At 69.5% G+C, this 57,671-nt stretch carries 42 protein-coding genes, 1 pseudogene and 2 CRISPR repeat arrays (1 of these 45 running past the window's edge); of the genes and pseudogenes, 22 read left to right on the top strand and 21 right to left on the bottom strand.

Annotated features, from left to right (window positions below):
• The 5 genes from mobF to ABGB06_RS23620 all read left to right on the top strand — a co-directional run.
• Window positions 1–261, top strand: the 3' end of a protein-coding gene (mobF, locus tag ABGB06_RS23640) for a MobF family relaxase (protein WP_347592627.1). It extends 3,258 nt beyond the left edge of the window; only the last 261 of its 3,519 coding nucleotides appear in the window; the start codon falls outside the window, past its left edge; its stop codon occupies window positions 259–261.
• Window positions 262–276: 15 nt separating this feature from the next.
• Window positions 277–570 (top strand): hypothetical protein, encoded by a 294-nt coding sequence (locus tag ABGB06_RS23635; protein WP_347592625.1) that lies wholly within the window; start codon window positions 277–279, stop codon window positions 568–570.
• Between the two features lie 462 nt (window positions 571–1,032).
• A complete protein-coding gene (locus tag ABGB06_RS23630; protein WP_347592623.1) occupies window positions 1,033–2,352 on the top strand; it encodes a NucA/NucB deoxyribonuclease domain-containing protein in 1,320 nt (439 codons plus the stop codon).
• Between the two features lie 58 nt (window positions 2,353–2,410).
• Window positions 2,411–3,199 (top strand): hypothetical protein, encoded by a 789-nt coding sequence (locus ABGB06_RS23625; protein WP_347592622.1) that lies wholly within the window; start codon window positions 2,411–2,413, stop codon window positions 3,197–3,199.
• Between the two features lie 412 nt (window positions 3,200–3,611).
• Entirely contained in the window at window positions 3,612–3,902 is a 291-nt protein-coding gene (locus tag ABGB06_RS23620) for a hypothetical protein (protein WP_347592621.1), read from the top strand.
• 64 nt (window positions 3,903–3,966) lie between these two features.
• Here ABGB06_RS23620 and ABGB06_RS23615 read toward each other — a convergent pair whose 3' ends face one another.
• Complete coding sequence (locus ABGB06_RS23615; protein WP_347592620.1) at window positions 3,967–4,158, bottom strand: hypothetical protein; 192 nt, start codon at window positions 4,156–4,158, stop codon at window positions 3,967–3,969.
• An 805-nt stretch (window positions 4,159–4,963) separates the two neighbouring features.
• Between ABGB06_RS23615 and ABGB06_RS23610 the strand changes: the two genes are divergently transcribed.
• Window positions 4,964–5,149: a hypothetical protein gene (locus ABGB06_RS23610; protein ID WP_347592618.1), complete on the top strand. Its 186-nt coding sequence runs from the start codon at window positions 4,964–4,966 to the stop codon at window positions 5,147–5,149.
• Window positions 5,150–5,511: 362 nt separating this feature from the next.
• Here ABGB06_RS23610 and ABGB06_RS23605 read toward each other — a convergent pair whose 3' ends face one another.
• Genes ABGB06_RS23605 through ABGB06_RS23565 form a run of 9 tightly spaced genes read right to left on the bottom strand, consistent with a single transcriptional unit; the run spans window position 5,512 to window position 28,760 of the window.
• Complete coding sequence (locus ABGB06_RS23605) at window positions 5,512–20,208, bottom strand: UvrD-helicase domain-containing protein (RefSeq protein WP_347592616.1); 14,697 nt, start codon at window positions 20,206–20,208, stop codon at window positions 5,512–5,514.
• Between the two features lie 26 nt (window positions 20,209–20,234).
• Complete coding sequence (locus ABGB06_RS23600; RefSeq protein ID WP_347592953.1) at window positions 20,235–20,759, bottom strand: hypothetical protein; 525 nt, start codon at window positions 20,757–20,759, stop codon at window positions 20,235–20,237.
• A 35-nt stretch (window positions 20,760–20,794) separates the two neighbouring features.
• The gene (locus tag ABGB06_RS23595) at window positions 20,795–21,346 is read right to left on the bottom strand and encodes a hypothetical protein (RefSeq protein ID WP_347592614.1); all 552 of its coding nucleotides are present in this window, start codon (window positions 21,344–21,346) and stop codon (window positions 20,795–20,797) included.
• Complete coding sequence (locus ABGB06_RS23590; RefSeq protein WP_347592612.1) at window positions 21,339–23,096, bottom strand: TraM recognition domain-containing protein; 1,758 nt, start codon at window positions 23,094–23,096, stop codon at window positions 21,339–21,341. Before ABGB06_RS23590 ends, ABGB06_RS23595 begins: the two co-directional genes overlap by 8 nt.
• A gap of 35 nt (window positions 23,097–23,131) precedes the next feature.
• Entirely contained in the window at window positions 23,132–24,511 is a 1,380-nt protein-coding gene (locus tag ABGB06_RS23585) for an ATP/GTP-binding protein (protein WP_347592610.1), read from the bottom strand.
• 4 nt (window positions 24,512–24,515) lie between these two features.
• A complete protein-coding gene (locus ABGB06_RS23580) occupies window positions 24,516–26,015 on the bottom strand; it encodes an SCO6880 family protein (protein ID WP_347592608.1) in 1,500 nt (499 codons plus the stop codon).
• A gap of 4 nt (window positions 26,016–26,019) precedes the next feature.
• A complete protein-coding gene (locus tag ABGB06_RS23575) occupies window positions 26,020–27,612 on the bottom strand; it encodes a hypothetical protein (protein ID WP_347592606.1) in 1,593 nt (530 codons plus the stop codon).
• On the bottom strand, window positions 27,590–28,420 hold the full coding sequence (locus ABGB06_RS23570; RefSeq protein ID WP_347592604.1) for a hypothetical protein: 831 nt from the start codon (window positions 28,418–28,420) through the stop codon (window positions 27,590–27,592). Before ABGB06_RS23570 ends, ABGB06_RS23575 begins: the two co-directional genes overlap by 23 nt.
• 1 nt (window position 28,421) lies before the next feature.
• The gene (locus ABGB06_RS23565; RefSeq protein WP_347592602.1) at window positions 28,422–28,760 is read right to left on the bottom strand and encodes a hypothetical protein; all 339 of its coding nucleotides are present in this window, start codon (window positions 28,758–28,760) and stop codon (window positions 28,422–28,424) included.
• Between the two features lie 294 nt (window positions 28,761–29,054).
• On the opposite strand from ABGB06_RS23565, the gene ABGB06_RS23560 reads away from it, so the two are divergent.
• The 4 genes from ABGB06_RS23560 to ABGB06_RS23545 all read left to right on the top strand — a co-directional run bounded on the left by ABGB06_RS23560 (window position 29,055) and on the right by ABGB06_RS23545 (window position 31,992).
• Window positions 29,055–30,077: a hypothetical protein gene (locus ABGB06_RS23560; RefSeq protein ID WP_347592600.1), complete on the top strand. Its 1,023-nt coding sequence runs from the start codon at window positions 29,055–29,057 to the stop codon at window positions 30,075–30,077.
• 21 nt (window positions 30,078–30,098) lie between these two features.
• Complete coding sequence (locus tag ABGB06_RS23555; RefSeq protein WP_347592598.1) at window positions 30,099–30,833, top strand: hypothetical protein; 735 nt, start codon at window positions 30,099–30,101, stop codon at window positions 30,831–30,833.
• Window positions 30,830–31,039 (top strand): hypothetical protein, encoded by a 210-nt coding sequence (locus ABGB06_RS23550; protein ID WP_347592596.1) that lies wholly within the window; start codon window positions 30,830–30,832, stop codon window positions 31,037–31,039. Before ABGB06_RS23555 ends, ABGB06_RS23550 begins: the two co-directional genes overlap by 4 nt.
• 194 nt (window positions 31,040–31,233) lie before the next feature.
• Window positions 31,234–31,992: a hypothetical protein gene (locus ABGB06_RS23545; RefSeq protein WP_347592594.1), complete on the top strand. Its 759-nt coding sequence runs from the start codon at window positions 31,234–31,236 to the stop codon at window positions 31,990–31,992.
• A 154-nt stretch (window positions 31,993–32,146) separates the two neighbouring features.
• Here the strand turns inward: ABGB06_RS23545 and ABGB06_RS23540 are convergent, their stop codons facing one another.
• Both ABGB06_RS23540 and ABGB06_RS23535 read right to left on the bottom strand, forming a co-directional pair.
• Window positions 32,147–34,660, bottom strand: coding sequence for a hypothetical protein (locus tag ABGB06_RS23540; protein WP_347592592.1), 2,514 nt, complete (start codon window positions 34,658–34,660; stop codon window positions 32,147–32,149).
• Window positions 34,661–34,863: 203 nt separating this feature from the next.
• Window positions 34,864–35,118 (bottom strand): annotated as a pseudogene (locus ABGB06_RS23535) (HAD-IA family hydrolase); the annotation flags it as partial.
• Between the two features lie 744 nt (window positions 35,119–35,862).
• On the opposite strand from ABGB06_RS23535, the gene ABGB06_RS23530 reads away from it, so the two are divergent.
• Together ABGB06_RS23530 and ABGB06_RS23525 are read left to right on the top strand one after the other, a co-directional pair.
• Window positions 35,863–36,807, top strand: coding sequence for a zinc-binding dehydrogenase (locus tag ABGB06_RS23530; protein WP_347592590.1), 945 nt, complete (start codon window positions 35,863–35,865; stop codon window positions 36,805–36,807).
• A complete protein-coding gene (locus ABGB06_RS23525) occupies window positions 36,794–37,633 on the top strand; it encodes an IclR family transcriptional regulator C-terminal domain-containing protein (protein ID WP_347592588.1) in 840 nt (279 codons plus the stop codon). Before ABGB06_RS23530 ends, ABGB06_RS23525 begins: the two co-directional genes overlap by 14 nt.
• Window positions 37,634–37,966: 333 nt before the next feature.
• A CRISPR array of direct repeats spans window positions 37,967–38,194; the repeat unit is 31 nt; unit sequence GGTCCTCATCGCCCTTGGAAGGGATAGCAAC.
• A 174-nt stretch (window positions 38,195–38,368) separates the two neighbouring features.
• On the opposite strand, the gene ABGB06_RS23520 is transcribed toward ABGB06_RS23525, so the two are convergent.
• Together ABGB06_RS23520 and ABGB06_RS23515 are read right to left on the bottom strand one after the other, a co-directional pair.
• Window positions 38,369–38,575, bottom strand: coding sequence for a DUF397 domain-containing protein (locus tag ABGB06_RS23520; protein ID WP_347592586.1), 207 nt, complete (start codon window positions 38,573–38,575; stop codon window positions 38,369–38,371).
• Complete coding sequence (locus ABGB06_RS23515) at window positions 38,572–39,429, bottom strand: helix-turn-helix transcriptional regulator (RefSeq protein WP_347592584.1); 858 nt, start codon at window positions 39,427–39,429, stop codon at window positions 38,572–38,574. Before ABGB06_RS23515 ends, ABGB06_RS23520 begins: the two co-directional genes overlap by 4 nt.
• 369 nt (window positions 39,430–39,798) lie before the next feature.
• Between ABGB06_RS23515 and ABGB06_RS23510 the strand changes: the two genes are divergently transcribed.
• Window positions 39,799–40,188 carry an ATP-binding protein gene (locus ABGB06_RS23510; RefSeq protein WP_347592582.1) on the top strand — a complete coding sequence of 130 codons (390 nt, stop codon included), beginning with the start codon at window positions 39,799–39,801 and terminating at the stop codon, window positions 40,186–40,188.
• Window positions 40,176–40,661, top strand: a complete 486-nt coding sequence (locus ABGB06_RS23505; RefSeq protein ID WP_347592580.1) for an NUDIX hydrolase — start codon at window positions 40,176–40,178, stop codon at window positions 40,659–40,661. Before ABGB06_RS23510 ends, ABGB06_RS23505 begins: the two co-directional genes overlap by 13 nt.
• A 252-nt stretch (window positions 40,662–40,913) precedes the next feature.
• Here the strand turns inward: ABGB06_RS23505 and ABGB06_RS23500 are convergent, their stop codons facing one another.
• The 6 genes from ABGB06_RS23500 to ABGB06_RS23475 all read right to left on the bottom strand — a co-directional run bounded on the left by ABGB06_RS23500 (window position 40,914) and on the right by ABGB06_RS23475 (window position 48,396).
• Entirely contained in the window at window positions 40,914–41,879 is a 966-nt protein-coding gene (locus ABGB06_RS23500) for a hypothetical protein (RefSeq protein WP_347592578.1), read from the bottom strand.
• Between the two features lie 136 nt (window positions 41,880–42,015).
• The gene (gene fxlM, locus ABGB06_RS23495; RefSeq protein WP_347592576.1) at window positions 42,016–44,079 is read right to left on the bottom strand and encodes a methyltransferase, FxLD system; all 2,064 of its coding nucleotides are present in this window, start codon (window positions 44,077–44,079) and stop codon (window positions 42,016–42,018) included.
• A gap of 46 nt (window positions 44,080–44,125) precedes the next feature.
• The gene (locus ABGB06_RS23490) at window positions 44,126–45,196 is read right to left on the bottom strand and encodes a lanthionine synthetase C family protein (protein ID WP_347592574.1); all 1,071 of its coding nucleotides are present in this window, start codon (window positions 45,194–45,196) and stop codon (window positions 44,126–44,128) included.
• Window positions 45,193–47,298, bottom strand: coding sequence for a lantibiotic dehydratase family protein (locus ABGB06_RS23485; RefSeq protein WP_347592572.1), 2,106 nt, complete (start codon window positions 47,296–47,298; stop codon window positions 45,193–45,195). The genes ABGB06_RS23490 and ABGB06_RS23485 overlap by 4 nt, the downstream gene beginning before the upstream one ends.
• A 14-nt stretch (window positions 47,299–47,312) precedes the next feature.
• The gene (locus ABGB06_RS23480; RefSeq protein WP_347592570.1) at window positions 47,313–47,507 is read right to left on the bottom strand and encodes an FxLD family lanthipeptide; all 195 of its coding nucleotides are present in this window, start codon (window positions 47,505–47,507) and stop codon (window positions 47,313–47,315) included.
• Window positions 47,508–47,592: 85 nt separating this feature from the next.
• Window positions 47,593–48,396, bottom strand: coding sequence for a TauD/TfdA family dioxygenase (locus ABGB06_RS23475; RefSeq protein WP_347592568.1), 804 nt, complete (start codon window positions 48,394–48,396; stop codon window positions 47,593–47,595).
• Window positions 48,397–48,575: 179 nt separating this feature from the next.
• Here ABGB06_RS23475 and ABGB06_RS23470 point away from each other — a divergent pair, with 179 nt between their 5' ends.
• The 6 genes from ABGB06_RS23470 to ABGB06_RS23445 all read left to right on the top strand — a co-directional run bounded on the left by ABGB06_RS23470 (window position 48,576) and on the right by ABGB06_RS23445 (window position 55,036).
• Window positions 48,576–49,004, top strand: a complete 429-nt coding sequence (locus ABGB06_RS23470) for an NUDIX hydrolase (RefSeq protein WP_347592566.1) — start codon at window positions 48,576–48,578, stop codon at window positions 49,002–49,004.
• 6 nt (window positions 49,005–49,010) lie between these two features.
• Entirely contained in the window at window positions 49,011–50,183 is a 1,173-nt protein-coding gene (locus tag ABGB06_RS23465; RefSeq protein ID WP_347592564.1) for a helix-turn-helix domain-containing protein, read from the top strand.
• 213 nt (window positions 50,184–50,396) lie between these two features.
• Complete coding sequence (locus ABGB06_RS23460; RefSeq protein WP_347592562.1) at window positions 50,397–50,762, top strand: hypothetical protein; 366 nt, start codon at window positions 50,397–50,399, stop codon at window positions 50,760–50,762.
• 131 nt (window positions 50,763–50,893) lie between these two features.
• On the top strand, window positions 50,894–52,147 hold the full coding sequence (locus tag ABGB06_RS23455) for an IS701 family transposase (RefSeq protein WP_347592560.1): 1,254 nt from the start codon (window positions 50,894–50,896) through the stop codon (window positions 52,145–52,147).
• Window positions 52,148–52,352: 205 nt separating this feature from the next.
• Window positions 52,353–52,586 carry a hypothetical protein gene (locus ABGB06_RS23450; RefSeq protein ID WP_347592558.1) on the top strand — a complete coding sequence of 78 codons (234 nt, stop codon included), beginning with the start codon at window positions 52,353–52,355 and terminating at the stop codon, window positions 52,584–52,586.
• Window positions 52,587–52,814: 228 nt separating this feature from the next.
• Window positions 52,815–53,906: a CRISPR direct-repeat array (repeat unit 30 nt; unit sequence GTCCTCATCGCCCCTACCAGGGGTAGCAAC).
• Window positions 53,907–54,073: 167 nt separating this feature from the next.
• Entirely contained in the window at window positions 54,074–55,036 is a 963-nt protein-coding gene (locus ABGB06_RS23445; RefSeq protein ID WP_347592556.1) for a hypothetical protein, read from the top strand.
• A gap of 429 nt (window positions 55,037–55,465) precedes the next feature.
• On the opposite strand, the gene ABGB06_RS23440 is transcribed toward ABGB06_RS23445, so the two are convergent.
• On the bottom strand, window positions 55,466–55,840 hold the full coding sequence (locus tag ABGB06_RS23440) for a hypothetical protein (RefSeq protein ID WP_347592554.1): 375 nt from the start codon (window positions 55,838–55,840) through the stop codon (window positions 55,466–55,468).
• 267 nt (window positions 55,841–56,107) lie between these two features.
• Between ABGB06_RS23440 and ABGB06_RS23435 the strand changes: the two genes are divergently transcribed.
• The gene (locus tag ABGB06_RS23435; protein ID WP_347592552.1) at window positions 56,108–56,371 is read left to right on the top strand and encodes a hypothetical protein; all 264 of its coding nucleotides are present in this window, start codon (window positions 56,108–56,110) and stop codon (window positions 56,369–56,371) included.
• On the top strand, window positions 56,368–57,549 hold the full coding sequence (locus tag ABGB06_RS23430) for a hypothetical protein (RefSeq protein WP_347592550.1): 1,182 nt from the start codon (window positions 56,368–56,370) through the stop codon (window positions 57,547–57,549). Before ABGB06_RS23435 ends, ABGB06_RS23430 begins: the two co-directional genes overlap by 4 nt.
• Window positions 57,550–57,671: the final 122 nt, after the last annotated feature.

Below are 57,671 nucleotides of genomic sequence, written 5' to 3'. Positions count from 1 at the left end.
TGGCGCATGCTCTGCTCCGACCCGACGAACGCCCCCCTGAACGAAGGGCAGACCCAGTTCCACGCCGCCCTCGATCTCCTCCAACGCGCCCGGATCCGGGAACGTCTGGCTCAGATCCGCACGCTAAACGACGTGGGAACCATGCAGGACGCCCCGACGCCACCGCGCAAACCTCCGCCGCGAACACCCGAAACTGCTGACGAAGCGCAACGACAGCAACGCCCGAAGACGCCGGGGGACCGACGAGGCCCAAGACGTTGACCAGGAAGGTGGAAGATGCCACAGCAGGCCTTGCCCGAGGCCCTCAGCCCGGCCCAGCAGAGCCAACTCGCCACATGGCTCGCCCAGCGAAGCGCTCGCCTTGCAGCCCAGAACCAACACCCAGCTGCCGAACGCACCCTCACCGACCGCCTCGGCGACCTCGATGCCGCATTCGTCGGCACGCCCGACCAAGACAACCCCTTGGCACAGGAGAACCATGAACTGCGGCGCACCGTGGAGATCTACGAGGAGGCGATCCGACAGTTGATCAATCAACGGCTACAGCCGACTGGCCCGACGGCTCCGTAAGGGTGTCGCTATTCGGTGACGACAGCCTGGCCGGGATCCGCGCGCCGTCCGCGTACGGCGCGCTCCTCCGGGTTCACTTCGTGGGCCCGGCCACCGCGAGCTGGGCCAGCTCACCGCCGGTGGCGACTACACCTACCCCACCGACATCGCCCACTTCATGACCGACGTCCCTTTCACCGGCCCTTCGCCGACACAGGGGATTGACGGCCCGGAGACGACACGGCAGCGGTGGCCCGCCCTGGTCACCACTCGCCGCCACCCCTCCGAAGCCCAGCGAAGGAAGACCGAAGCAGGGGTGACTGGTGGGCAGCGTTCATATGTGCCGGTTCATGCATCGTTCGAGGGTCGCGTGTGATCGATTTCGGTCATTCTTGTGTCAAGAACTGGCATTCATGCACATGCCCTTTATAAGATCTTACGCTCAGTCATCAATGTGATGCTTATCGTATAGGTTGGGGTGTCATGCATCGATCCTTACGGGTCGCACTCATCGGGTTCTCAGCCCTCCTCCTGCTAGCGCCAGTCAGTGCACAGGCGACTGGCGCTTCGACGCAGGACGACGAGTACACAGTGCCTGCGCTCGAAGTGGTCAGCGACGACCCTGTGAACGCTCAGAGTCAGCAGTCGCCGCCCGAGACGCTCGAGGAGCGCGAGGAACTCATACCGGAGGAGAGCCCGGAGGAGGTGAGAGAACGCGCCGAGCTCGCGGAACGCCTGGAGATACCCGCCGAAATCGGTGAAGAAGGGCCCCTCTCCGCTGCTGCTTCGGTGGAGCCGACCGACGACGTCACGGACTGTCAAGCCAATGACCAAGCCCGGGAGTACGAAGGACTCGCAGTGGGCCACCTGGTGTGGTGCAGCGAAAGAGGCGTGGTAGTCGTAGTCAAGGACTGCGTCCCAGGAAATCCCAACGAGTGCGTCGAGCGAGGAGCCGCTGAATTCCTGATTAGGACAGTGGGCTACGCCGGGGTCAACTACCGCGAGATTGAGTTCGTTTCGAGTCTCTCGAATTTTGAACTGGTAGGGGACGTGGCGCGTGTCTTGCAAGCGCCCCTCACCATGGCCATGGACTGCACGTCCGTGGGACAGGGATCCTCCTGTGATGCCGGATCGACAAACGGCAGAGAGGACACTGTCGAGAACTGGATGGCGGCACCGACCACGTATTTCTACTTCAGCTCTCCCCTGCCTCCACCCTCGGTCGACAACCCTGACTTTGTGAGCCACTACAGCTTCACATCAAGGATCATCTCTGGCTCAGACAACCTGGACTACGCCAGCAACGGCTTCCGCTGCGACTCCGCTTCCTACCTGATCCGCAACGATCAGCAGGGAGGGTGCGTCTTCGACCTGGTTATCGAAACTTTCGATGAGCTGAGCACCGATGACCCGGCGGTTTGGGAGGCTGCGGTACACATCTTCACCGCCCAGTTCGAACCGGAGAACACACTCCCTCGGAAGACTAGCAAGTCAATCCCCGGGTCACCCGAGAGTGGCCAACCCCTCACCCGAAACTACCACGACACCGCTCTGTACCAACGGACCCAGGCAATTCAGGCAGAGTACTGCGCGGCTCTCTTCGGGAGAGATTATTCCCAAGGTGGGACGTACCAGTGCGACGAGTACCCCTTCGCCCACACCTACCAGAGTCTTGGCAGTGGCGGTGACTTCTCCCTCCGCGTCATCACTGCGCGCGACAACGAGAGTGCTGGAGGCAGGTGGAGCGCGTGGCTCCTCGCCCAACGCATCCTGGATAGTGACGCCTTCTACGTCCTGGTCTGACCTTCTCCCTGCGGTTGGGGCATGCCCGCCCCACCCGCAGGACCGCTAGTCTCAGGCCATGGCCGACCGTCCCGAGTTGCTGACCACAACCATCGTCGAGCCCTTGGTCTCCCACCGCACCTTCGTGATCGACGACGTCAACGGCAACCCATCCATAGGAACGACCGTGCCCAGCGGCCACATCGCCACCTCAGGTGAGAACGGCATCGTATGCCTCACCGCCGGCAACAACTTCTACCCAACGGTCCGCATCGAGGTGTGGACCGGCGAGCCACCTCACAGCACCGAGACCTGGGACACCGTGGAAACGGTCGAACTCCACTCCGTCAGCGGCATCGCCCGGGTACGGGACCTCAACGGCACGTGGCACGGCGACCCCATCCCTCTGGGCCCTCCCATCACCTACCGGCTCAAAGCACACAGCCGCGGCAGGAACGAAGCACTGGAAGCCCGGCAGCCGTTCTTCCACGGCGTCGAAGAATGGCTCCTCACGACCTGGCCCAGCCCAATACAGACACACACCAAAGCCAGGCCCCGCATCCACGTCGGCGAGCCGCTCCGCTCCCCCGACGGTCCAGACTCGGCACCGCGACCGGAGCCGACGGGCCGCCAGTTCCTCGATGCCCAGGGCAGGAGCATCCCCAGGGAGACACCCGACCAGATCCGCGCCCGCGCCCGACTCGCGCGGCAGATGGGACGCCGGGTCCCTCGGAGCCGTCCCCGGGAGGAACTCCTTCAGGTCGACTGGCACGACATCCAGGCCTTCGCCACCGCCATCCAGGAAGAACTCACACCACCCGAACTCGACGTCCTCATCCGCCTGCTCACCAAACCACCCACCAGCTAACCCCCGAGTCGGCGACCATCCTCGGACTCGCCCTCCCGTCACTTGCCTGATCAGGGCGTAGGGTCGCAGCGCTGCGGGCCATGGAAGCGGCGCAGGACGACCGGCCCAGCATCAGCGGGTCCAGTTCGCCAGCGTCCCCGCGTCCCTAGCGCGGAGATCGTCCGCCGCGTCGGTAGCGGCAGCCGGTCGATCTTGACGTCGGACAGCGCCACGAGCACGCCATCGTCGGTCTCGAACGCCCGACGCGTATCGGCAGATGGCACGCGCCCCACACAGCCCTCACGGGACCAGGGTGAGGGCGGAGGCCCGCTCCCCACAAGCGTCCAAGCGAATGGAGAAGGGGTGCTTGAGGAGCACCTACTAAATCAGTAGGTGCCGTACCGTAGGAACGGCAGCGAGAGGGGACACAGCGATGAGTGACACCACGCCCGCGACGTGGAAGGCCTACCTCGACGGCGAAATGATCGACCTGCCGGCCACGATCGACGGCATCGCCGCCTCCCTCCCTCAGGAGCGCCGCCAGACCTTCCTCGACGAAGCGCACGCTGCCCCCGCCAGCGAACTCCAGCTCATCCTCGGCCACTGGTCCCTCGAGACCCGGCCCGACATCCGCGCGGCCGACGACGAGATCTTCGCCCGGCTCGAAACAGGCGACTTCGCTGACTGTGTTCCGCTGGACGACACCGAGACCGGGGCCGCGTAACCCCCACGACCGCAAGGCGCCCCACCCTGCCGAGGGTGGGGCGCCGCTGTCGAGTCGCTACTGATCAGTAGACGAGCCTCACCGCTGTCACGATCATCACCACCTGCGAAACGTAGTAGACGATGATCACGCCCGCCACGGTCGCCTCCCGGCGGTCTTGCTCGTCCCTGATTGGTACGGAGCCGTGACCGTAGGGGTCACGCGCCAGGGTTTCCTTGATCTCGCCCTCAAACCGGGAGCGGAGCTTGTCGGGCATGGCCCGCCGCGACACCTCGGCTTCGGGGGAGAATCGGATCCGGCAGCTGCTCACGCCACCTCCGGGTCCTGACCAGCAGCAGAACCACGGTGAAGCGTTTCACGAATGGAAACCTGCAGCCAGGCGAGGATGGCTCCGACCTGCTCGATCGCTGCCCGCGTCCATTTGGCACGATCCATGTGCGTGGATTTCACTGATAGATTCAAGACCGAGTCTCTTCCTTACGGGACTTGTTTGGCGGGTTCGCGGCCCGCTAGCTGTTGAGGCGGCCGGGTGCACCACCACCCGGCCCCTTCGCTGTTGGGAGCGTAGATCAGCCATCGGGACGGCTTGGTTCTGGACGGTCCGAATGAGTCGTGTCCGCATAATTACCCACAGTGAAATTCTGCATTCACCGTGTAACTACGCTCTCGGTGACCTGGCTCCCCGTTCTTCGGTTTCAGGCGCCCGATAGGTTGTACGCTTGCGCCTGAGAGCTCTCAGGCGCAAGTGAGATTAATTACTTTCCCGGGTTCCAAGCGATTTCAGGCTGGCCAAATCTCGCCTCCCTCAGTCGTTCGAAGAACCTAGCGCCTCTTCAGTCACCCTCGATGCCGAGGCCAATCGATCTGGCGCAACGACGAACCGTGGCCTGGCCAGCAGTTTTGACATACCCGGTAAGATGCTGCTCCGCCTGCTGCTCGCAGCCCTTCGCCCTCTAAGTCGGCAGAGTCGGCTGGAAATCCTCGCAGGCCCAACTCGCGTAGGAGCCACACACGGACTGAGGGCGCTCACATCGGCAACGACGGGCTGACAGGATGGCTCCATGCCTCAGATGTTGAAGGTCAGCGGCGAGTCCAAGGACATGACGCTGGACGAGATCGAGAAGTTCGTGAAGTGTGCACGCGGGGCCGAGGTCCCCGGCGACTGGCCGGTGTATGCCGAGGTGAGCACCAGCGGAAAGATCAAGCAGCTGGAAATATCACTCGGCGACGAACCTGAGAAGTACTGAGTCGGCACCGTGCGGGCCCCCGGCTACGGCCGGGGGCCTCTCCTCACTTCGTCACGAACCGTCTGGGCACCGGACGCAGTAGCTGGCGGCGTCCCACAGCGCCCGCGCGCAGCGCGTCTCCTCGGCGCGGTGCTGCATCCACGGTCCGCTCCGCGCTCGCGGAGGTTACCCGTCGCCGACACTCAGCTAGGTATGGGCCCCTGGGCGTACCCCGCCCCGCGATCGTGTGACGGAGCCACGGCGCGTGGCTCCGGCTCGTGAACGCGTTCCATGGCGTCGGGCAAGTCTGAGGCACGAGTCTGTTACCGCCTCGTGGGAGCTGGTTGCTTCCGGGCGTCCGGCGTTGAGTTGGCCGGCCACACCTACCTGGATGATCTTGCTGGGCCCGAAAGGCTCTGGATGCGCGATCGCGAGACCTGTTCGTGTTGCCGCTTCTCCAGGTTTCGGAGCGACCTGACGGTGCCGGCTGCTTCCATCGCGTCGCTGGACGAGGCGATCGCTCTCAGGGCAGCGGTCCAGGCGTCTTGGATCACGTCGTCCGGGAGGACCACGGACCGGGCGGCTGCGTGGGTGCGGAGTGCTGCCAGGAAGGGTTCCGCTAGCAGAGGCACGGTGCTGGACGTGGTGGTCTGCCCTGGGGTGATCAACTCGGCTGCAGAAGCGTTGGCGTTCTCGGCGAGTCGAAGGAGCAACTCTGCTCTGTCCCTGTCCACCGCGTTGGTGGCTACTGCGGCAGTGAGGCGGGCCTTGGTCTGTAGGCGACCTGCCTGCTCTGCCAGGAGGCGTTGAGTGATGACGCACTGATCGAACGTCTGAGTGGCCTGAGCGGGCGAGGACTCGCCTGTGGTCCGCAATGGTTCTGGTGGTGCGGGCGTCGCTGTGGAGGGCGGGGGAGGTTGGGGCAGTTCCGGTTCAACGTGTGAATGGCCTGTCAGGGCGTCCGGGATCTCGGCGGTGCGACCGGTGAGGTGGAGGGTGACGGCGTGGTTGGCTCGTTGGCCGGCTTGGGCAGGGTCGGTTTCGCCGCGGGCGACGCGTTGGTGTTCGTGGAAGAGGAGGGTGAGGAGGTCGCGGCGGGCGGGGTCTCGGGGGAGGGTGGCTCGGACTTCGTGGAACCAGCGGTTGGTGAAGGGCTCGTGGGTGGGGGCCCATCGGGGTTCGGAGGGGTGGGTGGATTGGGCTTTGTCGATGGTGCGTTCGGCGGTTTCGGGATCGACGAGGACTTCGCGGAGGCGGCCGCGGGATGGTGGGCCGACGATCTGGAGTTCCTCGAGGCGGTCGAGGAGGGAGACCGCTTCGCGGTGGCCGATGTCCATGCGGCGGTGGAGGGCGACGGGTGAGGCGAACTTCGTCGCGGTGACGATGTTGGCGGCCTGGTGGAGCTGGTCCCATTCGTCGTGGAGGGTCAACTGTTCGCCCACGAACAGTGACGGTTCGTAATAGGTGCCGAGTGGGCTGTGGGAGGTCGTGGGGAGGTGGCCGCGGAGGTGGGAGATGTGATCCTCGGCCGCATGGTGCAGGACGCGGAGGGCGTTCCAGCGGAGGCCGTCGCGGTGGCCGGTGCGGTTCAGGTGGTCGAGGAGCCGGCGGGCGCCGTGGGAGATCAGTTCCAGGGTGCGGACCCACAGCATGCGGGCGGTGCCCAGTGTGGCGTCGTCCGCTGAGAGTCGGTGCGCGCCGAGCCATGCGGTGTCCAGCACTTCGCGGGCCGACTCGTAGACCGCGGTGATGGCTCGCCAGGCGGGGTGTTGGGCGAGGTCGCCAATGCGGTCGAGGGCCTGGTGGTGCGCCTTGGTAAGGGTGGCGAGACCGCTGGCGATCAGCATCTGGGGCTTGGAGGGAGTGGCGTTGTCGGGGCGGGTGGGGAGGTGGGAGGCGAGCCGTTGCCATGCGTGGCGGAGTTGGTGGGGGAAGTCGAGGCGTTGGTCGTCGTGGAGGAGGCCGGCGAGGCGGTCGGCTCGGGTCGTTGCCGCGCGGTGGAGGCGCCATACGGCTTCCCACGCGGCGCTGTCGCGTTCACCGTCGCGTTCCAGGCGTTGGGCGAGCACGACCGCCTCGGCCGATACCGCTTGGGCGGTCAGGGCCTGGAGGGTTCTGTCCAGGGTGGGCGACCAGATGTCGTTGGAGGCGGTCGTCACCGCGTCGTGGACGGCGTGGCGTACCTCGTCGGCGAGGTGGCGGAGGCGGTGGATCCTTGCCCATTCCGGGGTGTGCTCGTGGTCGCCGATCTGATCGTGGGCGTGGCCGGCCGCTGCGTCGAGTGTGGCGGCGTCGGCGGCGTCGATCCTGGGTTCGGGCGCGTTCTGCGGGACGGGGTGGGTGTCCGCGTCGCCGAGGACTCGGTTCAGCAGGTCGCGGAGGTTGGCGATCTGGTCGGTGAGGCGGGCGAGCTGCTGCGGGGTGGTGTCCGTGGGGGGTGCCGTGCTCTGCCGTGGGGCTGTGTCGGCTTGGAGCATGGTGACGATGCTGTCGAAGTGCTGCTCCAGGTCGTTCCGCGTCACCGGGCGGTCGGGCGGCGGGGAGGCGGGGGCCAGCGTGGGCGTGGTCTCCAGGCGCGCTCGCTGTTCGCGTGCGGCGGTGATCATCGCTTGGAGCAGCCGGCGGTCGGTGACCGAGTCGAAGGCGTGGTGTTCGTCCATCGATCGCCCGGCGAGCGTGGCCGTTGAGATGAGGTTCTCGTAGGCGTCGATGAGCGGGGCCGGCTCGGTGTTTTCGTGTTGGGCGGTCTCGGCGAGGGCGCGCCAGGCGTTGGTGATCTGGGTGGTGGCGTCGGTGATGTGGTCGGACTGGGCGGTGGCGGAGAGGGCCCACGCGTCGTGGGCGCTGCGGAGCCGTTCGAGTGCGAGGTGGAAGGAGGCGTTGTCCGGGAACGGCTGCGGCGGCTGGTTCTCCTGGACGGCGCGGAGAGGTGACGGTTCCGTTGGGACGTCGATCAGGCCGGTGAGCGACTTGGGGAGGAGGAGGATCTGGACGCCGGTGTCGAGGCCCAGCTCGTTCGTGGTTCTTCTGTACGCGTGAGGCCGGGTCGCTCCGCCCATCAGGAGAAGGTCGCCGGTGACGAGGACCTCGTTGCCTTCCATGGTGGCCCGGCTGCGGGCGAGGAAGGGTCGGTTCTGGTCGGGGGCCGTCAGGAGGACGTCGCCCGGTTGTACCTCGTGGAACGACTTCATGGCCGTGCGGCCGGAGGGGAGTACAGCGGCGAGTTCCCTCACCCGGCGCAGTGCAGTTTCCTCGGCTGCGTGCTGGTCCTCGTTGGCGGCCGTCTCTGGTCCCAGCGAGTCGGTGATGATCGTGCTCTTGGTCGAGCTGAGGAGGGCGTTCAGCTCGCGTGCCGCGGTTTCGGCTCTGCTGCGTTCTCCGATGACGGAGAAGGCGTCCTCCGCGAGGCGCATGGCGTTGTCCGTGCGCCAGCACTCGACCACCAGATCTCTGCGCAGTGGCGTGACGGCCGGCCGGAGCAGCTTCAGGGCCCTGGCCCAGGTGACGCGGCCGGCGCGCACCACCGTGTCGTCTACCGAGATCTTGATGTCCAGTCCGGAGCGGGAGGAGAACGCGCTCGCCCACGAGCTTGGGCCGTCGCCGTCCGGGGTGGTCGGGATGCGGAAATAGCCGTCGTGGAGACGGGGGTACCGCTTCTTCTTCTGATCCATGGTGGCGATCAGCTGGCCGAAGTCCCAGGGCGAGAGGCGACCGAGAGCGGCGGCGATGTCGTGGTTGGTCAGAGGGGCGGGTTGCGGAGTTTCTTGTTCCGTTTCTGGTTCGGGGGCGGGGGCGGGCTTGGGGGTCGGCGAGTCGGTCGGGGTGGTGGAGGGGTGCTGATGGTCGGCGATCCGTTGGCGGAGGCGGGCGTACTCGTCGAGTGCCGCGGTGTCCCCGCGCAGCTCGGCGAGGACCACCCGAGTGGAGTCCAACTCGGCACGGATGGGCGTCAGGGCGGCGTGGATGTTGGGGTAGAGCTCCCCGTTCGTCGAATCGTGTCCGGCCAGGCCGGCGATTTGCTCCAGTGCCTTCCGCACCGCTGTTGGCTTGAGTTTCCGGCCGCGCGCGGCACTCTCGGCCTCGTCGATCGCCCGGAGGACGAGCACGAGGCCCTCGCGGATGAAGGGGTTGTTCGGCTCTGGCGGCCTGTTGGCGACGGTGAGCTGGTGGTCCAGGGAGGTGAGGAACGTGGGGTCGGCGGCGTTCGGGAGGATGAGTTCGTAGTAGTGCCGCGCGGCGCGGTTCGCGATCGCCTCGATCTGGGTGCTGAGTTCGGTGGCTCGCTCCGCCACGAAGGACCGGGTCGGCGTGTCGGCGTCGCCGAAGCCGGCCAGTGTGTGGCTGACGTTCGCGTCGAACTGGGCGAGGGGATGGTCCTCCTCCCACACGGTCCGTGCTCGCTCATCACCCACCGCCTCGCCGATCTGACGAGCGAGGTCGGGGATCGCGCCAATCCGTGCTCGGAGGAGGCCGGCCTGGCCGCGCCGTCGGATCTTCTCCTCGTCCCACGGGAGGGCGGGAGGTGCTTGCGGGTCGGTGGATGTTTGAGGAGGTGTTGGCGAAGCGTCAGCTGTCCGTTGGGCTTCGCGCGGGTCTGGGACGGGGGCGTGAGGGGTCGTGCGGCGGAGTTCGCGGTACGCGCGCGGGACGGCGAGGGCGAGGACCGCGTCGCGGCGGTCGGCGCCCGTTCCGAGGTAGCCCCAGAGCAGGTGCTCGGAGCCGTCGTCGCGGATCAGGTTCTCCGCGATGCGCTCGAAGGCCACCGCGAAGTCGTCCGGGCTCATGGTGTGGGCGGTCCGGATGACGTCGTCGTGCAGAACGCTGGCCTCCACCAACCACGTCGCTACCTCCTCCAGTGCCGGTGCCATGGTGTCGCGCAGGGCGTCCCGGGTCGCGTGGGTCAGGGCAGTTCGGGTGGCGTCCGTCTGCCACGCGGTGGCGAGAGGGCCGCTCGGCAGGTGGTCGTTGAGCCAGGTGGTCACCTCCGCGGTGGAGAGCAGTGACGGGGTGAGGGCTGGTGGGCGGAGGAGCGCGGGAAGCCCTCCGGTCACCGGCAGGGTGAAGGAGCTCGGGAGGTCGGCTGGCGAGAGGCCGGGGAGGTCGCGCGATCGGCTCGCGCCTCCGTCGACGGTGACACTGACGCGTAGCTGCTTCTGGGTGGCGGCAGAGATCGTGAGCAGTGTGAGCGGCGGGCTCTTCGGTTGGGGTGTGGGCTGCGGCTCGTCGGTGGGGGTGTGGGGCGCCGGCGTTGGTTCGTGGACGGTCGGCTCGATGGCCGTGCCGGTCGGTGCCGTGGGCCGCGGTGCGGTCTCGCCGACGGTGTCGATCCAGCCCAGTGAGGCGATCTCGAGGCGCTTCTTGGCGCGCGTCACGGTGACGTAGGCCAGTCGAAGTTCCTCGGCCAACGGCAGTTCGATGTCGCCGGTCTCGGTGTTCTCGGTGGGTTGTGGGAAGTCCGTGCCGATGCGGACGTGGTCCCATTCCCGTCCTTTGGCCTTGTGGGCGGTGGAGACGACGAGTTCGGGGCGGGTTTCCGCGTCCGCGGCGTCCTCCGGCACCAGGTCGCCGATCATGCCGAGGAGGCCCTCGGGGGTGTAGCGGTCGACGAGCCGGACGAACATCTGGAGGGTCCGGTCGTCCTCCGTCTCCGCGTACTCGCGGACCTCGTTCCAGCTCTCGAACGCGCCCAGCTCCGGGTGGGTCGTCCGACGGCCGCGCTGGAGGTCGCGGGCCGCCTTGGCGATCTCCTCGATGTCGCGCCCGCCGCCGACCAGCGCGACGCGTTTGCCGTCCTCGAAGCCCGCGAAGACGGCCCCGATGGCGCCGACGTTCGTGCGGGTCAGCACGGCGTCGGGGTCGTCGACCGGGCCGAGGGCCGACTCCAGGGCCGGGTTGCCCTCGAGGGTGAGGTCCGAGTCGAGCAGGCGGAGGAAGTCGTTGCCGACGGCCGCCACCTCGGGGCCGAAGCGCCAGCTCTGGGTGAGCGGCAGGACGACGTCGGCCGGCCAGTCCTTCAGTGCGTCGATGGCGCCGCGGAACTCGTAGATGCTCTGGTTGCTGTCGCCGACGACGATCGTCTGGGCGTTCTGGTCCTGGATGACCTTCTTCAGGACCGGGTTGATGTCCTGCGCCTCGTCGAACAGGATCACGTCGTAGGTGAGCCGGGGGTGGGTGAGCGCCCACAGCTTCAGGTAGTCGTCGTGGGAGAAGAACAGCTTGTCGCCGGCAGGGTCGGCGATGTCCGCCCAGGCGCGGCGGGCGACGTCGAGCAGTCCGGGCGCGGCCGGGGTGTCCGCCCACTTCGCGTCAAGGTGCTGTGGTCCCAGCTCGGCGTCGGCGCTCTCGCGGAAGCGGCGGACGGCGGCCATGGCCATGCGGGCGACATCGTCCGGCTCAACGCCGCCGTCCTCGTAGCGGAGGGGCTTGGTCAGGCCGAGTGCCTTGGCGACGTCCTTGGGCCGGCGGGCGCCGCCGTTGCGTCCGGCGGTCTCGATCTTGGTCTTCAGGGGCGTGTTGCGGAGGGCAGCGCGGGCGAAGGAGTGGCTGGTGTCGGCGGTGACGTTGCGGGGGAACTTCCGCTTCGCCTCGTCGGCGATGGAGCGGTTGAAGGCCACGTAGGCGATCCGCTTGTCGGGCATGCGGCGGGTGACCATCTGGAGCGTGGAGGTCTTGCCCGTTCCGGCGAGGGCCTGGACGGCGACGTCCTGGCCGGCGAGGCAGGCGTCGATGATCGCCTGCTGCTGAGGGGTCGGCGGGTACTCGGGTGCGGCGGGGCGGGCCGTTTCCGCGGCCTCCTCCTGCGCGTCCTTGGCCAGGAGGTAGGTGCGGATCTCCTCCATGACGCGGTCTCGTCGGGAGTCGGGGCCCTGGTACCGCCAGCGTCCGTTGCGGAAGGTGAAGTTCCGGTCGGTCTTGAGGAGCGTGCGGAGTTCGGCCTCCTGCTGCCAGTGGGCGCCGCCTGTTCCGGTGACGAACGTGGCGCCGCCGTCGGTGATGATCTGGATGCGGCTGGTCCAGGGACCGGCGGGGGCCACCGGTTCGATGACGGTCGTCACGCTCTCCTCCTCCTGTGGCTGCGCCGTGGTGGCGGGGTCGGCTGACTGGTCGGGTTCGCGTTGTACGGCGGCGGGCATCGCGGCCGGTTGGTGCGGGAGGCGTAGGGCATTCAGCACTTCGTGATGGGGCAGCTGGGCGAGCTCTTCGACCCGCGGCCACGGGAGGGGTGCGGGGAGGGGCAGTACGCGGGCGTCGGCCATGGTGAGCAGGTCGGCGGGGAACCATCGGCCGTTGAGACTGGTGGAGACCACGACGTCGTTCGACGGAACGATCTGGGCGCCGAGGACGACGGGGTCCTCGCCGTTGTCCTCGTCGACCTCGACCGACTGGAGGAGTAGCACGGTCTCGGGCACCTCGCCGCCTGGGAGGCGCAGCGTGGTGATCACGGCGAGCCGTGCGTCCGCGTCGTGGGGCGGTCTTGGGTGGCGGGGCAGGGAGGCCAGGTGGTCGGCTGTCAGCGTCGGTGCGGGCGCGGCCGGCTCAGGGGTCTGGCGAAGCGGCGGCTCGGCGGTGTGGCCGTCGAAGAGCGAGTCCTGGCTGGAGTCACGCTCGGCGGGTGACGATTCGAGTGCCGCCGGCGGTGGTGCCTGGGTGGGCGGGCTCGGGGGGACGGCGGGCGACCGGATCTCCTGTTCGACGTCGCCGAGCTTGGGGCGGAATCCATGCCTCGCCGAGCGGTGGCTGAGGTGGTAAGCGGCTGAGTGCTGCGCGTTGTAGGTGTGGCGGCCCCGGTTCATCTCCCAGACGAGCCGGAAGCGTCGCTCTCCGCGTGCGGTTTCCGCCTGCAGGGACAGTTCGTAGTGCGGGGAGGAGTACTCGGTGAGGCGGCTCCAGGTGCCGGCCGCTCGCCAGCCGTTGGCTCGCGCGGTTGCGGCGATCTCTGCTGCGCGTGCTGGCGGTGGCTCGGTGTCGGGTCCGACGTCGGGTGTCTCGTCGGTTGCGGTGGGTGTTTCGGCGAGTGCGGCGTCCGTCGAGTCAGTTTCGCCGCTGGGCGAGGTTCCCGTCGGAGGGCGTTGTTCGGTCTGCGGTTGTTCTCGCCTGCGGGTCAGTCCGTCGCGCACCGCGGCCGAAGTCTCCGTGTGGTGGGAGGAGGAACGGCAGCTGGCCGCGTGGGCGTAGCTCGCCTTGACGAGGCGGGTGAGCGCTCGTAGATCGTCGGGCTGGTGGTAGTCGCCCTCGCGGAGGCTCAGCGTCAGCGCGTACGTCGCGTGCGCCAGCTTCGTGGTGCGGCGGGTGACGTCGTCGAGCGTGCCGTCCTCCGTCGCGGCGTCCTCGGCCGCGCGGAGGTCCTCGCGGAGTTGCTCCTGTGCCGCTCGTGCTGTGGCGAGGGAGCCGTCGGGCGACTCATCTCGGCGCTGGGTCAGCCTGCGGGCCGTGGCGGTCAGCATCCAGTCGTCCCACGCCCCCGCGACCTGATCGGCGCCGCCGATGAACGCGTCGGCGGATTCGTAGGGAGCCGAGCGGGCGGCGGCCAGGTGGTAGGAGGCGAGGGCCTGGTGGTGCTGGTGCGCGTGCTGGGCGAGGTCTCGCAGCGCGGTGCGGCTGGCATCCGGGCCGGCTTCCTCCGCCGCGCCGAGCGCGTAGGAGACGACCTCCATCCAACGAGGAAGTGCCGTGCCGATCGGAGTGTCGGGCTCCTCACGCCGGGCCCACATGGCGGCGCGCAGCCGCTCGCTGTTCTCGCCGCCGGAGTCGCTGGGCGCATCGGGCCAGCGGTCGTAGGTCTGGAAGAGGATGGTGCGCGCCAGGTTCAGGTGCTCGCTGTCGGAGTAGGCCGCCGGCCGCTCCTTCAGCGGATCGTTCCGGGTCAGCACGGCCCACGAGCCCGGGTCCAGAGCGGAGGCGTCGAGGAGCAGATCGAACAGGTCGCGGCCGGCGGCGTGCATGCGGCCGAGGTGACGCTCCGTCCGCTGCGCGAGTCGGTGGGCGTGCTCGGCGACCTCGCCCTCGGTGGCGTCGGCCAGCGTTGACGCGGCGGTCGCCAGGCGGTCGTAGGTCGAGAACGCGGTCTCTGGTGTGGCCTGGTCGTCGGCCGCGGAGTCGAGGAGGTCCGGTGGGTGCTCGACATCGTTGCGGTCGAGTGCCTGGTGCAGCTCGGTGATCGCCTCGGCGACCAGGGCTCTGCCGGCCACCAGTTCGCCGCCGTCGGTGTAGGTGCCGAGGAGGATCGCCAGGTTCCTGGCCCGGGGGTTCGCCGAGCCCGGCACGTCGTCGGTCGTCGGCTCAGCGGGCTTCGGCTCGGGGCCTGGTGGCTCAACGGCCTTCGGCGGTGCTGACGTGGTGGAGGTCAGCTCGAAGTGGGTGCCGTCGGAGGCGGTCAGTCTGAGTCCGTTCGGGATTCTTTCGACGGTCATGCCGTCCGTCATGAGCCGCGCGATGCCGGTGACGAGGCGGGCGCCGGTGATGGGGTCGGTTCGCTGGCCGCCGGGGCCGGTCACCGTGTACTCGGCGTCTGCAGACAGGCCGGGGATGAAGTCGATGCCGTCGTCGTCGAGGGTGACCGGTTCCTCGGTTGCTGCCCAGCGCCGGAACGTTTCGCCCTGCTGGTCTTCGACGGTGGCCCTGTAGCGGGCAGCGTGGTCGCGGAGGGTTGTGGCCATCTCCCAGGTGCGGTGCACGACGTCGTGGCCGCGCTGTTCGCGGTCCCACGTCTCGGCGACCGTCCGGGCCCGGTCGGCGAGCGTGCGGACTGTCGTCCAGTCGACGACGTGGTGGAGGCCGAGCAGCCGGTGTTGGCGGGATTCCCGGCTCTGGGTGAGCATCGCGTCGGCCGTCGCGGCGAGGGCGCGCTGCGCTTCGGTGCCGTCGGCCAGGCCGGTGCCGAACTTGTTCTTCCAGGCCAGGTAGGTGTCGAGGGCCTCGCCTTCCGCCGCCCAGTACTCGGTGCGGTCGACGTACGGGGTGGCGGTCGCCTCGCGGGCAGGTCGCTCCTCCCCCACCGCGGCTTCGTGCCCGGAGTCCTCGTTGCTCGCGCCGCCGACTCGGGCGGCGATCTCCGCCTCGATCTGGGCCTGCTCCGCGCGGGCGCGGTTGAGCTTGTCCAGCTTGGTGAATGGCTGGTCGACGAGCTTGTGGGCGCGGTCGATCTCCTGCCGCACCTCGTCCACGACGGAGAGCAGCTTGGCGTGCAGCGTGTCGAGTCGCTCGGCCTGGTTCTCCAGGCGCGTCACCAGGCCCAGGAGTGGCTTGCCGTCGGTGACGAGCGCGCCGACGTCGTTGATGGCGAAGCGGGCCTGTGGCACGTCGTCGAGGCCCCGGATGGCGAACTCGGCGAAGTCGTGGAACGCGTTGACGCGTGCCTGGAACGGCTGGCCGCCGAGCGTCGCGAGGTGCTCCCAGGTGCCGGTCTCGCCGTACGTCGTGCGCTGCATCAGGGCGAGCCGGGTACGGAGCGCGGCGGCTGCGTCCTGCCGTTTGGTGACGATCGTGCCGTCGGGCAGTTCCATGCGGAAGGCGTCGCCCTTGGTCTCCGTCCGCGCCCGTGCCGCGCGTCCGACCAGGTCGGCCTGGTTCTGGGCGCGGGCGAGGGTGTCGTCGGCGGTGTCGACGACGGTGCGGAGGTGGCGGTTGGTGCGCTTCCAGTTCGTGTAGGCGGCGTCGAGCTGGCGGACCTGCTCGTCGGCCTGCAGCTTCTTCAGCAGCAGCGGGTTGCCGGTGGCGATGGCCTTGATCTCGCCGAACTCGAGGTAGTCCTTACCGAGGTCGCCGTCCAGCGCCCGTTCCTGCTCCTCCAGGTCCCGGCCGGTGCGGACCTGGTCGATGAAGCGGGCCTTCCGCTCCACCGTCTGCCACATGAAGCTGTCGAACGAGCCCTCCTTGACCCAGCGGTAGATGCGGACGGGGATGTCGAGGGCGAGGTGCTGGTTGAACTGCCGGATGATCCGGCCCTCGCGTTGGGTGACGTCGCTGGGCCGCCACGGGCAGTCGAGGTGGTGCAGGGCGATGGCGCGGTCCTGGACGTTGACGCCGACGCCCATGGTGTCGGTCGAGCCGATGAGGACAGCGACCTTGCCCTGGCGGCAGTCGGAGAACAGCGACTCCTTCTCCTCGGCGGTCCGCGCGTCCTGGGCGTAGCGGATCTGGCCGGCGGGGACGCCGCGCTCGATCAGCTCGTCCCGGAGGTAGTCGTAGGCGATGAACCTGCCGCGTTTCCGGCTCTCCTCCGAGGGTGTGCCGCGGTCGGCGAAGACGAGTTGGAGGGCGCCGGGGAGCGGGCTGGGCGTGCCCTCGCGGTCGGTGTAGGTGCGGTCGCGGAACTCCTGCCAGGTGCGGGCGATCGTGTCGGCGGCGGCGTCGAGCTTGCCGGGGCCGTCGGGGTCCTTGCCGACCATGCGCAGGTCCATGGCGGCCATGCGGCCGTCGTTGGAGATCTTGAGGAGGTTGTCCGTGGAAACGTCGACAGAGCCGCCGCGCACGTCCTCGGCGCGTTCGGCGATCTCGGCCATGTACGAGCGGTCGGTCTCGGTCGCCGGGACGACCACGGTCTCGCTGATGTGCTGCGGGATGGGGAGGTGGATGTCGTACTTGGTGCGGACGTCGGCCATCGACTTCCACAGCTGGTGGAACTGCCGGGCGTTGCGGAAGGCGCCGATGCGCTCCTTGATGCGCGGGGTGCCCTCGGGCGAGATCTCCGGCGCCACGACCTCCATCAGGTACTGGGCCTGGAAGGAGGAGAACGCCTGAATCTCGGCGGCGGCGAGCAGGTCGGGACGGAAGTAGTCGAGCATGACGTATGCCTGCGGCATGGCGTTCGGAAACGGCGTCCCGGTCGAGCCGAGGCCGGCCTTGGGGCCGTATGCCTTCGCCGTGGCGTGGAGCTTCAGCTTCAGGTCCTTGGACTGCGCGGAGACCGGCAGAGCCAGCTCGGAGTTGTTCGCGCCCAGCTCCGCGTTGGCGAAGTCCTGCACCTCGTCGACGGTGATGAAGTCGATGCCCGTCTGTTCCCAGCAGATGCCGGTCGTGGACTGCTTCACCAGGTTCCGCTCGGCTCGCTGGGTGTGGCGCTTGAGGTCGCCCTGCAGCTTCTTGACGGTGTCCCGGGAGGGTGGGCTCGCGCCACGTTCACGTGGGTCGCTGGTCGTGGTCGCGGCGTCGAGCGCCTCGGAGATGAGCGGGTCGCCGCCGGGGTTGAGTTCGGGCGCCAGGGCCGCGTCGCCGCCTGTCAACACCCTGTGGATAAGCGCGCGGTACTCGGCGGTCTGGTCGGCGACGAACTGCTGCTGGCCGCGGCCGGACATCGGGATCCGTTTGAAGAGGGTCTGCGGCAGGATCACCGCGTCCCAGTCGCCGTTCGCGATCTGCGCGACGTACGCGGCCGCGGTCTCCTTCGTGAACTCGCTGCTGTCGATCGCCAGGACCCGGGCCGCCGGGTACGCCTTGAGGAAGTCGTTGCGGAAGTCGTTGACAGTGGCGTTCTTCACCACGACACAGGGCTTGCGGACCATGCCCAGGCGCCGCATCTCCATCAGTGTCATCGCGATGGTGAGCGTCTTGCCGAAGCCGACCTCGTAGTCGAAGAAGCTGCCGCCGGGCTCGACCAGCGCGCGGGCGACGCCGGCGCGCTGGTGCGGGCGCGGGGTGAGCGCGTCGGAGAGTCCCGGGAAGGTGAGATGGCTGCCGTCGCCCTGGTAGGGGACGTAGGAGTTGAAGAGGCGGTTGTAGGTGGTCAGGACGTCCTTGGTGCGCTCGGGGTCCTGCCAGAGCCAGTCGGCGAAGAGGCGGCTCAGCTCCTCCTGCTTCGCGATGACCTGTTCGGTCTGCTCGGCGGCCCAGCGCTTGCCGGCCTGGATGTCCGCAGGGGTGGCGCTGTTGTCGGGCTTGGGTGGGTGCACTACGAGGCTGGCGCGGCGCAGCATGCGCTCGGCGAGGTCGACGGCGTTGCGGCGTCTGGTGCCGTACACCTTGGTCGCGGCTCGGGATCTTCGGACGGCGGAGGGTGCTTCCACTTCCCAGTCGGCGCCGGAGGTGCGGGTGACCGTGAGGTTCCGGGTCTGCAGGAGCTGCCGGAGGAACTGCTCGTAGTACTTCGGCTCGATCCAGGTGGCGCCGAACTGGACGTCCTCGATGTCTCCGGGCTGCTTGTCCGGCGGCAGCGCGCGCCGCAGGGCGGCGACGTTGACCTGCAACGGGTGCTCGGCGCGTTCCTCCTCGGCGACTGCCCGGAGGAGGCTCTCGGCGCGCTCCAGCTTCTGGCGGACGTTGCCGCTCAGGTACTCGGCGGCCGGGACGAGGCGCTGGCCGCCGGGCTCCTCGTAGACCAGCTCGCCGAGCGCGGTTCTGGCGTCGGCCAGCGAGTCCGCGCCGAGGAGGCGGGCGATCTCGTCGAGGCGGACCTCGCCGTGGGCGTTGAGGGTGATGGCCAGGGCGTCCTGCGGGGTGTCGGCGGTGCTCTGCTCGGCGCGCGGGGTGCTGACCGGCCGGGTGAAGATCGCGGACTTCTTCGCGGTGCCGGTGTCCTTGTCGTAGATCTCCAGGGCGTAGACGCCGGCGGCGTAGGGGTCGGTGCGGAAGGCTCCGTGGGCGGAGCGGCGGTCGCGCCGGGTCTCGCGTCGGTTGAGGCAGCCGTACCGGGTGGTGTGAGCGTCGTAGCGCTGGTTGAGCTGCTGGCGGAGTTCGGTGGCCCGCTGTTCGTCGCCGGTGGACTCGGCGCCGAGCAGCTCGACGTAGGTGTCCCGGAGGCGCAGCAGGGAGCGCAGTTCGTCGGCGGCGCTCGCGAAGACCGGGCGCTCGGCCAGTTCGCCGCCGACCACTTGGAGGAAGCTTCCGTTCTGCTGGTCCAGGAGCGTGCCCTCGAAGCGGTCCAGTTCCGCGCCGAACATCTCCTGGGCGCGGCGCATCCGTTCGGCGCGCTGGTCGACCGCCGCGCGCTGGGCGGCATCCGGGGTGGCCGTCATGGTGAGGCCGGCTTCCCGGGCCTCGTCGACGATGGTCGACAGGGCCCGGGACAGCGCCTCGGGCAGGTCGGCGTCGCGGTGCGGGTGGACGGTGAGCTCGTCGCGACCGTACTGGTTGCTGGCCATGCCGAGCGTGCCGAGGACCATGTCGGGACGTTCGGCGAAGTGGGCGTTGACCAGGGCGGTGGCGTCCGGGCCGACCCGTACCGATTCCAGGCGCGCCCAGGTCTGGGGAACGGCGGAAGCCTTGCCGTCGCGTCGGCGGAGGATCAGCAGGTCGGTCACGACGTCGGTGCCGGCGGCCCGGCGGTGCGCGCCCGCGGGGAGTCGTACGGCGCCGACCAGGTCGGCGCGGTCGGCGATCTCCAGCCGGGCGGTCCGGCCCGTCGAGTCGAGGGTGTAGCGGCTGGTCAGCACCGCGACGAGGCCGCCGGGGCGGACCAGCTCCAGCGACTTGACGATGAAGTGGTTGTGGGTCGCCAGCCGCATGGGGTTGTGCACGGGGTCGGTCAGCGCGATCTCGTCGAACGGGACGTTGCCGATCGCCGCGTCGAAGTAGCCCTCGGGCAGGCGCGTGTCGACGAACGATTCGGCGCGGAGGGCGGCGTCCGGGTAGAGGGCGGCGGCGATCTCGGCCGTGACGGGGTCCAGCTCGACGCCGGTCAGCTGCGCCTCGGGCGGGGCGAATGCCAGGAAGTTGCCGCTGCCGCAGCCCGGTTCGAGGACGCGGCCGTCGCGGAAGCCGAGGTCCTGGAGGGCCTGCCAGATCGGCTGGACGAGCGCGGCGTCGGTGAAGTGGGCGTTGCGGGTCGTCGCCTCGGCCGCGTGCCACTCCTCGTCGCTCAGCAGGGGACGCAACTCGGTGCGGTGCTCGGCGAGCTCGTCCTGACGCGGGTCGAAGATGCCGGGGACGGCTCCCCAGGAGCTCCAGCGAGCCAGGATGTGCTGCTCGGCCGGGGTCGCGGGGCGTTGTTCGTCGCGCAGCGCACGCAGGGTGCGGAGTGCTGCGATGTTCGCCTGGACGCGGGCGAGCGGGCCGGAGGGCGCCAGGTCCTCCTGGCCGCGGGGACGGAAGCGGGGGCTTGTGGGGCGAGAGGGCTGGTGCACGGTGTTCTCCACCACGTCGCTCACGTTCTTGCTGGTCGCGGTGGGTGCCGCTACAGGTCGCGCCCATGGGCGCGCAGCTCCTCGACGGAGGTTCCCAGGAGCCGGGGGAAGGACGGGGGCAGGTAGTCGAGGAGGGAGCGGAGCTGCTCGTCGTCGAGGTCCTCCAGGCGGGGGGTGCCGTCGAGGAGGGCGTCGGCGGTGGCGGCCAGCCGCTCGGTCCGCTCGCGGAGGCGACGCGTGCGGGCTTCGAACTGTTCGTCGCTCTCCAGCCCGGCGTCGTCGTCCGTCTCGTCCGCAGCCACTGCCTCGGCCTCGGGCGGTAGCCAGACCAGTTCCTTGAGGACCTCGTTCTCGGCCCAGACCTTGAGCAGGCCGAGGCGGCCCACGCGCTGCTCGTGCGTCTCGTCGGCGGGTGCCTCGTCCGCGTCCACGAGGTCGTCCCACAGGTCGCCGACCCGCTGTTCGACTTCCTCGCCGAGGACGGTGAAGTAGGCGGTGGGGTCGGGAAGGGCGGCGTAGCGGGTGGGCAGCCACCGTTGCCAGTGGGCGCGGGCGGCCACGCCGTAGCGGTTCATCGCCACGGGTTTCTCCTTGTCGGGTCGTTGCTGGGTCAGGTCTCGACGGTCTGCTGTGGGCCGGCGGCGAGCAGGCCGTTCAGGTAGGGCTCGTCGCCGGCCCAGGTCTGGCGGTGGCGGTCGCGGTGGTGACCGTTGCGGCAGGTGCCGATCCACAGCCGGCCGATGCGTTCGATCGCCCTGGCGAGGGCGTCCTGCCACAGGTACGGCGCGGCGCCGGCGTCCTCGTCGCCGGAGTACGCCGACCGGTGGGAGGTCCACAGCGCGGTGAGTTCCTCGACGACGGCGCCGTGTTGCCACCAGCAGGCGCGGGGCAGTTGGTCGTTGGTCAGCTCGTAGCGGTCGGCGGCCCAGACGACCCACCGCACGAACTCGGGCCACAGCGCTGACCGCTCCCGCTCCCCCAGGGCGTGCCAGCACACCGCCGAGCCGGGGACGCGTTCCGCCGCGGGCTCGGCGGTTCGGCCGCCGGTCGTCGTGGCGCGGTTCCGTTCCAGGGCCGTGAGGCGTTCGCCCTGCGACACCAGCTCGGAGTTCATCGACTCCAGGAAGGCGAAGATGTCGTCGAGGCCGTTGCCGCTAGCCATCGGTGGCCGCCTTCACTCGTTCCCGAGCGGTGCGGGTCGCGGTCTTGATCTCCTCGGCGCGCGGTCCCTCGTGGGCCCGGGTGAACGACACCAACGTGGGCGGCGTGCGGCGGTGGAAGACCAGCCCACCGCGCTCGGGGATCATGCGGATGTCGGCGGGCTCCAGCACGGGGCGCCGGCGGAGCGAGGTGGAGACGGAGACCCGGTCGCCGTCGTCCGAGATGCTCTCGACGTCCTCGTCGAACTCGCCGGCCAGCGTGCTGTAGGCCTTCAGCTCCTCGGGGTCGGAGATGCCGCCCAGGAAGATCTTGACGGTGGCGGCGGCGAACATCTTGCGGACGCCGAGCTGTCCCCAGCGTTCCTCCGCCTGGGCGTAGGACTGGAGGACCGCCATCACGAAGATGTTCTGGGAGCCGCTGACGCTCATCAGGCTGGGGATCTCCGGCAGCGGTGCCACGTTGGCCAGTTCGTCGAGGAAACAGCCGAGCGGGACGGGCAGCCGGCCGTTCGGGGCGCGGCCGGCGATGGCCTTGGCCGTGTCGAAGAGGGCCCTGGCGAAGGCGGCGTTCAACGGGGCGAGCGCGGAGTCCTCGTCCTCCTCGCCGATGAGGAACAGCGTCCCGGACTCGGTGAGGTAGCGGTCGAGATCGAAGACGTTCGCGTCGTCTGCCGGGGCGAAGATCTCGGCGACGCGGTCGTCGTAGAGCGCGACGAACGGCTGCTGTGCGGTGCGCCAGGACGCGCTGCGTTCCTCCTCGGCGGCGGCGTGCTGGCCGGCCAGCGCCTCGGCGAGGGCGTGCCTGCCCTGGAGGATGAGGAGGTCGACGGCCTCGCGGTTGTCGGGGTCGGCGGCCCAACTCAGGACGTCGGTCACGGGTCGGTGGTTCAGCGCGGCCGCGTGGAGCCAGCAGGTGATCAGCGTCTTGGCGTTGAGCGCGAAGTAGCCGCCGTTGGTCGTGCCCTCCTCGCTCTTGGTGGTGGCGACCAGCGTCTCGGCGCGCCGTCGGGCGACCTGGTACCGCTCGCAGCCGGCCGTGAGAGGCCAACGGAGTTGGTGCGGCCAGCCGGACAGGCCGGTCGGGTCGATCACCCACACCGGTCCGTGCTTCTCGCGTAGGACCGCGGTGTTGTAGAGCACGTCCGTCTTGGAGCTGGTGGCGAGCACGGTGCCGGGGAACTCCAGGATCTCCGGGAGGATGATCTGGCTGGTCTTGCCCTCGCGGGGCGGGGCGACCAGGACGGCGCTCTCCTCGATGGCGATCCACAGCGGGATGCCGGCGGGGTCGGCGCAGCCGACGTGGACGGCGATGTCGCGAATGGTGACGGCCTTGGGGTCCTTGGCGTGGAGGGTGGGGCGCAGCGAGGCGGCGCGGGCGAGGACCTGTCGTTCGCCCATCGCCTTCACGAGCTGGGCCGTGCTGGCCAGGCCGTCCGCGCCATCGGCGCCGCGGCGTTTCCACCACTGGGGCACCTGCCACGAGGCGACGACCGAGCCGGCGAAGAGCGCGACGAAGCAGGACCAGAAGGCGATGGGGCCGCCGACGCCGTTGGCCGGTGGCCACACGGCCGGAAGTTCCGCGGGGTGGGTGAGAAGCGTGGGGAGGGCCGAGCCCGCGGTGCGCCAGCCGAGCGTCGCGGGCCGGCCGTGGTCGAGGATTCCCGAGAGGACGGCGGACGACCACAGCAGCACGGACAGCGCGAACGTCGCGATGAGCGGGAGCACCCACACGGCGTCGCGTCCGAGGCGCATCCGGGGTGCGGTCCTCGGCGTGGCCGCCGTGGGCATCATCCGATACCACTGCCCTTCCGCAGGCGCAGCAGGGGCGCGGTCGGCTCGGAGGCGGGCCCGGTGTTGGCGCGTTCGGACATCCTCCGGTTTGTGTCGGTCAACCGGATTTCAGTGGCGGTCCTGATGTGTTCCACCAGGTTGATCCGGGAGCCGACCTGCCAGATGGCGCGGCCGGGGGCGCAGACGTTCGCGCCGTCGGGGAGTGCTCTGCGGGCCCAGGTGGTGAGGCCGAGGTAGTCGGCGGTGATCTCTGCCTCCTCGCGGTCGAGGTGGTAGAGGACGCGCGTGGCGGTGAGCTTCAGGATGGCGGCCGCCTCGGGTGCCTCGTCCAGGGTGAGGTCGGCCAGGTGGTGGAGGACGGCCCAGAAGGAGAGGCCGAGCCGGCGGCCGTACCTGACGAGTTCCTCGAAGAGGCGGGCGACGGGCCGGTGGCTGAGGATGTGCCAGGCCTCCTCGACGATGAGCGTCCGCTTGATGTCGTCGCCCGGCCGGATCCAGCCGAAGCGGATCCATGGGCCGATGACGGCCATCAGCAGCGGCATGGCCTGGCCCTCGCGCGGCAGCCGGGTCAGGTCGAAGACGATCAGCCGCGCGTCGAGGTCGATGCCCTCGCTGGTCGGCCCGTCGAAGAGGCCGGCGAGCTCGCGGTCGGGGTTGCACAGCTCGTCCAGGGCGAGCGCCGCGGGCTGTCCCCACTCGATCAGCTCGTCCGGGGTCACCGGCTGCCGTCCGAGCAGCGCCTGGCGCGGCGCGGTCAGGGCGTTGAGGATGTCGGAGAGGATCAGCGGGCGGCGCCCGGTCCGTGCCGCTTCGGCCGCCGTCTTGTGTGCCTCGGACAGGGCAAAGCGGGTGCGGGAGGTCAGCGGGTGGCCGCCGCCCAGGATCTCCAGCATGGAGACCAGGACCTTGAACTGGTGCTCCTGCGGGATGCGCGGGTCGAGCGGGTTGATGCGGATGCCGTCGGCCGCGTCGGCGTCGCCGTAGACGAGGCGGACGGGGGTGATGCCCAGCTCGCGCGCGATGCCGTCCCACTCCCCCGTGCCGTCCTCGCCCTGCGCGTCGAGGACGCAGAAGCTGCGGTCGCGGAAGCGGAGCTGGCGCAGCACGTACGTCTTCTCCAGCGCCGACTTGCCGTGGCCGCTCTTGCCGAGCACCAGGACGTGGCCGCTGGGGAGGCGGACCCGGGCGGCGGGGTCGTAGAGGACGAACGGGTCGAAGATGTAGGCCTTGCCGCTGTACGCCTCGCGGCCGATGATCACACCGCGTGGGTCCATGCCGGCGGCGCCGACGGCCGGGTAGAGGCCGCAGGCGTTCGTGGTCGTGGAGCGGATGGCGCGGCGGCGGGTCTGCGTCTGGGCGCGGAGCATCGTCAGCATCGGGTCAGCGGCCCTCGTTGAGCAGGCCGCCGGCGAACGGCAGCGTGTTGGCGAAGGCGCGGTGGTGCTCGTGGTCGCACCACTCCAGGCGGAGGTGGCTGCGGGTGGCGGCGTTGCGGATGGTGTCCGCGTCGCGGCGCAGCGCCTCGGCGTTCGGGGAGGTGACGGTGACCCAGCCGGTGAGGCGGATGCCGGCCGCTCCGTTGGCGATCTCGCGCATGGTGCCGAGGGACGCCTGCTGCGCCTTCTGCTCGCGCGGGTCCTCGATCCTGCCGGCGCGCCTGTCGGCCTGCCCGAGCTCGTTGGTGGCGTCGGCCATCGCCTCGGTGATGGCCCGGTCGGCCGGGACGAGGTCCATGGTGATGGCGACCGAGAGGATGACGTCCTGGACGTAGAGCAGCAGCGGGGCGAGGAAGTTGATGCCAGCGGGTTGGATGGGCCACTGCCTGATCCAGGCCGTGCGGGAGCACCATGCCTCGGTCGAGGTCTCCCAGCTGCGGGAGACCAGGTGGTCGTGATGACGGGCGTCGAGCTCGGCCGGCCAGGCGGTGACCCGGTCCATGCCCGTGGTGTCGTCGATCCAGTGGCCCGGGTCGTAGGCGTGGTGGAGGTAGGAGGCGAGCGCGGCCTCGTGGAGGTTGCGGACGTGGCGGAGCTGGCCGCGGGCCAGGTTACGGACGAACGCCTCGATCTCCTTCCCGAGGGTGATCGCGTAGCCCTGGTGAAGGGTGGCGTAGCGGCGTGCCTCGGCGACCAGCTCCTTGGTGTACGGGATGCCGAGGACGAGGATGAGGCGTCGGTCCTCGGCGGTGACGGCGACCTGGCGGATGAGTTCGTCGTAGGACTGGTGCAGCCAGGCGGGCGCGTGCGGGTCGCGGCGGGCGGCGGCGTCCCGGGCGTGGGCGTTGGGGTCGGTCGGGATGATGCGGGTGATCCACTGCAGGCGGCGGATCCGGCCGCCGCCGTCCGCGGTCGCCTTCAGCAGGTACTCGTAGGCCCGGATCAGGGCTTCCTTGTCGTCGGTGTCGAGGCTGCCGAAGTCGCGCATGGCCTCGACCTCGATCGCCGCGGTGAACAGCGGCTCGTGGGGTTGGAGAAGGATCGCGATATCGCCGAACACGGTGCGGGCGGTGATCCACTCCATGTCACGGGGCACGCCGGGCGGTACGTCGACCGCGGCACGGCGACCGTCGGCGAACATGCCGCCCTCCGGCGCCCGTGAGCGGTAGAGCAGTGCACCGTCGCGCAGGAGCCTGCGGTGGGTGCGGTTGATCTCGAACCACTTCAGGTACGTGCGGCCCCGGTAGGGCGCGAGGGTGGCCCAGGCGCAGGTGCCCGCGACGGCGGCGAAGCCGACGACCTTGAGGAGCACGCTGCCGACGAGCCAGGCCAGGAGGAGGCCGCCGACGAACCCGGCGCCGAGGACCAGTTGCTCGTCCGCCTCCAGCCGGCGGCCGAGCAGACCGCGCGGGCGAGGTCGGGGGAAGGTGAAGGTGCGGGTCATCGTGTTACTCCTCGTCGGAGGGGGCGGCGGGGTCTGGTGGGGTGGCCCGCTTCTCGGTCGCGAGCGAGGGCGGCTCCTCGTGGGAAGGCGCGGCCGGCGGCCAGGACAGCGGCGGTTGTTCGGTCCCGGCGGTCGAGTCGGGTGCCTCGGCGCTCCCGGCGGCGGTGCCGGCCGATGACGTGTCGGGCGTTCCTGGGGACGACGGCCCTCCTGGCGGACCTGTCGCCGTCGTGTCGGGGGCGGAGGAGGCCCCTTCGGCGTCCCGGTCGCCTCTCGGGACCGTCGCCGACTCGGCGCCGGCCTCCGTGCGAGCGGCGTCGTCCCCGTTGGCCGCGTCCACGCCACGTTCCGCGGCTCGTTCCGTCTGCTCCGCGGTGACGTCGACCGCCTTCTTGCCGGCCAGCGCGGCGGCGCCGACGCCGGTGGAGGCCGCCGCCGTCTCCCCCGCGCCGGCTTCCGCGCCGCCCTCGACGCCTCCCTGACCGCCGCCCTCGGCACCGCCGCCGCCGAGCCGGCCCTTCAGCTCGCTGAAGGTGTCGCCGACCTGCCCGCCGACGTTCTGCGCGCGGTCCTTGAAGTCGTCCCGCGCCTGGTACATCCCCTGCACCTCGTCGCCGAGCAGCGGCAGGAACTTCGCCAGCTGGAACGGCAGGTAGAGGGCAAGCCAGAGCAGGGCGATCGCGGTGAACACCGTGGCGAACGACTGCCCGACCGACGGCTCGTCTCCGCCGTCGCTGGCGAGCATCCCGGTGGCCAGGGCGATGGTCGTCAGCGTGACGTACTTGCTGGCGATGATCGCCCCCATCACGCCGACCCAGCGCTTCACGTGGCCCCAGAGGTTCCGGTCCACGAGTCCGCTGAAGACCGTCACCCCGAAGACCAGGCCGGACAGGATGAGCGCGTCGCGGACGATGAGTTCCATCCACACGCCGGCGACCGCCGTGAGCAGTCCGAGGGCGAGGAACGTGAGGATGATCGGTCCGCCCGGCACCACCGCCAGGACCGCCATCGCCGCGGTGACCGTGCCGGCGATCTCACCGGCGTCGCTGGCCACCGGGGCGAACATCGCCTCGGCCGCCTGGTCGAACATCTGCGTCGCGTAGGCGACCGCGGCCGGCGCCAGTGCCGAGACCACGACGGACAGGAGCAAGCAACCGATCGACTCGGTGACCGCCTGGAGCGGCGGCACGCCCTGCAACGCCCGCTTGCCCGCCGCGATCAGCCAGAGGATCACGGTGAGGACGGAGGAGACGGCGAACGCCATGCCGTACGTGCGCAGGAAGCCGGGGTCGTTCCAGTCGATGGTCGTGGTGGCCAGGAGAACGTCGACCATCTCGGTGAGGAGGTGGGTGACGGCCTGCTTAAAGAGGTCAGCGACGTAGCCGAGGGGGTCGCTGGCGAAGTCGACTGCTTCGTTGACCGAGCTGACGGCGTCGCAGACCGCGTCCGCGAACGGGATGTCCTCGCACGGTGCGAAACCGACCTCGCTGGCCCGGGCCGCGTCGGGAGCCAACAGCACCTGGATCGTGGCCGCCAGGCCGACGACGAGGACCAGGCGCAGCCGCCAGCTGCCCTCAGCCCACGAACGGCGGTGCATCGAACGCCTCGTCAGCCGAACGGAATTCCGCCACCGAGCTGGGGACGGCGCTGCCCGTGTCGAGCGGGGTCGGGCCGGCCGCAGAGCTGATCGCGGCGAGCTTCCAGTCGTCGTTCTGCCACTGGAGGGTGAGGGTGTACGTGCTCCACGACGCCGAGACCGGCAGCGGCGCCCGTTCGTCGGTGACGCCGATCAGCCCGGCCATCCAGACCTCGACGGTGGCGACCTGTTCGGAGTAGCTGTCGATCCTGGTGCCCAACGGTGCCGCGCGCGCCACCAGCGTGTCCCCGTCGGCGTTGCCGCTGTCGATGCCCAGCGAGAAGAGCGCCTGCGCCATCCCGACGTCCTCGTTGCGCGTCAGCGTCTCGCGCGACTCGACGGTCACCATCGCGTCGATGACCCGGTGACGGGTGGCGGGATCGACGAAGTAGGCGGCCGAGGACCGGGCGACCTGGTAGTTGACGGCTGCTTGGACGGCGCCGGCCTCCGTATGGGGGTAGCCCACGGGAACGCCGTCGACCAGCTGGCGCCCGGAGGTCCGCGGGTCTCCGCCGGAACGCACCCCGGCCCCGTGGTCGGGCGTGCCGAGGGCGATGTCGGGTGGCGACGTCGATCCGGGCGCGGGGGCGGGGTCGTCGGGCTTCGTCATGTTGACCGCCACGGCGAGGAGCACCAGCAGGGCGAAGCCCACGCCGGCGATGGCCGCTCCTCGCCACCAGGACTTCGGGGTCGCCACCGGGCCCTCGGCGTCGCCTCCCAGCAGCCTCGTCCCCCGGCGCGGTGCTGGCGGCAGGTCGTCGCGCGCCACGTCAGATCCCCAGGCCGTAGACGAGGGTGAAGATCGTGCCGAGGGAGGCCACGACGAAGGCGCCGATCAGCGAACCGCCGACGTCCTTCTTGCCCTTGGAGACCTGCGCGACGTCGTGCTGGCCCTCGCCGACCTTGATGTGGAAGGCGCCGAGGGCGGCGCGACCGAGCAGGGCCACGATGACGCCGGCCATGATCGCCTGGACGACAGTGCGCGCCGTGTCGCCGAGTTCGGCGAACGGACCCCAGTCCGGGGCAACCCCGTTGACGAGGTCCCCGATGCCGCCGTTGGCGGCCAGGAGCACGACTTGCTGCGAAACGGACACCTCGTTGCCTCTCATCCCATCGCGGGTCGAACCCGCCAGCGGCGGAATGCGGCACAACGTATAGTGACCGCTCGACAACTACAAGTGTTTATGATCTCGGCGAGGCGCGGCGCCTTGCAGCCGCCTGCGGCCTGGTTCTTCATGGGCTCTAAGGCTCAACGCCACGGCCGATGACACCTCGGAACAGCTAGAGAAGGGACCGTTCGTGCCGCTGCTAGATCTTCGACATCTACACCCGTTTAGGCGATGCCTCTCGTGAGGCATTCCGGGAAGGCCGTCGCGCTCCTCCTGGGGCTCGGACTGTGTCCGGTGCTCGTGCTTCCCCTCGTCGCCGCGACCGGGATCAGCCACGCGAACGGCCATGCCTGCGTCGGCGGCGCCCCGGTGTTGTTCGAGGGCGCCGAGCAGGCGTCGGCCGATCAGGTGGTCGTGCCGATCGATCCGCAGGGGCATCAGGAGAGCATCCAGCTGACCGAGGAGCAGGCTCGGAACGCGGCCACCATCACCAACGTAGCGAGGACGCGCGGGCTCCCTCCGCGGGCGGCGGTGATCGCCGTCGCGACCGCCATTCAGGAGTCCGGGCTGAACAACCTGGACCATGGCGATCGCGACTCCGTCGGCCTGTTCCAGCAGCGACCCAGCCAGGGTTGGGGCACCGCCACCCAGCTGACCGACCCGATCCACGCCTCCGACCGCTTCTACGACGCGCTGCTCGGCGTTTCCGACTGGGAGACTCGGCCCCTCACCGACGTCGCACAGGCGGTCCAGCGCAGCGCCTACCCCCAGGAGTACGCGAAGTGGGAGGAGACGGCCGGCGGACTGGTCTCCGGCGCATGGGGCATGCACGCGGTGGCGTCGGTCGTCGAATGCGACAGCGGCGGGGGCATGGACCCAGCCGCCGACTTCACGGCCCGCAACCCGCGTACTCCCACCGAGGCGATCGCCGCTGCCTGGAACGCAGAGGGGGAGACGGGCTGGTACCGCCAATGCGACCGCTTCGTGGCCCAGACGTACGGCTGGGCGAACAGCGGCTCGGCGACGGCGAATGACCACTGGGCCCGTCTGGTCGACGCCGGGCTTGCCCACCCGGGCGACACCTCACCGCCCGCCGGCGCGCTGCTCTTCTACGACACCGGCCAGGCCGCCGGTCACGTCGCGCTCTACCTCGGCGACGGCTTGGTCGCCAGCAACGACGTCCTCGACGACTACCGCGGCGAGGGCGAGATCGCCGTCGTCCCCCGCGACGAACTTACCGACGGCCACTGGCGCCTGCGCTACCGCGGCTGGGCGGAGCCCGCCTTCCCCGACGCAAGCGGCACCAGCACCATCTGACCAACGAAAGACGACCCGCCCATGAACGCCCCCCACCCCCACACTCCCACGGTGCTGGTGACCATCACCAGCAACGGCACCTGCTTCGTCGACGACCAGCCCGTCCCCCCACCGACGGACGCGCCGCTCAACAGCGTGGTCCTCACAACCCTGCAACGCCGCGCCGCGTCCCTGGGATCAGCGGTCCAGGCCATCATCCGCGACGACCAAGCCGGCTACACCACGGCCATCCAGGTCCACGCCAACGGCTCAAGCGTGCCGCTGCAGCAGACCGCGGTGCCTGGTCCTGGCGAAGACGTGACGGACCACCCTCACGAGCACCTTCCCGAGCCATACCGGAGCCGCCTCGGTGAGATCTGCGCCTGCGCCCGCCGAGGCCGCCTGGCGGAGGCGGCTCGGGAGACCGACGAACTGATCGCGTTGCTCTCCGCCCAGTACGGACCCGGCCATCTCCACACCCTGGCCGCGGGCTCCGTCCGAGGCCAGATCGCCTGGCTCGCACTCGACCACTCATCCGGGTGGCGAATCTGGCGATACCTCGCCGCCGCGTGGAACGTTCACCTAGGAGCCCAGCACGACACCACCATCCGCGCCGTCAGCAACGCGGTGGCGTGCTGGCGGCACCTCCCACCACCCGAGGCCCGCGCCGAAGCCGACTCCCTCCGCCTACTCCTCCTGCGGGCACCGACCCCCGGCAACGAACAAGCCCTCCGCGACATCGACCAGCTTCTCCACCCGAGAGGAACCCAGCCATGAACACCATCCGCACCGGCCGCACCATCCTCTTCCTGCTCCCCTACGCCCTCCTGGTCGCCGGCCTCCTCACCGCGGCCAAGACCGCCGGATCGCCCAACGGAGTGGTAGCCACCCTCCAGGCGCTGGGCATCGCCGCGGCCGGCACGCTCTGGGCCTGCCTCCGCGCCCGCCGTTCCACGTCCTCGCCCTCACCACGCGGCAGGTGACAGGTGACAGGTGAGGACATCGAAGACCGTTCAAGCTGACGAATGACCACGACGGGCAAGCACACGTCCAAGACCGCGCAGCGTCGCCACAACGAGCCACGGCGCCCCGGAACCTTCTCGGGCTCACCACTCGCCGGCGATACAGTGCGCTCGACCACGTACTGGGCCGAAAGGCGCGAAAGGCACACACGCTGATGAGCACGAGCACCGCGCAGAGCGCCACGCGCAAGGGGCGTCGCACACTCGCGCAGAAGTTGCAATGGCTGAGGGACCTGACCACCCCGCCGGGCGAACAGCCGCCCTCCTACGATTCCACGGCCCGCCGCATCACCGAGACCACCGGCATCAGCATCTCGGGCCCGTACTACTGGGAACTGGTCACCGGCAGGTCAACGAACCCGAAGCTCAGCCACCTCCGCGCGCTGGCCATGTACTACCGCCTGCCCATCGGCTACCTCAGCGACGAGGACGCCGACGTCGAGCAATTGGAGTCGGAACTGGAGGTGCTGCACGCCCTCAAACAACGCGGCGTACGCAGCATCACACTCCAGGGAGCAACGGAAACTGCCGCTGACCTCCCCACCCTCCACGCGTTCCTGGCCCGCCTGCAACTGCTCACCAGTTTCGGAGACGAAGTGCGCGAGACGGCCCTACGCGTCAGCTCCCTCACACCCCAGCATCGCAACGCCCTGACCGCCCTCATCGACGATCCCGCCCTCCTGGACGCCCTGGAGGACGACGACCTGCGCACGTTCGCCCGCTGGGCAGGCGAGCAGACCGACGAACGTCTCGCAACCGTCCATGCCCTGGCCAGTCAACCCGCGCTCCTCGACGCCCTCCAAGCAGAGAGCTTTTGCGAGATGGTCCTTCGCTTCTCCCAGCTCTCGCACAGCAGCCAGCAGGTGGTCCGGTCGATGGTCGACCACATCAGCCGGGTCGAGAATCCTCGATAGCCCCCAAAGCCCGGTGCGCTCAGCCGCTTCCTCGCCGTTCCGTCGGCTCCCGTTCTGGGGAACGGCGGCGCACGACGGAGACTTTTCACTCCAGCGGCCCATGACAACGACTCACCTGCGCATCAGCAATAAGTGATAGGTGTGCCCGGATGGCTCAAATATCATTGGTCAAACGCGAGGCCCGCCGCTCCTCGCGTTTCTGCAGGACTTCCCTGAGCCACGTGTCGGCGAAGCCGATGAACGTTGCCAAGACCCACCACAGAACGTCGGCGAGGGCCTGGTGAGAGAGGGACGCGAGGCACGCAAACACGGCAGCCGCGACCGGCGCCAGGTCGATGGGGACTTCCTCCGCCCGCCCTCGCATGCCCTCGAGCGGCGACCTCAGCGCCAGGTGGCAGCGCCCCCACAACGCGGCCGACATCAGCACACCGTAGCCGGTCCACAGCCAGCTCCAGCCACGGAACACGAGGGTGACCAGGGCGATCGCGACGCCGAGAGCGGGCAGGAGCAGGGAGCGCAGCACGACGGTCCGGTCGAGGCGAGGCGGAGACGGTGCGGGCGGCTCCGGGGTGCCCGGCGGTGGTCCGCCCGCCTCCGTGGCGTCGCTGAGCGTCCCGGCCGCCGTCTGCCGCTCGTGCGCCTCGTCACTTCGGCCGAGTCCCTCCAGTACCAACGACTCCTGGACCAGCGCCGCGACCTCGACGTGGGGCAGCCGGTGCTCGCGGGCCAGTCGGACGGCCTGCCGCGCCGTGGTGAGGGCCGGTTCCCCGTCCCCCGCCCCGTTGAGCGCGGCCGACGCCACGATCAGGGCGCCGATGACATCAACGACGTCACCGGACCGGTGAGCCAGGGAGAGCGCCTGGGAGGCATGGAACCGGGCCGACTCCCAGTCGGCGGGCGGCTCGTCCCGGGGGAAGGGCCAGGTGGCGAATCCCTGCGCAAGCTTGGCCAGGTTCAGGTGTGCGAGGCAGGCGGCATACGGCTCGGCCGCGGCGTGGGCGATCGCGACCGCGCGCCGGAACGCGTGCCATGCCTCGGTGTCCCGTCCGAGGAGTGCGTACGCCTCGCCCAGGCGGCTGAGGGCGATGGCGAGTCTGCGCCGGTCGCTGAGCCGCTCCCACCCCTTGACCGCCGCGCGAAAATGCCTGGCGGCGGACTCGTGGTCCTCGTGCTCCAGGGAGATGTCGCCCAAGAGCTCACGGGAGGAGGTCGCGGTCACGCGTCGGCGCTCGTGGAGGGCGTGACCGGCGATCACGCACGTCCAGGCGGCCTCCCTGTGGTGGAGGTTCCCGTACTGGGTGCCCATCGCCAGGAACAGGTCCGCTTCCCGGATCAGGTCCCCCCGCCGTTGAGCCGTGAGCACCATCTGCCGGAGCAGGTTCAGGGCTTCGACGGTGCGGGCCTGCCGGACGAGGAACCTCGCCAGAGGCGCGGCCACCGGCTCCACACGGTCGTACAGGCCCGCGGCCATGGCCACTTCCACGGCACCCGCGAGCGTACGGCGCTCCTGTCCGAACCATTCATCGCCCGCCCCCGCGACCCGCTGGGCGCAGAGCGCGAGGAAACGATCCAGGGCCGCCCCGCGCTCCGCCTCCGGCTCGTCGGCCAGGCGCTGGCGGGCGTACAGGCGCGTCAGATCGTGGAAACGCACCCGGCCGTGCGTGTCGCCGAGTTCCAGCAGGTGAGCCCGACGCAGGCGGCGCAGGGCCTGTCCCGTCTCGCTCTCGGAGCTCCCGCCGAGAGCCGCCGCCGACGTCGCGTCGATGAGGGTGCCGGGATGCAGGCCGAGCAGGCGGAACAGACGCGCGTCCGTCGGTGAGAGGGCCTGATAGGAGACGTCGAAGGCGGGCTCCATGTCGAGTTCGGCGAGCCGCACCGACTCGGAGCGCAGCGCGGCCAGGAGCAAGGTCGCCGATTCCTGGCCCTCCCGCAGCCGCGCCGCCGCCACGCTCAGGGCCAGCGGCAGCCTGCCGCACAGCTGGGCGATCTCGTCCAGGTCAGCCCTTGAGGCCGTCCCCGCCGGGCCAAGAACGGCACGGGCGTGCTCGGCGTCGAGCGGGGCCAGACGCAGTGCCACGATGCCCCGGATCTCCAGCGGCGCGCGTGAGGTGACCAGGACACGGTGTGGCCCTTCGGGCGGGAGACACTCGGCGAGATGGGCGTCACCCGACACGTTGTCCAACACGATGAGAACAGCGCCGCGTCGCTCGCCCTGTCGCACCAGTTCCGTGCGGAGCAGGGCGGTGAGGCCGATGCGATGGGTCGGCAGCCGATCACCGGGGAAGCCCAGCATGCGGAGCAGCTCTGCCAGCAGCTCCTGGGTCGTGACGGGACGTTCGGAGTCACGGCCCCCCAGGTCGGCGTAGAGCACCCCGCCAGGGAAACAGCCCTCTCCGACCACGCGGTGTGCCGCCTCCAGGGCCAGCGCCGTCTTGCCGACGCCTGCCTGACCGATCACGGCCAGGCCCAGAAGCTCCGGCTTCGGCTCCAGCGCCCGCAGCGCTGCCGCCAGCTCCGTGTCCCGTCCGACGAGAGGACCGTGGCGGGGCGGCAGCCCGTCGAGCGCCTGGACGGTTGAGGGCTGTCCGTGGATGTGCACGGAACCGACGGAGCCCGCCTGAACGACGTGGTGGGCCGTCCCACTGAACTCGTTGTGCGTTCCCGACATGGCCCCCCTCTTGCCGTCACGCCCTCCTCAGACAGATATCACACGCCACCGCTTCGGTCAGCAGTCTTTCCGGCCTCGCTCATGGCCCCATGACCTAGGCGACCGTCACGTCCCTTGTCAAGCACGTGACCGTGGAAAGACGGCAACGCCCCAATGGTGTCCGCCAATGCGGTAGCAGCGTGCTACACACCGCATCACCCACGTCAGAAGTGCCGCCGGGCACCAGCATTCCTCGCGATGCCGCGCCGTCCCTCATCCCGGGGCAGGTCGAGTATCTCGGTGAGGCCTTCGAGATAGTCGGTGTTTGAGGCGGCGTGCACAGTGGTGATGCCCAGTGCGTTCGCCGGAGCTAGGTTGACGGTCTGGTCGTCGTCGACGAAGACACAATTCGGGCCGGATAGGCCCATGCGCTCCAAGACCAACTGATAGATGGCCGGGTCAGGCCGCGTGAGGGGAACTGCGGCTGGTAGCCCTGCGCGCGTTCGCAGCTCTGGGCCATCCCTCCTGGCGCGTCAACTTCGCTACCACTCATCAGTCTTCCGTGTCTGAATCCAGCTGTAGAACGTGCGCGATGAAATCGCGCGATAGAGTCGGCATCAGCCAGCACGCTGCGTCGAGCGTTTCCTTCCCAGTGGCGAGGCGATCAGATGATACGACTGGACGGCCAACGTCTGTGGCCCCAGACGAGGCGGGTAGCAGAAAAGTCAGAACCTCCCCATCCTCCGTGCCCAGCCGGATGACCAACTCGTGGGTCCGCTTCTCAACTGGCGAAGAAGATCGGTCTTCGCTCCGCTGCCCATCGTCTTGCACTTGTCCGCTCTCCGCTGCGGTCCGGCCAGTCGACGTTTGGTGACGCATCGTTGTCTTCTCCCTCATCGAGCTCATGTAGGGCCCCGCAAGTTTCCGAGGATCAATGACAGCAAGGCACCGAGTAACGCTGGCACGTGCCCGTTTCGTCAGACCCGCCGATGTGTTGGCGATAGTTTCGACGCGTAGCGCGACTCTTCGCGGTCTTTCCTATCTCGCATTCCTCTCCATGTCAACGCGCGATGGGACAGTCGAAGAAATACGCACTCGTTACTCGCCTGGCGAGAAAAGGTGACCCCGCAGGAGGTCACATTTCTCGCCAGGCGAGAAGAACCAATCTGACACGAACCGCTTTTCCAGGCGATATCAGCTCCGACACAACACTGAGGAGAACAGTGCGCGCTATCTCGATGCAGGAGTTCGGTGGACCAGAGGTGCTGCGCATCGCCGATGTCCCCATCCCGCAGCCACGCGGCGCTCACCACCTGCTGAACGTCAGCCGCGCGGGCGTGAACTACGCGGACGTCCACGTACGGGGCAACACCTACCTCGCCCCCGTCACGTTGCCCTACATCCCGGGCAACGAGGTCGTGGGCACGACCCCGGACGGACAGCGCTTCGTCGGACTGACACCCGGCGGCGGCTACGCGGAACAGGCCCTGGTACACCGCCGCGTCGCCTGGCCCGTCCCCGACGACATCAGCGACGACCAAGCCGTCGCTCTCGCCCTCCAGGGTCAGTCCGCCTGGCACCTGCTCTTCACGGCCGCCGGTCTCAGGGCCGGGGAGCGGGTGGTGATTCCGGCTGCTGCGGGCGGCGTTGGCTCGCTGGCCGTCCAACTGGCAAAGCGGGCCGGCGCGACGGTGATCGCCCTGGCCAGCACGGAGCAGAAGCGGCACGTGGCCCGCGACCTCGGCGCCGACGCGGTAGTCGACTCCACCGCGGACGACCTGACCGACCGAATCCGTGAAGCCGCCCGCGGTCCGGTACAGGTCGCCCTGGAGATGACCGGCGGCAAGGTTCTCCAGGCCACCCTCGCCGCCCTGGCGCCCCGGGGTCGACTGGTGGTCTACGGCTACGCGTCCGGCGAAGCCGCGACGGTGGTGACCCACGCCCTGATGGAGAAGTCGCTGACCGTCTCGGGCTTCTGGCTGCCACACCTCTACGGCGACCGCGGCGCCCTGCCCACCAGCATGGAAGAACTCTTCCAGGCCGTCCGCGACGGCGACCTCAAGCCCATCGTCGGGAAGATCTACCCGCTCGGCGAAGCCTCCGTCGCCCACTCCCGCCTGGCAGCACGCGACCACATCGGCAAGCTGGCGCTCGATGTCACCCGATGAAACCAGAACCATCGTCGAGCGCGAACTGAGCGCTCGTTTGGGAGGCACCAGCCACGCCGAACGGGTCTTCCGGGTGCAACAGGCCTTCGCCGAACTCGGCGGCGACGTCCACGGGCCGGGCGAGTTGGCGGAGAGGTCCGGGCTCGATGACTCCGCTGTCTTCCGCATCCTGCAGTCAGGTGTCTACCAAGGCGTCTTCGAACGGGTCGGCCGCGGCCGATACCGCCTGGGGATGAACACCGCCTACCTCGGCATGCACGCCCTCGCCCATGCTCCCGGTGACGCCGCACGTGCCGCCCTGGAGAGATTGCGTGAGGCGACCGACGGCGGCCTCGCCATGCTCTACGCCCTCGCCCCGTTCGGCGGAGCCCAGCGTCAGTGCATCGACATGGCGGTCGGCGACTCCGACCTGCTCGAACTGGGCATGACCCCCCGCGAGGTCCTCGCGGTTACTCGTTCCCTACGCACTGGTGCCAGTGGCCGCTCTATCCTGGCCTATCTACCCGAGACCATCCAACGGCGTGTCTTGGCCGAACCCGTTCCGGATGAAGCCGGCCCGGGTGCCTACCGAGACAACGACGCACTCCTCCGATCGCTCCAAGACGTCCGCGACCAGGGCTACGCCATCGGCCTTCAGGAGTGCACGCCGGGGTGGAACAGCTGTGCGGCCCCAATCATGTGGAACGACTCCATCATGGGTTCCGCCCTCCTTCTGAAGCCAACCGTCGTCATGCCCACAGTCACCGACCCGGTGATCGCAGCGACGAAGACGACAGCCGCCGAACTCAGCAGAGCGTCATCCGGTCCATGGCCGACGCCACGTTGACCGACCATGCCGTGAGACGTCGCCTCACGCCGCTGTCGTTGAACGGCCGCAGATTGCCCCGTGCCGAACGAGTCTCGAACCGTCCACGATCTTGCGTGGGCACAGGTCCACGCCGATCGTTTCCGTCCCGCCTACACTCGCCACAACCTAGCCGTCACCCTGGCGTTTACCGCCCGAACTCACCGACGACCGACTCGGAGGTCTCCTGCCGACTTCGGCACGAGCCTACGATTTCAGCAGCACGCCGACCTCGATTACACGACCGGAGGTCTGCTGCAAAACTCGGCATCTGCGCCGGTCTAGTGAGTACTGCCATCAGCGGTTTTACCTTGGGGTCCTCATCGCCCCTGGAAGGGGTAACAACACCTCGCGTGCGAGCTGCGGGCGGCCGGCGTCGCCGTCCTCATCGCCCCTGGAAGGGGTAACAACGACACCGGCGTGACCAGCCGGCCCCACCACCCGGTGGTCCTCATCGCCCCTGGAAGGGGCAACAACGCGAGCATGCGGCGGCCGAGGTCGGAGGGGATGACGGTCCTCATCGCCCTTGGAAGGGATAGCAACCACCTGGGCTGGCACTGGAATCCGGCGTTCCAGCGATGGTGGTCATCCTGACCGGCCAGGACAGGGGCCCCTCCCGGCATCGTGTCCCTTCGGGTCGGGTCCCGGAAATGCCACGGGCCCCTGGCACCGGCAGGGGGCGCGCGGGCCTGTGCCACCGGTCAGGGCCAGCCGCCCTTAGGGTGCTTCCCGCTGGAACTGGCCGCTGGCGACGGCTCGGGAAAACGAAGTCCACACGTCGGTGCGTATGTGCAGGCGGGCGCCGGCTGGGTCGGTGGAGTCGCGGATGCCGATGCTGGTGGGGTCGACGACCTTGATCTCGACGCAGTCTCCGTTGGCCGGGCTGTACGAGGACTTGAACCAGGCGTTGCGGTCGGTGTTCATAGCTCGCGGGCTACCTTCTCCATAAGACGGACGGTGTCGTCCTCCGACAGGGCTGCGCGCAGGAAGTGGTCGAATCTCCGGAGCGCCTTCTCCACGGTGAGCTGCTCCTCCGAGAACTCTCCGTTCTTCGTCATCTCGGAGAAGAGCACGTTGGGATCCGTGCTGCTGGGGAACGTCATGACCGTGAACGGCGGCCCGGCGAGGGCGGCCGCGCCTGCCGCGAACGGGATGAGGTGCAGAGAGACGTTGGGGCGGCGGGCGTGCTCGATCAGGGACGCGATCTGTTCACGCATGACGTCGGGACCGCCCACCGCGGCGCGAAGTCCGGCCTCCAGGAAGACGCAGCGCACCAGCTTGTCGCCCTGGTCGATGACCCGGCGTCGCTCCAGGCGCAGTTGAACGAACCTCTTGCGGTAGGCGAGGCTCTCGTCGGACTGCAGAAACTCGGCGAATGCCTCGACGTACCTGCGGGTCTGCAGCATGCCGGGAACGTACGTGGCGCTGTAGGAGTGGATCGCCTCGGCCGCGTCCTCGTAGGCGAAGAAGCGGAGCAGCTTCGGGGAGAACACGTCCTGGTACTCGTCCCACCAGGCGCGATCCGCCTCGCCGGCCTCGCCCGCCAGCTTGAGTACCAGCTCGCAGTCGTTCGAGCTCGCCTCGCACGTGGTCAGGATCCGCTCGATCTGCTTGTCGGTCGGCTTCTTCCTGCCGCGTTCGATGTTGGAGACCGTGTCCTGCGAGCAACGCAGTGCCTTGGCCACGACCGCCTGGCTGATGCCCGACTCCCTCCGGACACGCCGAAGCTCTCCACCGAGCCGGCGGAGGAGAAGCGGTCCGTTGGTCCGATCCTGCAAAGTTGCTCCCCAGCTGCTGCGTTGCCGTCAAGCCTAGCGCAGGTGACGGGCCGTAAGGCAGGCGGAGATCACGCTCAGTTATGCCTTGGGGAGTTGGTTGCGTTACGACGCTTCGTAACGCAATACTCGATTGCGCACGGAACGTTCCACGAAGACTCCGACGTGTAGTCGCCCTCAGTGCAGCCATCCCGGCGAGGCGCTCATGTCACGGAAGAGGCAGTCGGACACCACCTCGGACGTCGTCGGCCCTGCTGCTCGTGCTGGCAACGGCCGTCGTCTCCCCCAACCTCGGCTCCTCCAGCGGGCCACTGAGCTGGACCGCCCAAGAGGGCTTCCTCGAAAGGTCGGACGATGCATGAGCGTGGACATGTGATCGCGGTCGGAGGCTACCGGCGCGAGCCTGGCTCGGTCGCGAAGGCCAGGAGGATAGCCACACAGGCGTACGCGGCCTATCCGTGGATCGACCGCTCCGTGGTCGAACTCCTGGTCTCGGAGGCGGTGACGAACGCCGTGCTCCACGCCGAGGGTTCGCACTTCTACCTGGTCTGCCACTCCCCCTCGCCCGTCGACGGAAGCGTGCAGGTCGAGGTCCACGACTGCGGCGCTACGCTGCCACGCCGACGCCAGCCGACGGAACTGGCCGAGAGCGGCCGGGGACTGGCGTTGCTGGACCAGTTGGCCGCCGCGTGGCGCACCGAGCTGACCACCGGCGGAAAGAGCCTCATCTTCACGTTGGGCGGTGGCGCATGCCGAGCCTGACGACGAAGCCGGCGAGGCGCCCTCATCACCCGCCTCGGCGACTCGCCGGGTTCGCGTTGCTACGGAACCGGGCGGACGAGGTGCTCCTCATCGAGACCAGGACCCAGCACACCGGCTCCGGTCGATGGACGCTCCCCGGCGGCAGCGCCGAGCCGGAGGAGCAGCTTCCTCTGGCTTGCCGCCGATTGGTGCGTGCCCAGACAGGTCTGGAGCTGTTCCCCGAACGACTGCTGGCCGTCTACCAGGTGGCGGCCAGGGAGGGCGCGCCTGAGGGAACGGGGCACGTCTTCGACGGTGGGCTGTGCTTCGCCAGGATCGCGCTCGCCGACGAACTGCTCTCGTACCGATGGGTCCCTTCTCACGCGCTGGGTGACTTTCTCCCCCCGCACGCGGAGCGGGGGGTCAGGTACGCGCTCGACGCGGCGCGCGGGGCCCCCGTCCGGTATCTCTGCGTTCCTCCAGCGACGCGATGACCGCGGCGGCTGGTCGGAGCTGAATACGCGGGCGCGTTCAGCCGGTGCGGACAAGGCATGAGCGTGGACCGGTGATCGCGGTGGGCGGGTACCGGCGTGAGCCGAGTTCGGTCGGCAAGGGCAGGAGGATAGCCACTCGGGCGTACGCGGCCTATCCGTGGATCGACCGCTCCGTGGCGCGCCCGTTCGGTATCTCTCCGGGCACCCGCTGACTGGCGCCTGTCGTGCCGATGGCCCGCCGCAAGACCTGGATCACAGAAGCGCGTGGAGGGCGGCCTCGGATTCGTCCACGGCTGCGGTGAGGGCTTGGGTGTGTGCTGGTGAGAGGTTCCCGGCGCCGAGCGCTGATGCGGCGAGCACGGCGTCGAGCTTGTGTCGCTGCTCGCCGGTCAGGTGGGAACGTGCCAGGTGGTGGTTCAGGACGTCGCGGGCGGCGTAGGCGTCGAGGGTGGCCACGTCGACGACAGCATCCCGCAGGAGGTCGGTGTGGGGGCTGGTTCGGTCACGGGTCAGGTCGAGGGCTGTCAGTCCGACTCGGGCCTGGAAGGCCGCGGTCGAGGGGTCGGGCGGGGTGATCAGCGCGAGTGCCTCTCGCAGAGCGAGTTCGACTTCCGGCTGCGGTGTTGGTGCGGTCTGGGGCCGGCAGGTGACGCGTAGGAGGGCCGCGACGGCGGTTTCCCATGGTTCCGTGGGGACGGTGGACGCGATCGTGGCGCGAGCCTGCTCGTCGAGGCCGCGTTCCATCAGGGACATGATCATGATCTGGCGTCCGTCGAGGAGCCGGTTTCCGATACCGCGGTGCGCGGCCATGGCTTCGGCGGCCCTCGTCCAGTGGCCGCTCCGCGCCAGTGCTCTTGCGCCGTCGATGAGGAGGCTCAACCACAGCTCTTCGCAGATCTTTCGGTGGTCCGCTTCGGTGCGGATCAGCGTGGACAGATCGACGTCGTGGCCGCGGATCGTGGCTGTGTCGCGCCGCTGCGCAGCGCGGTACAGCCGCATGAGGACGTCGTAGGCGCCGTCGCCGTCGCCCTCGCGGGTCAGCAGCCGGGAGATGTTGATCAGTGGCATGAGCGACATCACGGCGATGTCCTGCGCAAGGCTGCTGGCTTTGGCGAAGACCTGATGCTGCCGCCAGCACAGCTGGGCGGCCAGGTCGGGCATCCCGACGTCGGAGGCGATCAGCGCGGCGTAGTTCAGGACCCCGCTGGCGCGGGCCACCAGATCGTGGTGGCTCGCGCCAGCGGGCTCGATGGTCAGCTCGGTGAGGTGGGTGATGCGTTCGGCCAGGGGTAACCCGGGCGCCTTGGGCCGGCGGACCAGCGGGATATGGCGCGTTATCTCGGGAGGCATCGGTTCAGCTGCTGCGAGGCCAGTCGACGACCAGGCGGCTGCAGGGCTTGTCGATGACGAAGCACGGGTCAGCGGCCGTCAGCTGGTGGCGGGCGTCGCCGACGGCCATGCGGAAGCTCGGCTCCTTCGCGTTGTTGCCCCAGCCGTGGGCCCACTGCCCGATCTCGGTGGCGACCTGGTCGGCAAGGACCGCGGCGCGCGGACCGTGACCGATGACGCCGATCTCCCAGAATCTGCCCTGCTCGTCGTCGCCTTCGCGCACGGTCAGGTAGGCCAGGTTCTCGCCGTCGACCGCGGCCATGGAGCCCCAGCCGAAGTGCGGGGTGAAGCCGGGGCGTGAGCCGGGCATGCGGGACAGGCCGTTGGGCAGTACCGACGCCAGGTACAGGTACAGCCACTCCCAGGGGTCACTCTGGCGGAACTTGACGCCGGAGTAGACCTTGGTCTGCGGCTGGTCCAGGACGGTGCGCATGGCTTCGCGGTCCACGTTCTGCTCGCTGAAGGTTTCCAGGCGCACGTTGCCCTCACCGGCCACGGGTACGACGGTGTAGATGTCGTCGCACGCGCCCTTGCGCAGGGGCACGAACGTGGCCATCTCACACGAGACGGTCCGCCAGGTGTCGGCGTCGCGCTCGAAGGCGAAGGAGCGCGAGATGCTGCCGCGGATCCGCATCGGGATGACCAGGCGTCCGCCGGGGGCAAGCTGGTCGAGGATCGTGACGGGGATGTCGCCGGCGCCGACGGTGAACTGGATGCGGTCGAACGGGGCGTGCTCGGGGAGGCCCGCAGCGCCGTCGGCCAGCACGACCGACACATTCGAGGCGGCCCCGGCCTGCGCGAGGTTCTTCTGGGCACGGTCGACGAGGTCCTGGTCGACGTCCACGGTCCACACGTGGCCGACCGGGGCCACGAGCTGGCCAAGGAGCGCGGCGTTGTAGCCGGTAGCGGCCCCGGCTTCCAGGATCTTGTGCCCAGGCTCGGCGCCCAACTGCTCCAGCTGGGTGGCGACGATCGAGGGCGCGGAGATGCAGGAGATCATCTCGCCCGTCTCGTCGTGCTTGATGGGCACGGCGTCCTCGACGTACGCGGTCTTCAGGTCGACGTCGGGGAGGAACCGGTGGCGTTCGGTGTCCCGGAAGGCAGCGATGACGGCGGGGGTGCGCAGGTGCTCTCCGTCGACGAGGCGGTTCACGAGCGTTTCGCGCAGGTCGGCGGGGTTGGTGTCGGGGGTCAGGGCGGTCTCCACTCGGGTGAGGTTAGGGGCCGCGGAGGCGGACCGGTGGGTAGGCACGTCTGCTGCTTCCCCGTCAGCGAAGGCAACATGGCGGCCCAGCCATGCGGTTGCGGCCTGCTCCTCGGCAGGCACCCCCGCGCGGTTGAAGGCGAAGATCGCGTGGTGGGTGAGGACGGCGCGCAGACCGCGCGTCAGCCGACCGTCGGCGGCCAGCTGCCTCAGCTGGTGCCCCGCGGCCTCGAACGCGGCCACGCGCTCGGACCAGCCGGGCTCGGCATTCGGCCGCCTGGCGGCATCGGCGTTCATCAGGCGCCGCATGGCTGCGACGGCCCGGTCGAGCGCAGGGCCGGTGGGCGGGGTGACGGAGGGCCGCAGGGAGCCGAGCCTCGCCCACACGTCACCGGCCTCGAACGGGTCGAGGCCGACCACCCGGACCATGGTGGACATCAGCAGGACGCAGCGTTCCCTGGTACCCGGGGCACCGGTCTCGGCGAGGGCGGCACGGCTGTCCGCGCAGAACACGTCGTGGGCGACGTCCATGCCTTGGGGGCCGCCGAACGCTTCGGTCTCCGGCTCGTAGACGCCGCCGACCCAGCCGGTGGCCAGCTGGTCGGCGACAAGCCCGTCCAACAGGCCGGCCGCGGAGCGCTCGGTACGAAGCCGCAGCCCATCGTTCTTGCGCAGGAAGTGGAACCGCTGGTCGTGCAGTGCGGACGCCAGCGCCTGGGCGGCCTTCCGGCTCACCCCGGCGCCGCTCGGGAACGACACGGTGGCATGCCACCACTCACTCCCCGCGCTGATCGGGAGGGTTTCATCCTCGTCGTCTACGTCCATCGTCGTGGGCGCTCCTTGGTCGTGAGGGCTCGCGGGTGGTTGGCGGTCAGGTGAGCAGTGCACGGGTCCAGCCGGTGGTGTTCGTGCCGTTCAGCGCGAGGTACGCCCCGGCCCGGCCTTCCATGAATCCGGGCTTGGGCAGCCGATCCAGGTCAGCGGCCAGGTGTGTGGCCAGGTCTTCGATCAGCCGCGCGAACCGGTCCGGAGCAGGGCTGTCGGCGGCGATGGCACGGGTGACGGTCAGCAGGCCGGCCCAGCCGTGGCACAGCGAGGCGTCGGTGATCCGGCCGAGACGGGCCGGGTCGGCCAGCGTGTGCACGACGGTGTCCTCTGCCGCGCGTTGGCGGCCGGGATCGCTCCGGGCGATCCCGGCCAGCTGCTGGGCGCGGGCTATGCCGAGCTCGCCGTAGCACCAGGACGGACGCACGGGCACGGGCTCGGGTGACTCGGGGTCGGACAGCTGGTCGAGGGTGATCCAGTAGCGGCTGCCGTGGCTGTCCAGCCAGCGGGCGAACACCTCGATGGCGTCGTGCTGTCCGGGTACCTGGACGCCGTGCCGGACGGCGAGGGACAGCACCGCGAGAGGGCCGGCGATGCCGTGCGCGATGCCGTTGTTGCCGTGTCCGCCGTCCATCTCCTCGCCTGCGGGCCCGACCGCGGACCACCAGCCCGGCAGTTCCCGGCCGCCGATGCGGATCGGCCGTGACAGGGAGACCAGGTAGGACAGCACCTCCTCCAGCAGCGGGGAGACCGCACCGCGGATCAACAACAGCGCGCCCAGACCGGTCAAGCCTCGGATGAGGTCGAACTCCGCGAGGCGTGGCAGCATCCCGGAGTTCTGACGTCGACGGGCTGCGACCAGTCGGGAGGCCACGACGCGGTCCACGGCGTCCCGGACCTCGCGGTCGGATCGCCCCGCACAGGCGAGCACGAACTCCAACGCTGGTGCGCCGTGGAACAGCGACGCGTTGCCTCCGGCACTGACGCCGCCCGCGACCGCCTGCGCCAGGCTGCTTCGCGCGGCGGCGAGGTCACCACGTTCGAGGTGCAGCAGCGCCGCCCCGAGCTCGTCCTCGGACAGGTCCTGCGTTCTGGGCAGGGTCACCGTCGTCTTCATGAGCGTGCCCTCAGCGGGACGACGACGCTGTGGGCCCGTCCACCGATCCAGCCATCGGCGTCCGGCGGCGGGGCATCGTGCAGGTCCGCGACACCGGTCGGGCTGGCGGCCAGGTGGGTACGCAGCAGGTCCAGGTGCATGTCGCGGCGCAGATCGAGCGGCAGCCGCTGATCGTCCTCGGCCAGCAGCACCCGGTCTGGCACGCCTAACCGGCCCATCCAGGCGTGCAGTTGTCCGGCCCACTCGTCCAGCGTCGCGGTGGCGGCGGGCAGTGCCCGGGCCCGCAGACGCCAACGGGCCGCCGTCAGGATCGACCGCCCGTAGTGCAGCGCGGGGGTGAAGGGAAGGGTCCAGGCCGCGCCCCAGTCGAACCACGTCACCTGTGGAGCTGGGGCGCGGCTGATCTCGGCCAGGAACCGGACCAGGGGAGGGGTGTAGTTGTTCCACAGGAAGTTGATCGCGGTCGGCGCCAGCAACTCCAGGCGCGTACCCGTGTCGGCCTCGACCAGATACAGGCGGCCGTCCTGGATTCCGACAGCCAGATCGGACGGGAACACCACCCCCTTTCCGCGGTGGCGGAATTCCCCGACGCTGACCAGCCGGGGCAGCACCTGTGGGGCGCGGGTGAGCAGGTCGGCCGGAACGCGGCCGGCGTGGAAGGACAGCTGGGCCAGTTCGGCGCCGGGCTCGATCGTGGGCAGATCGGCATAGCTCGCGCCGGCCTGCGGGAACAGGTGCCAGAACCGGCCCGTCATCGAGCCAGCCGCACGAGAGACGGTGGACATCCGAAGACGGAAGTCCCCGCGGTCCAGAGCTCGCGTCGAGCCGGCCTGGACCTGCACGCACAGTTCGAGGTGAGGCGGAGTGACCGTGGGCTTGCCCGCGGCGGCTTCCAGTTGCTCGATCATCGCGCCGGACAGGACCACTGATCTGCTGCCCTCGACGGCCGCGGTGCCGGCCAGTTCCAGCAACAGCCGGTCACGTCGCGTCATCGGGCGCGGCGGCTCGGACACCTGGCCGAATCCCTCGGGAAGGCCCAACCCCGTGTCAGGATCTGTGACCTCGTCCAGCGGTACCTCGGCGCCCTCGCCGTAGCGGTCGGCGAACCGCTCGGCGTAGCGGCGCCATGCCGCGGTGCCTGTCGGATGTGTGGCGAGCCGGGTCAGGATGGTTGCCGCTGTCGCCGCCTCCACCGCTACCGCCTCGGGCAAACGCACCGTGGCGTCCAGTCGCAGATCCGGCGCCGCCGCGCTGATCCGGGCCTCCGCCCGCAGGTCTGATGGAAGGCGATCGACCGGATCGACGATGGTGGCGGGCGCCCGAAGCGACGACCGCAGCAGCCGCACCCTGAGCAACTGGGCGAGCACCCCCGTCCGATGGCGTTCGTCCACCCCTGAGAACTCGGCGGCGATCTTGTCCGCGAGGTCGGCGTACCGGATCGGCGACCGGGCCGCGTCCAGCACCAGCTCGACCACGGGCGTCAGCGCGAGCGAGAACTCCGAGGCACCCTCGAACGGGACGTACACACGCCCGCCCCGCTGATGTGCCAGGTTGTTGACGCAGATCTCGACATCGGCCATCCGCTCGCCGTCCGCCTCCCAGGCAGTGATCGCCGCGTCCAGCGTCATCGGGTCGGGCCGGGCAACAACTCGGTGCCCCGCCCCGAAGCGCACCTCGGTCCCGGCACCGAACTCGACCAGCGCGACGCCCGCGAACAGGCCGAACGGCGTGGAGCGACGCGCGTATCTGATCGCGTACCGGGCCGTGGCCAGCGCCGCTCGTCGTACTCGGCGAACCTTCGGAGAGCGTCCGCCGAGGATCGCCTGGACCTGGCGATCCAGGACCGGGCTGGCGCTGGACACTGCCTGTCGAAAGGCGTCGTCGGCCCACACTGCGGCCAGCCACGAACGCCAGCGCTCGATCGGAGCGTCGGGCGGCGGCCAGGGCGGCATGTCCGGCTCCGAGAGGTGCACGGCGGCGCGCAGCATCCCATCGTCGGCACTGCGGTACCGGCAGTGTCGCAAGCGCGTCATCACCACACTCCGTTCTTGGCGGGAAGAGGGGCGCGGGCCGGGTGGAGTCGTCCGTCCGGCCCACGCCACTGGGCTGACCTGGGCTACGAGGTGGTGCAGGCGCTCGGGCAGGAGCTCCCGCAGTTGTCGCCGGTGGCGCACATCAGCACCGTCTCGGTCGCCGGTGTGTTCTCGATGAAGGTGATGTCGAGGTCGAACGGGTCGTCGACGTCGTCCACCTCGTTGGCGGCGTCGTGCTGGCGCGGCTCGACGCTCCGCGTGCTGGTCTGCATGCTCATCTGTTCTCCTGATCCTTGTCGGAATGACCCTGACGGGGGAACGTGCAGCCGGCGACCGTCGCCGGAGGGCGCAGGATCATCGACATCAGCGTGAATCCAACGACGCGGCCCGCGCGGTCACCACGTCCCCGGGCGGGAAGCCAACGGGGAGTGGGAACCGCGGCATTCCCAGGGCCCGGTAGCACACGCGCTGACCGCGGAAGCCGTCGCGGCCGTGCAGCCAACGGTGGTTGTCCAGCAGGTATCCCTGGCCGGCCCCCAGCGCCACGGACTGCTGATGACGGTCGATAGCGGCGCGTAGGTGCGCGACGTGTGGCTGGGACAGCGGATGCCACTGCACGAGATCGTCCTGCCGCACTCGCAGGGTGAGGCGGTCACCGGCCGACCGGGCGAACACCGGGGCGAAGATGCCGTCGCCGCCACCGAAGAAAGCGGCGCTGGGTTCGCTGAACGCGGCGACCGCATCGGGGTGCCGTTGGACGAGGTCGGCGTGGATGGCCTGCCCGTCCGTGAGATGGATCAGCCCGCCTTCCTCGGCCGGCTTCTCACAGACGAACAGCATGAGTCGAGGAGGGGCGGGGACCCCTGAACGCTCGGTGTGCGCGGACAGCGCACCGTTGCCGAGGCCGGCAAACCCCGGCTGGTGCGCACGGTGGCCCGTATCGCGGACGACGGTCAGGCCGTCGGGCTCGCTGTCGCGGTGCGGGACGAGATCCAGGCAACGAGCTGCGAAATCGAGCACGGCCTGTCGCGAGACCAGGCCATCCACGGTGACCAGCCCCGTGACACGGATGTGCTCCGAAACCATGTCGACGGCGTCGGGGGCTGTGGCGTCTACGTGCCGAGATACCAACGGGTCAGGGGCTGTGCGCTGTCGGGCGTGCGTCATGGCGAGCACTCCTTGCGAGGGATGCGGCAGTGCTCCCAGGGTCGGGATGCCCGCTAGCCTGGTAAAGCGACAGACTGTCGACTCGGACCAATCGCCCATCCCAGCCTGTCGGCCCGGGCGGCGTGCTACGTTCCCAAGCCGCTCGAGCGATCGACACCGCCCTCCCGATGAGGACCGCCGTGACGTACACGCCCCCCGTTTGGCCCGTCTCCGTCAAAGGCGTCGCGCTGGACGCTCAGCAACGAGTGCTGCTGCTGAAGAACGAGCGTGAAGAATGGGAACTGCCCGGCGGCCGGCTGGAGACCACGGACGCCAGCCCCGAGCAGGCGCTGGAGCGCGAACTGCGCGAGGAGGCCGGCTGGGAGGTCAAGGCCGGACCGCTGATCGACGGCGGGGTGTGGATCTACGAGCCCATCCCCGGCCGACGGGTGCTGATCGTCACCTACGGCTGCACCGTTCTGACCCCCGAGACCGAACCGGTCCTCAGCCACGAACACAAGCAGATCGGGCTGTTCCCCGCCGACCAGATCAACGCCCTGACCATGCCCGAGGGATACAAGCAGTCCATCCATGCCTGGCACTCCCGGGCCACCACACCTCGGACGTAGCCGGCCATGGCCCCACCCAGCCGCCTGCCGCAGCCGCCACCACTGGCCCCGCACGCCCAGTGGCACTGGGCCACGCGCCAGGCCCAGACGGTGCTGGCCACCGGCAACCTCGGCGCGATCCTGCGTTTCTACCGATCCGTCCACGCCATGAACCAGACGGCCCTGGGCGACCTGCTCGGCTACGACAAAACCACCATCTCCGCTCTTGAACTGGGCAAACGCAGGATGGACGACGTTCCCTCCCGGCGCCGTATCGCTTCCGCGCTACGCCTGCCGGCGCACGTCCTCGGGATCACAGATCCCGCTGACGCGGATCACCGCGCGATGCTTCAGTTCGGCGAGTCCACCGTCCGCTTGGCGGAAATCGCCCGCCAGTCCGGGCACGCCTCCGAGGCCGTCGCGGAACTGTGGCCGCTCGTCGCCCGCATCGAGGCTCGCCTCCAAGGCGGCCACGCCGAACGCGAGGTGCTGCACCTGCTGGCCCGCGCCCGCGTCGGCCTCGGCGTCGCACTGGGCAACGTCCTCCCCGAAGAACGCCTCCCCACCGCCGCCCGCTGGACCGCGAGGGCGCTGGACATCGCCCCCCACGTCGACGACCCCGGCTTCACCTCCTACGTGCTGCGGATGCACGGCAACGAACTACGCAAGGCCGGCCTGCGCGGCGCCGCGGTCGAACGGCTGCGCCGTGCCGCGGCACTGGCTCGCACCCCCGACGGCCGCGTGGCCGTGCTCCCGCTGCTGGCCCGGGCGGCGGGCGAGGCCCGGCAGGACGCACTGTTCGACGCGGTGACGCGCGAATGCGGCCGGCTGCTGGACGAGGTCGAGCACACCTCGCTGTTCAACACCTACGCGCTCCACGAGATCCGACTGCGAGGACTGCTCGCCACCGGCCGCGCCAAGGCCGCAATCCGACTCGCGGAGACCAGCCCGCCACCGGCGACCGTCGCCGCTCCACAATGGCGCGTCATCTCCGCCATCACCACCGGCCGCGTCCGACTCCTGGCCGACGACCGCACCGGAGCAGCGGACACCCTGACCTTCGCCATCGACGAAGCCCTCAGACAACGCCTCCCCCACCAGCTCCAACGCATCCTCCGCACCACAGGCGACGCGCTGCCCAGCGTCCACGACCTGGCTGAGCAGGCACTGGTCCGCCTACGCACGGAGATGGCAGCCTGACCACGGCAACGCGCCGCCCAGTACTGTTCGCCACGCGCCCGGTCGACCGTGGACCCCGTCCACATCGTCCCGCCACCCCCAAAACCGTCACGCGATCGAGTGAATCCGTAAGCGAGCACATCGACGCTTCTGGTTGGTGACCTGCGGCCCAGAGCTAGCCAGGCCGGAGAATTCCATTGCCCGAGACCGCCGCTGTTGGTGCTGATGGGATGCATGACGACGGCCCTGACGCCTCACCCGGCCGCCAACGCACACCATCAGCCGGTGGTGGAGAAAACCACCACCGCGGTGGCTGCCCGCCTGCCGACCACGCTCCGCCGCGCCGCGGCCCTCGCCTGGCGCGCCGACCAGCGCGCGGTCGTGGTCGTCCTCGTCGGCCAGGCGCTCGCCGCCGCGGCAGCGGCGGTCGGGCTGTTGGCTGTCTCCGGTGCGCTGGACCACCTCCTACGCGATGACCCGGCCGGCGAGCGCGCCCGCGCCGCAGCGCCGGCTCTGCTCGTCATCGTCGTCGCCCTTTCCGTTCGCTACACCGCCGATGCCGCTGCCCGCCTAGTACTCCAGCAGGATTTTGCTGTCTGACCTGCGGGTTTCGCTGGGCGGCTGGAGTGTAGCGGCCCGTGGAGTGGTCAGGGGCGGTCTCACGGAGGCCGCCCCTCGAACGTGCGACAACGCCGCAGGTAATGGCAGCGACCCGGGAGAGTGTTTCCCGGGTGATCACCGAGCGTGCTGCCGAGCAGTGGAATCTTGAACTGGACGACCTCTTCGTGGACATCGGTCATCGTTTCGGCCGTGTGGAACTTCGCCGCCGCATGCGTGACTACGTCCGCGGACTGCTGGCCCCAGTGGCCCGTAAGAACAGCTGGCAGCTGGCCGAGCAGGCAGGTCACTCCACTCCCAACGGGCTGCAGCACCTGCTCGCCGGCGCGAAGTGGGAGCCCGACGACATCCGCGACGACCTGCAGAGACACGTCGGCGACAAGCTCGGCGAGGACGGCGGGGTCCTCATCATCGACGACACCGGATTCCTCAAGAAGCGCACCACCTCCGCCGGGGTCCAGCGCCAGTACTCCGGGACCGCCGGCCGTACAGAGAACTGCCAGATCGGCGTCTTCGCCGCCTACACCACCACCCGCGGTCGTGCCCTGGTCGACCGCGAGCTCTACCTTCCCAAGACCTGGGCCGAGGACCGCGAACGCTGCCGCGCGGCCAAAGTCCCCGACGATCGGGAGTTCGCCACGAAGGGCGCACTGGCCCGGCGCATGGTGCTGCGTGCCCTCGCCTCGCCGCTGCCCATCGCCTGGGTCACCGCGGATTCCGCCTACGGACAGGAGAGTCGCTTCCGCCGGCTGCTGGAACAGTCGGGCGTCGGCTATGTACTGGCCGTGCCCAAATCCCAGTTCACTGTGGGACATCCCCGCATCGAGGGCCTGTTCGCGCAGGCGCCGGACGAGGCGTGGGAGAAAATCTCATGCGGAGACGGCGCGAAGGGACCGCGCGTCTACCACTGGGCGGCGGTGCGGCTGCCGGCTGTTGCTGAGTTCGATTACCAGGGCGAGGTTCCTCACCGGATGCGGTGGGCGCTGGCCCGTCGCAGCATCCGCAAGCCGGACGAGATCGCCTACTACCTCGCCTACGCACCCTTGGAGACCACCGCCCGGGATCTGGTGGGGATCGCCGGGTCACGCTGGGCGATCGAGGAGTGCTTCCAGGCCGCGAAGAACGAGTGCGGCCTGGACCAGTACGAGGTTCGCCGTTACGTGGGCTGGTACCGGCACGTCACCCTCTCCATGCTCGCGCACGCCTTCCTGGCAGTCACGAAACACCAGACCCGGGAAAAGGGGGCGGAACCGGTGAGGCAGCCGAGGCCATCGAGCTCACAGTGGCGGAGGTTCGGCGACTCCTGGCAGCTTGTCGTCCCCAACCGCCGCACTTGTGCGGACACCGAGGCCGACGCCATGCGATGAGCTGGTCGAACTGGCGCCGACGACGCCAAGCAGTCGCCCGCCGCTGCCATTACCTGCGGCGTTGTCGCACGTTCGAGGGGCGGCCTCCGTGAGACAGCCCCTGACCACTCCACGGGCCGCTACACTCCAGCCGCCCAGCGAAACCCGCAGGTCAGACAGCAAAATCCTGCTGGAGTACTAGCAGTGGCCCGAGTCGCACCGAAGTGTGTGCGCGAGGCCGCCCTCGCTCACAGCCGGACGCACCACCTTCCTCGTCACCCACCGCCTCGCCAGCACCCGCTACGCCGACCGCATCATCGTCCTCAACCAAGGCCGCATCATCGAACAGGGTCAGTACGAAGAACTCACCACCACGCCCGGATCAGTGTTCGCCGAACTCCTCGCCCTCCAGGAAAGCCCACAGCACACCGCGCCGGCGACACAACCGGTGACCGCCTAAACTCACCGCAGATCCGGCAATTGCGTTGTCCTCAAAGCACTTCTCCCTCATCTAACGGGTCCCAGCACAATGTCCCGACGAGGAAACTCCGAAGGCCCTCAGGCCACCTCAGCCCGATGCTTCGGCTTCAGCGACACACCGGGCTCGCCAACATGACCGGAGGTCTGCTGCAAAACTCAGTCTCACCACCGCCCCGACGAGCCCTGCGACTAGCAGTTTTACTCTGGGGTCCTCATCGCCCCTACCAGGGGTAGCAACACCCAGTGGCCCTCGCGATCGCCGCCGGCGCTCCGGTGTCCTCATCGCCCCTACCAGGGGTAGCAACGGCCGTGCCGCCACAGCTCGTAGGTGTGGCCGTCGTGTCCTCATCGCCCCTACCAGGGGTAGCAACCGGCTGGCCGGCACCCCGCCCTGGCAGGCGCTGGCCGGTCCTCATCGCCCCTACCAGGGGTAGCAACCGGATGCGACGCGCTCCATCAAGGCCCGCTTCCCCGGTCCTCATCGCCCCTACCAGGGGTAGCAACGCGGGGCACCAGTGCTCGCCCTCCGAGGTGTAGGACTCGTCCTCATCGCCCCTACCAGGGGTAGCAACTCCGAGGTGAGGTATTGGCCGTGGGTGTGCGGAGCCGTCCTCATCGCCCCTACCAGGGGTAGCAACGCGGGGCACCAGTGCTCGCCCTCCGAGGTGTAGGACTCGTCCTCATCGCCCCTACCAGGGGTAGCAACCTGTTCGAGGTGTCCGTCGTGCCGGTCGGCGCCAGTCCTCATCGCCCCTACCAGGGGTAGCAACTGTTCACCCGCGAAGGCATCCCTCTCCCCGACCTGGAGTCCTCATCGCCCCTACCAGGGGTAGCAACTACCGGTGCTGGCCGCAGCCGCACACCGGGAGATCCAGGTCCTCATCGCCCCTACCAGGGGTAGCAACAGGCGGCGATGCCGCTGATCCCGGTGATCGTGGAGTCCTCATCGCTCCTACCAGGGGTAGCAACGGTTCGTGGTGGCCGCGGTCCACGCCGGGGTGTACGGTCCTCATCGCCCCTACCAGGGGTAGCAACACCTGGAGGCTCATGTCCTCCGGCCGGATGAGGCCCCGTCCTCATCGCCCCTACCAGGGGTAGCAACAGCGCGAACTGGTGGGCGCGGGCGGCTCGGGCGGCGGGTCCTCATCGCCTCTACCAGGGGTAGCAACCGGTGAGGACGTGGCGGGCGGCCTGGCGGGAGCTGGTCCTCATCGCCCCTACCAGGGGTAGCAACCGCGCACGAAGTGCTCGTGCTCGCTGATGAACGCCTGTCCTCATCGCTCCTACCAGGGATAGCAACACCACGACGCCGCGGTAGCCTGACAGCGGCCAGTTGGAATTCCCCGTGTACGGCCTGTTGACAATCCCCAGTGGCGGCCACTTATGGTCCCCATCCTGTGGTGCAGTGACGCAGGGTGACCGTGCTGGAGGGTCGCTCGCCGCATGTGTTCGAGGCAGGATGAGGGGATGGACGAACCTACCTCGGCGGCCGTGGAGTGGCTCCTGGGCTCGGATGAGCCGGCCATCCGGCTCCTGACACGCCGTGACCTCCTGGGCGAGGAGACAGCCGAGGGCAGGGGCGAGAACCAGGTGCTGACCGGTTCCAAGGTCACCGCCCTGCTGTCGGGGCAGCGTCCGGACGGTGGGTTCGGCACGCACGCCTACCGCAAGTGGACCGGGTCCCACTGGCGGCTGGTCTCTCTGGCCGAGCTGGGGATCCCAGCGGGGGAACCCCGAGCGGTGGCCGCGGCCGAGCATGTCCTGGCTTGGCTGACCGAGCCTGCCTTCCGCCGCGTCACCGTGATCGACGGGCTGGTGCGCCGCTGCGCCTCCAAGGAGGGCAACGCGCTGGGCGCATGCTGCCGCCTCGGCCTGGCCACCGACGCGCGGGTGCGCACGCTCGCCGAGTCGCTCATCGCCTGGCAGTGGCCGGACGGCGGATGGAACTGCGACAAGAACGCCACCCGCCGCTCCTCCTTCCACGAGACGCTGCCCGCACTGTGGGGGCTTGGCGAGTACGCCCGCGCAACCGGTGATCCGGCGGCCCGGGAAGCAGCCGCGCGGGCGGCTGAGCTGCTGCTGGACCATCGGCTCTTCCGCTCGCTGCGCACGGGCGAGGTCATCAATCGCGCGTGGCTCAGGCCGCGCTACCCGCCCTACTGGCACTACGACATCCTCCAGGCCCTGCTCGTGCTCTCCCGGCTCGGCAAGGCACACGACTCCCGCGCCGCAGACGCCCTGGAGGAGTTGGAACGACGCCGTCGTCCGGACGGCCGGTGGGGTGCCGGCGGCCAGTGGTGGAAACCACCGGGAAGCAGGATCAGCCCTGAGACGATCGACTGGGGGCGTTCCGGGGCCAACCAGATGGTGACGCTCAACGCCCTCCGCGTGCTGCACGCCGCCGGAAGCGGCGCCGCAGGCACCGCATGACCCTTCGGGGAGCCGTCACTCAGCGTGCAGTCATTCGCGGCCACATGACTCCCTGTCAAGTGGCCGCCACTGGGGAAATTCAATTGGCCGCTGACAGTAGCCGTTGAGGACGTCCGGGTCCTCATCGCTCCTACCAGGGGTAGCAACATCGTGTCGGCCAGCATTAGAGCTTGCCGGGCGGTCGTCCTTATCGCCCCTACCAGGGGTAGCAACTGCCACCGCTCCAGCGTCCGCGCAGGCGCGCGCAGGTCCTCATCGCCCCTACAGGGGTAGCAATCCGCGCCAACCTGACGCGGCCCGGCGGCGGGGGACCCGTATGAGGGCGTGCTCCTTATCGCCTCGGTGAGGGATAACAACGCGTGAATCACAGGCGGACGACACGCGCAGGCCGGCGGCCCTCAACCGCCCCAGTGAGGCACCCGCTCGGCGTCACGGTTCTTTGTTAATCACTTTGCGGTGCGACGCTGACTCAGCGTCGAGGGCGGTGCGGTACCAGTTCGCTGGGATGAGGAGGGCGGCGGGGCGGCCGTAGCGGGTGATGGCGGCGTGGGCGTTCTCGTACTCGACGGCGTCGAGGATGCGAGTCAGCTCGTCCCTGCCGGTGCGCGATGTCCACGACTGGGGTTCGGGTGCTGGGTTCACCCGACGGGCTGATTCGTACCAGTCGGGCGGCACCATGACCGCGGAGACGCGGTCATTGCGCGTGACCTCGCGGTGGACGCGACGGTGCAGGGCGTCGGCCAGGGCCTCCCCCCAGTGGAGACGTAGATGCTCGCTCGGATCGCGGGCAGGGTCGTGCGGCATAGGGTGATTCTAGTTTGCGTAAGTGTTGTAGGTGAGGTAAGTCTGGTAGGGCTAGAAAGCCAGATGGTCCCTGGCCGGCGCTCCACCGCTAGCCAGGGACCTGACCCGAGCCCCTCAACAACACTGAGGAGATCGAGCTGTGGGACACAGTAACCACCTCGAAGACCTGCCTATCCCTCGTGGAAAACGACACAAGCCGACCGGCGTCGTCGGATGCGTGGTGAGCACGGCGCCTCACTCTGACGCCCGCCCGTCCGGGGGTGGCAGGTGAGGGACGACAAGGCGAGCCGGATCACGGCCATGGCGCGCCGCTCGAAGTCGGCGGTACGAACCGTGCCGACCAGCGACCACGGCCGAGCATCCTGCGCCGACGACATCGAGCTCTTCGAACGGGTCTCCCTCACCGAGGGCCGAGTGGCCCACCTCGACCGGCTGGAAGCCGCGGCCGTGTGCGACGGCTGCCCGCTGCACTGGACCTGCGGCTTCCGGGTCGCTCCTCCCGGAGGCCGGACCAAAGGCGTCGGGCGATGACGGGCCGGGAGGACATCCAGGTGAGCGTGCACGAGCTGGAGCAGGTCGTCGAGGCGTTGCCGACCGAGGGCGGTGCCGTGCTCTTTCTCTGCGCGCTCGTCGCCCTGAGCGTCGTCTTGGTGGCACGGTCCCAACGGACGTCGAGCACGACGTGTGATGCCGGACGCAGCGACGAGCTGGCTCGAGCCGAACGCGTCGCTCGGGTGCGGGCTCGTGCGAACGCGTTGACGTACGTCATCGCCAGCATCGCCACCACCGCGTCGTTGGTCGGCATGTGGCCGGTCGCCCGGGCAGCGGTCACCGCAGCCGGCATCCCACCCCACCTGGTCACCGCCGTGGCGCTGACCGTCCTCGGCCTCCTTGAGGGCACGATCGTCGTCTGCGGCCTCCGCGCCCGCGCGAACATCCTGGAACACGGGGAGACGGGTGTGGACGGCGTTGGTCTGTGGCTCGCCGTCGGCGCGTCGTCGATCATCTCCGCTGCCGAGGCGGCCGTCGCCGCGCCACCCGGCACACCCGGCGGCCAGCAGTTCGTGACCGTCCTCGTGCGCCTCGCCGCCCCCGTCACCGCCGGCTGGCTGTGGGAGCGAGGACTCGCCCCCGAGCGGCGGACCGTCCGAGGTGACCGGCGGGGCTTCCTCTCCGTGTTCGTCACACGCATCCGCACCGCTCTGTCACCGGGGCTGGGAGACGTGGATGCCGACGCGGCCAGCCGCCGACGGGCCGCTGCCCACGCCGCTCACCTGGCCGAGAAACTGCGAGGCGTCGACGACGAGGCGCTGAGCAGGCGTCAGCGGTGGACGCTTCGTCGGCTGCGGAAGGCCCTGCGGGCCTGCGGGGCGGTGCACGACACGGACGACCGCCGATACCTGCTGGACGAGCTCGCCGCCTCCCGACACGCCCTGGCGCTGGCTCACGTCCCGACGACTTCTCCCTGGTCGCCCGTGGAGACGACCAGTCCGGCCCAACGCCCTGACGAGAAGATCCTCGCCGTTGAACAGCCGGAGAACCTCGCGCAGAGCGTGCCGGAGAACCCGGAGGAGAACGGCGACTCGGTCTTCTTCCCGAGCGGCCGGGAGGCCTACACCGCCATGGAGTTGGACGTCGCCCGCCGGCTCTTCGCCAGGTCCGCGGAGAAGTCTGGTTCCGTGCCCTCCATCAACGCCGTGGCTAAGTAGCTGTTGTCTTTCCGGACTTGAGGACGGCGTTTTCGCTGTTCAGGCATAGGGTCTGTGATTCCGTGGGAGTGGTGGCCTGTCGTGTCGTCGCTCCCCGGGAGGTCGCGGATGCCGTCGGTTGT

The organism is Streptomyces sp. B6B3, from assembly GCF_039871525.1.
Lineage (GTDB): Bacteria > Actinomycetota > Actinomycetes > Streptomycetales > Streptomycetaceae > Streptomyces.
This window is presented reverse-complemented; position numbering and strand designations above follow the sequence as displayed.

What these genes read in the sequence shown, in the direction of transcription:
- ABGB06_RS23555 (WP_347592598.1), top strand. Translation starts at nt 30,099, where the DNA reads ATGAACGCCCCCCACCCCCACACTCCCACGGTGCTGGTGACCATCACC.
- ABGB06_RS23465 (WP_347592564.1), top strand. Translation starts at nt 49,011, where the DNA reads ATGGCCCCACCCAGCCGCCTGCCGCAGCCGCCACCACTGGCCCCGCAC.
- ABGB06_RS23610 (WP_347592618.1), top strand. Translation starts at nt 4,964, where the DNA reads ATGCCTCAGATGTTGAAGGTCAGCGGCGAGTCCAAGGACATGACGCTG.
- ABGB06_RS23595 (WP_347592614.1), bottom strand. Translation starts at nt 21,346, where the DNA reads ATGGCTAGCGGCAACGGCCTCGACGACATCTTCGCCTTCCTGGAGTCG.
- ABGB06_RS23475 (WP_347592568.1), bottom strand. Translation starts at nt 48,396, where the DNA reads ATGACGCACGCCCGACAGCGCACAGCCCCTGACCCGTTGGTATCTCGG.
- ABGB06_RS23490 (WP_347592574.1), bottom strand. Translation starts at nt 45,196, where the DNA reads ATGAAGACGACGGTGACCCTGCCCAGAACGCAGGACCTGTCCGAGGAC.
- ABGB06_RS23615 (WP_347592620.1), bottom strand. Translation starts at nt 4,158, where the DNA reads ATGCCCGACAAGCTCCGCTCCCGGTTTGAGGGCGAGATCAAGGAAACC.
- ABGB06_RS23480 (WP_347592570.1), bottom strand. Translation starts at nt 47,507, where the DNA reads ATGAGCATGCAGACCAGCACGCGGAGCGTCGAGCCGCGCCAGCACGAC.
- ABGB06_RS23525 (WP_347592588.1), top strand. Translation starts at nt 36,794, where the DNA reads ATGTCACCCGATGAAACCAGAACCATCGTCGAGCGCGAACTGAGCGCT.
- ABGB06_RS23625 (WP_347592622.1), top strand. Translation starts at nt 2,411, where the DNA reads ATGGCCGACCGTCCCGAGTTGCTGACCACAACCATCGTCGAGCCCTTG.
- ABGB06_RS23440 (WP_347592554.1), bottom strand. Translation starts at nt 55,840, where the DNA reads ATGCCGCACGACCCTGCCCGCGATCCGAGCGAGCATCTACGTCTCCAC.
- ABGB06_RS23460 (WP_347592562.1), top strand. Translation starts at nt 50,397, where the DNA reads ATGACGACGGCCCTGACGCCTCACCCGGCCGCCAACGCACACCATCAG.
- ABGB06_RS23505 (WP_347592580.1), top strand. Translation starts at nt 40,176, where the DNA reads ATGCCGAGCCTGACGACGAAGCCGGCGAGGCGCCCTCATCACCCGCCT.
- ABGB06_RS23565 (WP_347592602.1), bottom strand. Translation starts at nt 28,760, where the DNA reads ATGAGAGGCAACGAGGTGTCCGTTTCGCAGCAAGTCGTGCTCCTGGCC.
- ABGB06_RS23600 (WP_347592953.1), bottom strand. Translation starts at nt 20,759, where the DNA reads ATGAACCGCTACGGCGTGGCCGCCCGCGCCCACTGGCAACGGTGGCTG.
- ABGB06_RS23590 (WP_347592612.1), bottom strand. Translation starts at nt 23,096, where the DNA reads ATGCGCCTCGGACGCGACGCCGTGTGGGTGCTCCCGCTCATCGCGACG.
- ABGB06_RS23585 (WP_347592610.1), bottom strand. Translation starts at nt 24,511, where the DNA reads ATGCTGACGATGCTCCGCGCCCAGACGCAGACCCGCCGCCGCGCCATC.
- ABGB06_RS23520 (WP_347592586.1), bottom strand. Translation starts at nt 38,575, where the DNA reads ATGAACACCGACCGCAACGCCTGGTTCAAGTCCTCGTACAGCCCGGCC.
- ABGB06_RS23620 (WP_347592621.1), top strand. Translation starts at nt 3,612, where the DNA reads ATGAGTGACACCACGCCCGCGACGTGGAAGGCCTACCTCGACGGCGAA.
- ABGB06_RS23545 (WP_347592594.1), top strand. Translation starts at nt 31,234, where the DNA reads ATGAGCACGAGCACCGCGCAGAGCGCCACGCGCAAGGGGCGTCGCACA.
- ABGB06_RS23630 (WP_347592623.1), top strand. Translation starts at nt 1,033, where the DNA reads ATGCATCGATCCTTACGGGTCGCACTCATCGGGTTCTCAGCCCTCCTC.
- ABGB06_RS23550 (WP_347592596.1), top strand. Translation starts at nt 30,830, where the DNA reads ATGAACACCATCCGCACCGGCCGCACCATCCTCTTCCTGCTCCCCTAC.
- fxlM (WP_347592576.1), bottom strand. Translation starts at nt 44,079, where the DNA reads ATGGACGTAGACGACGAGGATGAAACCCTCCCGATCAGCGCGGGGAGT.
- ABGB06_RS23445 (WP_347592556.1), top strand. Translation starts at nt 54,074, where the DNA reads ATGGACGAACCTACCTCGGCGGCCGTGGAGTGGCTCCTGGGCTCGGAT.
- ABGB06_RS23540 (WP_347592592.1), bottom strand. Translation starts at nt 34,660, where the DNA reads ATGTCGGGAACGCACAACGAGTTCAGTGGGACGGCCCACCACGTCGTT.
- ABGB06_RS23575 (WP_347592606.1), bottom strand. Translation starts at nt 27,612, where the DNA reads ATGCACCGCCGTTCGTGGGCTGAGGGCAGCTGGCGGCTGCGCCTGGTC.
- ABGB06_RS23580 (WP_347592608.1), bottom strand. Translation starts at nt 26,015, where the DNA reads ATGACCCGCACCTTCACCTTCCCCCGACCTCGCCCGCGCGGTCTGCTC.
- ABGB06_RS23635 (WP_347592625.1), top strand. Translation starts at nt 277, where the DNA reads ATGCCACAGCAGGCCTTGCCCGAGGCCCTCAGCCCGGCCCAGCAGAGC.
- ABGB06_RS23430 (WP_347592550.1), top strand. Translation starts at nt 56,368, where the DNA reads ATGACGGGCCGGGAGGACATCCAGGTGAGCGTGCACGAGCTGGAGCAG.